We start from the raw sequence: 56,069 nt of genomic DNA, 5'->3' as shown, positions 1-56,069 counted from the left end.
CATCGCGAAGTCGGCGGCGTCGGCCGGCAGCGGCTTGTGCTCTTTCATCTCGGTCGCGTGCTTGATGATGTGATTGCCCGCCGCGCGGCCGAACACGACGAGGTCGAGCAGCGAGTTCGTGCCCAGACGGTTCGCGCCGTGCACCGACACGCACGAGCATTCGCCCACTGCATAGAAGCCGTTGACCGGATCGTCGTAGCCCTTGGCCGTGCCGACGACCTGACCGTGCATGTTCGTCGGAATCCCGCCCATCTGATAGTGGATGGTCGGCACGACCGGAATCGGCTCCTTGATGCAGTCCACGTTGGCGAACTTGAGCGCGATCTCGCGAATCGACGGCAGACGCTTCATGATCGTCTCCGCGCCGATGTGCGACAGGTCCAGCAGCACGTGATCCTTGTTCGGACCCACGCCGCGGCCTTCCTTGATCTCCTGGTCCATCGAACGCGAAACGAAGTCGCGCGGCGCGAGATCCTTCAGCGTCGGCGCGTAGCGTTCCATGAAGCGGTCGCCGTTCGCGTTACGCAAGATGCCGCCTTCGCCGCGCACGCCTTCGGTGATCAGCACGCCCGCGCCCGCGACGCCCGTCGGGTGGAACTGCCAGAACTCCATGTCCTGCAGCGCGATGCCCGAGCGCGCGGCCATGCCGAGGCCGTCGCCCGTGTTGATGAACGCATTGGTCGATGCCGCGAAGATGCGACCCGCGCCGCCCGTGGCGAACAGCGTCGTCTTGCCTTCGAGGATATAGACTTCGCCCGTTTCCATTTCGAGCGCAGTCACACCGAGCACGTCGCCGTCGGCGTCGCGGATCAGGTCCAGCGCCATCCATTCGACGAAGAAGTGCGTCTTGGCCGCGACGTTCTGCTGATACAGCGTGTGCAGCAAAGCGTGACCGGTGCGGTCAGCCGCAGCGCACGCGCGTTGCACGGGCTTCTCGCCGTAGTTCGCCGTGTGGCCGCCGAACGGGCGCTGATAGATGGTGCCGTCCGGATTGCGGTCGAACGGCATGCCCATGTGTTCAAGTTCATAGACCGCATTCGGCGCTTCACGGCACATGAACTCGATCGCGTCCTGGTCGCCGAGCCAGTCGGAGCCCTTGATCGTGTCGTAGAAGTGATAGTGCCAGTTGTCTTCGCTCATGTTGCCGAGCGATGCGCCGATGCCGCCTTGCGCGGCCACCGTATGCGAGCGCGTCGGAAACACTTTGGAGAGCACCGCGACGGACAGGCCCGCGCGCGCGAGCTGCAGCGACGCGCGCATGCCCGAGCCGCCCGCGCCCACGATCACCACGTCGAAACGACGACGCGGCAAGGAAGTCTTGATTGCAGCCATGTTCTTTAAACTCTCCAGAGAATCTGTGCAGCGTAGCCGGCGCATCCGATGAGCCACAGGACGGTGAGCACCAGCAGGCCCAGGCGCAATCCGACGGGCTTCACGTAATCCATCCAGATGTCGCGCATGCCGACCCACGCGTGATAGAAGAGCGAGAGCAAGGCGACGAAGGTGGCGAGCTTCATCCACTGCATCGCGAAGATGCCGGCCCAGCCTTCGTAAGAGAAGTGATGCGCGCCGAAAAAGAGCACGAGCAGCAAGAGCGTGTACACCGCCACGGCGACGGCCGTCACGCGTTGCGCGAGCCATTCGCCTGTGCCGTAATGCGCGCCCACGACGAGGCGCTTCGGGCCGACCCGGTTTTGCGTTCCCATGTTAGAAGGCTCCGAAAAGTTTCAGCGCGACGGCAAGCGTCAGCACGAGCGACACGACCAGCACCGCGATGGCGGTCTGCCGTCCGCCTTCCTTGTTGACGGCCACGTGCATGTCGAGCACGAGAAAGCGGATACCCGCGCAGAAGTGATGCAGATACGCCCACGACAGCACGAGCGTGATGATCTTGACGATGGGGTGCGCGAGAAAGCCCTTGAACGCCTCGAAGCTGATCTCGGACGTGAGGCTCTGGTCGAGCAGATACAGCAGAAAGGGCAGCGCGATGAAGAGCAACAGACCGCTGATGCGATGCAGGATGGACACCTTGCCCGCCCACGGCAAGCGATACTTCGCGATCTGTCCAAGCCCGATGTTCCGGTACTCGGGCCTTGGTTTTTTTACGGCTTCAGCCATGCTAGACCCCTTCTTTCTGAATCCCGATGAACGCAAACGCTGCCGGCACGCGATTTGTGCGATCCGTCGCGCGTGCCTCTGGACGGGCGGGCTGACGGTGATCGTGGGACGCGTAACGGGCGCGTAACAGACGCGCGGACTGCGCGACAGCGGTATTTTGTCGCGCGATTGATATACTGTCCAATATCTATCTCCTCTATCTGAAATACGTTTGACGTATATCGTATGGAACTGCGTCACATCCGGTATTTCCTGGCCGTCGCGGAAGAGCGGAACGTCACGCGCGCCGCCGAACGGCTCGGCATCGGCCAGCCGCCGCTGAGCCAACAGATTCACGCGCTCGAAGACGAAATCGGCGTGCGGCTTTTCCGCCGGACGGGGCACGGCGTCGTGCTCACGGAGGCTGGCGAAGCGTTCGCCACCGACGCGCGGCGCATTCTGGAAGACGCCCGCGCCGCCGTGGAGAACGCGCAAAGCGCGGGGCGCGGCGAGATGGGGCAACTGAACATCGGCTTCACGGGATCGGCCGCGTTCAATCCGGTCGTGTCGAAACTGATCCGCGCGTATCGCCAGTCGTATCCGAACGTCGTGCTGACGCTGGCCGAAGGCAACACGGCGCAGTTGCTCGCGTGGCTCGATGCAGGCACCGTCGACGTCGCGTTCGTGCGGCTCGGCAGTCAGTCGCCCGCGGGCGTCGAGTTCAATCACATCGCCATCGAGCCGATGCGCGCCGTGCTGCCCAGCACGCATCCGCTCGCCCAGAAAAAGAAAATCGCGCTGTCCGCGCTCGCCGACGACCCGTTCGTGATGCTCCCGCGCGTCGCGAGTCCGACGCTGCATGACGTGATCGTCGGCGCATGCAGGGAGGTCGGGTTCGAGCCGATTGCGGGCCAGCAGGCGCCGCAGCTTTCGTCGGTGGTGAATCTGGTGGCGGCGGGCTTCGGCGTGTCGCTCGTGCCCGCGTCCGTCTGCCAGATTCAGGTGGAAGGCGTCGCGTACCGCGAGGTCTCGGGCAAGGTCATTTCGATCCGGCTCGCGCTGGCGTCGCGGATAGAAGCGACGCGCGCCAAGACCGCGAACTTCATCGAGACGGCGCGCGCGTTCGCTTCATCCGTCGATGCGCTCTAACGCACTGCTGCGCTTCAATGGCATGCGCATTGCGGGCAACGAAGGCAGTCAAGGGCAGTCGAACGGAGAACGCACATGACGAACGTATCCAGAGCACTGATCGCAGCCGCGATCGTGTCGCTTTCCAGCGCGGCCTTCGCCGCAGGCAGCGCCGGCCTCGGCGGCATGGGCGACGCCAAACATACAGGCGGCGTCAGCGCAGGCGAGTCGACGGGCGGCAACGGCGGAACCAGCGCCGCGGCCACTGGCGCGACGGGCGGCCCCGGCGGGACCACGGGCGGCGTCGGCGGGACGGGTAATAGCGGCGGAACGGGCGGCGGCCGGACCGCCGCTACGCCGGGCAGCGGAAACGGCAACGGCAGCGGCGGCACGCCGACCGGCCGCGAGTCATCGACAGGGTCGATGAGAAACGGCGGCACGGGCCAGTAGCAAAGCAGCGCATCGCACGAAGCCGCGCGATGCGCCGCTATGCCACGATCAGTCGTAAAGCACAGCCGCGATCTTCGGATCGCTCATGTTGCTCTTGTCGTACCAGTAGAAGCCGGTATCGATCTTCTTCGGCAGCTTCTCGCCCTTGAGCGCCTTCACCGCCGAATCGACCACGCATCTGCCGATGCCGATCGGGTTTTGCGTGATCGCGCCGTACATCAGCCCAGAAGTGATGTCTTCCTTCTGCTCCTTGCCCGAGTCGTAGCCGATCAGCACGAGCTTCTTTCCCGACTCCTTGATGCCGATGGCCGCGCCCGCCGCCGAGCCCTCGTTCGCGCCGAAAATGCCCTTGATGTTCGGGTTTGCCTGAATCATCGCCTTCGCAATTTCAGCCGACTTCAAGTGATCGCCGCCGCCATACTGCACCGACACGATCTTGATGTTCGGGTGCTTCGACTTCATCTCGTTCAGAAAGCCGTCGCGGCGGTCGATGCCCGTGCGGCTGGTCTGGTCGTGCACGATCACGCCGACTTCGCCGGAATTGCCTATCGCGTCGGCCATCTTGTCGGCGGCGAGCGCGGCGGCGGCGAGGTTATCGGTCGTGCAGGTCGTGAGCGGAATGTCGCTGTCGACGCCCGAGTCGAATGCGATGACCGGAATCTTGTTGTTCTGCGCACGCCTCAGCAGCGGAACGGACGCCTTGCTGTCCAGCGCCGCGATGCCGATAGCCTGCGGCTTCTTCGAAAGCGCGGCGGACAGCATGTCGATCTGCTTGTCGACCATCGCTTCGGTTTCGGGGCCTTCGAACGTCACCCTGACGTTATGCTCCTTCGCCGATTGCTCCGCGCCCGACTTCACCGCTTGCCAGAACTGGTGCTGAAACCCCTTGGAAATGAGCGGGATGTACGCTTCGTCCGCGTAGGCCGTGCTGGCCGCCGTGGCGATCGCGCCGAAGCCGATCAGGACACCGATGATTCTTCTTTTGAACATGAAGGTTCTCCTCCTGGGTAGACTGTCTCTCTTGATTTGCTGATACGTCTTCTTTGCGCGCCTGATGCTCAACGCTTCCTGCGACGCAGAATATCCCCATACACCGCGAGAATGATGATGAGCCCGGTCACGACGATCTGCCATTCCTGCGCGACCGACATGATGCGCAGACCGTTGGTCAGCACGCTCATGATGAACGCGCCGATGATGGTTCCGAGGATCGTGCCCGAGCCGCCACTCAGCGACGTACCGCCGATCACGACGGCAGCGATGGCATCGAGCTCATAGCCTTGTCCGAGCGCAGGCTGCGCCGAGTTCAGACGCGAAGCGATCAGCAGGCCCGCGATGCCGCAAATCGCGCCGCCGAGCCCGTAAATGGCGATCTTCCAGCGATCCACATTCACGCCCGAAAGACGCACCGCTTCCTCGTTGCTGCCGAGCGCGAACGTATAGCGGCCGAGCGCCGTGCGGTTCAACGCGATGGAACTCACGATCGCCACGACGAAGAGGATCAGCACCGCGTTCGGAATCGGCACGCTCGGCAGAAAGTAGCCGATGAGCGAGTCCTGCGAGATCATGTAGAAGTTCTCGGTGTCGGTGAAGTAGATCGGCTTGTCCGACGACACCACGAGCGAAAGACCTTTGAGCAGCATCATCATGCCGAGCGTCGCGATGAAGGGCGGGATCTTCATCTTGGCCGTGAGCGTGCCGGAAATGGTGCCGCACACCGCGCCCGTCGCAAGCGCCGCGATGATGCCCACCCACATCGGCATGTGCCAGTAGGTGAGGAACACGCCGCAGATCACGGCGGTGAACGTCATGAGCGTGCCCACGGACAAGTCGATGCCGCCCGTCACGATCACGAATGTCGATGCGATGGCGAGCACGCCGTTCACGGCCGTCGCCTGCAAGATGCCGAGGATGTTATCCATCTGCATGAAGGCGGGCGACGCGAAGCTGAAAAACACGAGCAGCACGATCAGGCTTGCGAATGCAAGGAGCTTTTGCAGCGCGGTCGGCGAGAACACGCGCGAGCGCAGGCCGTTGGCGGGTTTGTCGCTGGCGAGCGCGGCGGTATCGGTAGGCTGTGTCATCTTAAGTCCTTGGCGGCTCATGCCGCTTGTAGAGTCGGGCGTTGCGTCGCAAGCTGCATGATGCGTTCTTGCGTCGCTTCACTTGCGGAAAGTTCTCCCGTGATGCGCCCTTCGCACATCACGACGATGCGATCACTCATGCGCAGGACCTCGGGCAGCTCCGACGAGATCATGACGATTGCCTTGCCCTGTTCGGCGAGCGAGCGCAGCAAACGATAGATCTCGCTCTTCGCGCCGACGTCGATGCCGCGCGTGGGCTCATCGAAGAACAGCACGTCGCAGTCGCGTTCGAGCCACTTCGCAATGACGATCTTCTGCTGGTTGCCGCCGGATAGCAGGCGCACGGGCTGCGTCGGGGAAGGCGTGCGAATGCCGAGCAGCTTGATGAAATGCGTTGCCGTCTTGCGGATCTTCGAGCGCCGCAGAAATACGCGCCCTGAAAGAAACTTGCCGAGATTGGACATGACGATGTTCGATTCCACGTCCATGCCCGTCGCGAGGCCGAACCGCTTGCGGTCTTCGGACAGATAGCCGATGCCGCGCGCCACTGCGTCGCTCGGCTTCTTGATGGTCGCCTTCGCGCCCTTCACGATGATCTCGCCGGACTCGACCGGGTCCGCGCCGAACACCGCGCGCGCCACTTCCGTGCGGCCCGCGCCCATGAGTCCCGCAAAGCCGAGTATTTCTCCCTTGCGCAGCGTGAAGCTCACGTCGCGCACGAGCGGCCCGGCGTTCAGATGCTGCACTTCCAGCGCCACTTCGCCCTGATGCGCGCCGCCGAGGAACGAGGTGAGGTCCGTCAGCGTTCTGCCGACCATCATGCCGATGATGCTCTCTACGCTCGTCTCCCGCGCGCTGACGGTGGCGACGTATTCGCCGTCGCGCAACACCGTGACGCGATCCGCAATCTGCTTGAGCTCGTCCATCTTGTGCGAGATGTAGACGATGCCGACGCCGCGCTCCTTCAACTGACGAATGATGCGGAACAGCTCGGCGATTTCGGCGTCGTTGAGCGCGGACGTGGGCTCGTCCATGATGAGCACGCGCGATTCGAACGACAACGCCTTCGCGATTTCCACCATCTGCTGGCTCGCGACGGTCAGCGTGTCGACCACCGCGCGCGGATCGAGCTTCACATGCATGCGCTCGAGAATTTCGCGGGCTTGCGCATTGAGCTTGTCTTCGTCCAGCAGCAGGCCCATCAGCTTGCGCGGCTCGCGTCCGATGAAGATGTTCTGCGCGACCGTCAGATGGTTCATCAGATGCAGTTCCTGATGAATGATGCCGATGCCGAGCGCCTGCGCCTCGCGCGGACTCGTGAATTCGACGGGCTTTCCATCGACGAGCATCTCGCCCGAATCGCGGTTATAGACACCCGCGAGAATCTTCATGAGCGTGGACTTGCCTGCGCCGTTTTCGCCCATGAGCGCGTGGACTTCGCCCGGCATGAGTTCGAACTGCACTTCATGCAGCGCGCGTACACCGGGAAAACGCTTGCTGAGATTGCTGACGGAAATGAGCGGAGTCATGGAGTCGTCGTGAATGAGCGTTCATAGTGCGACCGGGGAGCCGACATTCGGGTCATGGCTCGAAGAGGTCCGGCCTGTCCTTCGCCGAGCGGTGCAATTCGGCGACGACCTGATCCAGATGGTCGTGCATCGCTTTGGCGGCGGCATCGGCCTTGCCTTTCTTGAGCGCGTCGAAGATGCGTTCGTGTTCGTCGAGCGTGTGCACGAGGCGCTCGGGGCTCGCGAGCAGCTGCCGCGCGCGGTCGAGCGCGTTGCGCGACACCGCGACGATCTCTTTCACGCGCGGCAGCGCAATGGCATCGAGCAGAATCTCGTGAAACGCCAGATCGAGTGCATGAAACGCGAGGCGCGCGCCGTTCGCCATGGCTTCGCGTTGTTGCGTGAGGTTGGTTTCAAGCGCCTCGAGTATGGCGGGGTCATGCATTGCAGCCACGCCGCGCACGGTCTCCACTTCGAGCGCGCTGCGAATGAACAGATGCTGACGGATATCGCGCAGCGCGATGGGCTTCACGCGCGTGCCGCGCTGCGGCAAGACTTCGACAAGACCGGCGTGCTCCAGCCTGGCGAGCGCGGCCGATACGGGAAAACGCGAGACGCCCATGCGCTCGCAAACCGCTATCTTGTCGATCATCATTCCCGGTTCGAGCGCCAGCGTGACGATGGCTTCCCGCAATGCCTCTTCCACCGCGCCGGTCAGACTGCCGCGCTGGCCGGCGGCAATCTTGTGCAGCGCATCATACGGACTACTCACGATGACCGCCTCGGATGAAGGGCTCACGGCGGGCTTGATTTCCGTTGAAGATGCTAGCATGCTAGAAAGCAGATTCGACGTTGTCAACGCGTGCAAACGCCTAAGAACGCGCAAAGCTGCCTGCATCGCCTTGCTGCGTCGAAGCTCATCAGTGTTTTCCCGCAGACCGTAGTCGATCGCACATTGCCCCGGAGGCATACCCATGACAACGATCACCAAGCTGTCCGTTCGGGACATCCGCTTTCCCACTTCGCGTTCGCTCGACGGTTCGGATGCAATGAACGCCGCGCCCGACTATTCCGCCACATACGTCACGCTCGAAACCGATTCATCGGCCGGAATCAGCGGACACGGACTCACCTTCACCATCGGACGCGGCAACGAAATCTGCGTGGCCGCCGTCGAGGCGCTGAGTCATCTCGTCGTCGGCAAGAAGCTCGAAGACATCGCGGCGAACATGGGCGCGTTCTGGCGCGAGATCACCTCCGACAGTCAGTTGCGCTGGATCGGCCCGGACAAAGGCGCGATTCACCTCGCTACAGCGGCCGTCGTGAATGCGGTATGGGACCTGTGGGCGAAGGCCGAAGGCAAGCCAGTGTGGAAGCTGCTCGTCGACATGACGCCCGAAGAACTCGTGCGCTGTCTCGACTTCCGTTATGTGACCGATGCGATCACGCCTCACGAAGCCATTGCGCTGCTGCGCCGCCACGCGAGCACGCGCGGCGAGCGCGAGAAGGAGATGCTCGTGCACGGATATCCGGCTTATACGACATCGGCGGGATGGCTCGGCTATGACGATGAGAAGATCCGCCGACTGGCTCGCGAAGGCGTTGCGCAAGGGTGGACGCATTTCAAGCAGAAAGTGGGCGGCAATCTGGAAGAAGACGTGCGCCGCGCCCGCATTCTGCGCGAAGAAATCGGCGCTGACGCCAAGCTGATGATGGACGCGAATCAGGTATGGGAAGTCGACGAAGCCGTCGCGAACATGCGGCGTCTCGCCGAGTTCGATCCGTGGTGGATCGAGGAACCGACGAGCCCCGACGACATACTCGGGCACGCGGCCATTCGGCGCCGGCTCGGTTCCATCGGCGTGGCGACGGGCGAGCATTGCCAGAATCGCGTCATGTTCAAGCAGTTGCTGCAAGCGGAGGCCATCGACTTCTGTCAGATCGACAGTTGCCGTCTCGGTGGTCTCAACGAAGTGATCGTCGTGCTGCTGATGGCGGCGAAGTTCGGCGTGCCTGTGTGCCCGCATGCAGGCGGCGTCGGTTTGTGCGAGTACGTGCAGCATATTTCGCTGTTCGACTACATCTGCGTGTCGGCGTCGCTCGAAAATCGCGTGCTCGAATATGTGGATCACCTGCACGAGCATTTCATCGATCCGGTGGTGATCCGCAACGGCCGCTATATGCCGCCGCAGCGGCCGGGCTACAGCATCGAAATGCACGCGCCGTCGCTGGACAAGCATCACTTTCCGGACGGAGAAGCGTGGCGCGTGAAGTGACTGACGCTGGAACGAAATCTGCGCGCTCGGGTGATTCGTTTAACGAGGAACCATCACCATGAACGCTTCCACGCAGTCTTCCCGCTTCGCTTCGAAAGTCGTCATCGTGACGGGCGCGGGCTCCGGCATCGGCGAAGGCGCCGCGCGCCGCTTCGCGGCCGAGGGCGCCTCCGTGGTGCTCGCCGGCCGCACGCAGGACAAGCTCGAACGCGTGGCGCGCGATCTCGATGCCTCGCGCACGCTCGTCCACGCGTGCGACGTCTCGCGCTTCGAAGACGCGCAGCAGCTGATCGACGCCACCATTGCGCGCTTGGGGCGCATCGACGTGCTCGTGAACAATGCGGGCGTCGCGCCGACGGGCCGCATCGACGAGGCATCGCTCGATGACTGGCGCGCGATCATGTCGACCGATCTCGACGGCGTCTTCTATTGCAGCCGCGCCGCCATTCGCCATCTGATCCAGGCGAAAGGCTCGATCGTGAACGTGTCGTCGGTGTCCGGCCTCGGCGGCGACTGGGGCATGAGCTTCTACAACGCGGCGAAAGGCGCGGTGACCAACTTCACGCGCGCGCTCGCGATGGATCACGGCCGCGACGGCGTGCGCGTGAACGCGGTCTGCCCGAGCCTCACCGAATCCAATCTCACGCAGGACATGCTCGGCGACGAAGCGCTCATGGCGAAGTTCCGCGAGCGCATTCCGCTCGGCCGCGCCGCGCAACCGGACGACATCGCCGCCGTCATCGCGTTTCTCGCGAGCGACGATGCGCGCTTCGTGACGGGCGTGAATCTTCCCGTGGACGGCGGCCTGAGCGCATCCAACGGACAGCCGCCGCAGGCGTGATCCCCGCGTCTCCACCTGGCATCGCTCACTCTTTTACGCGCGGAATGTCGATTGCGCTACTGTCACGCGCACGCATTCCGCGCCTGCATTTTCCGAAGGATTTCCCCGTCGATGGACGCTCGCTTTTTTCGTCTTGCGCGCCTGCATTCGTTCATGCCGCTTGCCGGCGTCACGCTGATGCTGGGCGTCGCCATGTCTTTCACCGCGCCGTTTCTGTCGCTCTTCGGCGTGCAGGAGGCGGACATGACGCCGCTGCAACTCGGGCTCTTCATGACGCTCATCGCGGCAAGCGGCGTGCTCGCCAGCGCCTTCGCGGGCAAGTGGTCGGATAAGCACGGTCATCATCGCGTGTTGCTGATGGGCGCGCTGGCCGCGTCGGCGCTCGGCTTCGTGCTGTTGTGCGTGCTGCGCAGCTATGCGTCGCTCGTGACCGTGGGCATCGTGTTTCTCGGCGTCGGCAGCGCGGCCATGACGCTCGTGTTCTCCTTCGGCCGCGCGGCGCTGCCCGTCACCGACGACGCGGAGCGTTCCTTCGCGCTCGCCACGCTGCGCACCGTGCTCTCGATGGCGTGGGTCTTCGGTCCGTCCGTCGGCGCGCTGGTGTTGGCCGCCGCGGGCTTTCACGGCCTCTTTCTGTTCGCGGCGGCATCGTTCGCGGCGTGTGGCGCGATAGCCTGGCGCATCAAGGACAAGGAGAAGCCGATCGCGCCGCACGCCCACTATGCGGGCGATCCTGCCTCCTTGCTTGAAGTCACGACGATGACCGAGCACGACGAACCGCATGATGCGGCGAAGCACGTGCCCGCGAGCCGCGCGCAGATCTGGCGCGCGACGATTGCGTTGACGCTCATCGGTCTCGCGGCCAACGCGACGATGATCGTGCTGCCGCTCTATGTCGTGCAGGGACTGCGCGGCACGCAGATCGAGGTGTCGATCATGCTCGGGCTCGGCGCGTTCCTCGAAATTCCGATGATGCTCGCGCTCGGCGCGCGCGGCTCGAATCTCGACAAGCAACGCTGGCTCGCGGCATGCGCAGCCGTGCATATCGTGTACTTCGTGGCTGTCGCGTCCTCTCGCTCCATTCAGTTTCTCATGCCGATGCAGGCGTTCAACGCGTTCGTCGTCGCGGTGACGTCGTGCCTCGGCATGACCTACGTGCAGGACCTGATGCCGCGCAATCCCGGCGCGGCGACGGCGCTCTTCTTCAACGCATCGCGCGTCGGCTCCATTCTTTCCGGCGTGTTATCGGGCGCGCTCGTCGCAGCCATCGGCTATCGCGGCACGTTTCTCGTCTGCGGGTGCCTCGCGCTCGGCGCGCTCGTGCTGTTCGCCAATCCGCCGTTCAGGCTGATTGCGCGATATGTATGGGTCCGCGTGAACCAATGGCGGATGCCGGTACGCTGAGGGCGCAGGCTTCGGTATGACGAGCCGTTCATTGCATGAGTCATACAAACGTCACTTCAATCCCGCAATAATGCGAGTCCAATCACTTCGCATGCCGGATGAAGGAGACATCGATGCTTCGAGCCCCCGCTGTTGCGCGTCATGTGACGTTGACCCTCGCGTTGTGCGCGGCATGTTCATCGGCGTGGGCGAGCGTCGATCTCATCGCCATCGGTCAATTGAGCGGCAACAGCGTGGACCGCTCGCAGCAGACGGCCGCGCCGCTCGAAAACGGCGCGCCGGGCAATCTCCTCGGGGGACTCGGCTCGGGGCTCGCGTATGCGGGCTGCGATACGTTTCTCGCCGTGCCCGATCGCGGCCCGAACGCGATCTCGTATAACAAGGCGCTCGACGATACCGCTTCGTACATCAACCGCTTCCAGACCCTGAGCCTGAAGCTCGAAGCATCCGGCAAGAACGGCACGCTGCCCTACACGCTCACGCCCCGTCTGCTCGATACGACCTTGCTGCACACGCGCGATGCGCTCGTGTACGGCGACGGCGCTGCCGCTGGCGTCGGCAACGGCGCGCCCGCGCTGAACGCGACGAACCACACGCATTACTTCACCGGCCGCTCGGACAACTTCGCGCCGACGCAGCCGTCCACGTATCCGCTCGATGCGCGTTTCGATCCGGAAAGCATCCGCGTATCGCGCGATGGCGCGAGCGTCATCATCTCCGACGAGTACGGCCCCTACATCTATCGCTTCGATCGGCGCACCGGCGAGCGCACCGCGGTCGTGCGCGTGCCCGCATCGTTCGCGGTCACGACGCTTTCGCCCGTCGGCAGCGACGAGATCAGCAAGAACACGTCGGGACGCGTCGCGAACAAGGGCATGGAGGGTCTCGCCATTTCACCCGACGGCGAGACGCTCTTCGGCGCGATGCAAAGCCCGCTGCTGCAAGACGGCGGCACGAGCGGCGGCTACACGCGCATCCTGCGCATCGACTTGCGCACGGGCAAGACGACGCAGTTCGCCTATCCGCTCAGCAACATCGGCACCACGGCGAAGCCGAACTATCCGACGATCAGCGATATCGTCGCCATCAACGATCATGAGTTGCTGCTCGATGAACGCGACGGCAAAGGTCTGGGCGACGACTCGGGCGCGGTGTTCAAGCGCGTGTACAAGGTCGATCTCACGGGCGCGCAGGATGTGAGTCAGGCGAGCGGTGCCGCAGGACTCGCGCCGTTCGCGCTGAACAAGACGCTCTTTCTGGATGTGGTCGCGGCGCTGTCCGCGCAAGGCTTCGCGGCCACCGACATCCCCGCGAAGCTGGAAAGCCTCGCGTTCGGCCCCGACGTGCGCATAAACGGCGTGCTCAAGCACACGCTCTTCATCGCGAACGACAACGACTTCATCGGCACGGTGACGGATACGTATCATCCGAACGGCATCGATAATCCGAACCGCTTCTTCGTCTTCTCGGTAGATGCATCCGATCTTCCGGCTTACGAAGCGCAGCGCCTGCCGCATCGCGGCGAGGCGTTCTGCCGGATCGACCGGGACGATCACGATCACGATCACCGCCACGGCCACTGACCCGACCACGACCCGAGCACTCCAATGACGACACACCATTCGCACGATAGCGGGCGCGTTGCATCGCGCCGAGGTTTCCTGAAGCTCGCCGGCGCCTCGGGGCTCGCGACGGCCGCGAACGCCCTCAGCGGCGCGGCGAACGCGGCAGCGGCCTCGCCCGACGGCACGCCCGAACAGATCCACCTCACATGGGGCGAAGATCCCGCGCACGAAGTGGTCGTGAGCTGGGCGTCGCTTGCGCCGGCCGCCAAGCCGCGCGTTCGCCTCACCACGCACGATGGTCATGCGCGGCTCGTGCACGCAGTGCAGCGCACTTATACGGACGGTCTCAATGGCGAAATCGTCTGCACATATCACGCGCGGCTCGACGGTCTGCATCCGGACACGACGTACCGCTACGAAGTTACGGCCGACAACGACAGCAACGCGGCTCAGCCCTTCTGCGCGAGCTTTCGCACCGCGCCGCGCGGGCGTTGCAAGTTCCGCTTCACGAGTTACGGCGATCTCGCGACGCCCAACACCGGATGGGTGCTGTCCTCGCCGCAAAGCCGCTTCGCCGTGCAGGCCGTCGAACGCTTTCAACCGCTCTTTCATCTGCTGAACGGCGACCTCTGTTACGCCAATCTGAACCCGACGCATCAGCCGGACGTGTGGCGCGACTTCGGCAACAACGCGCAAGTTTCGGCCGCGAATCGTCCGTGGATGCCGTGTCCCGGCAACCATGAGATCGAGTTCAATAACGGCCCGCAGGGCTTCGATTCGTACCTCACGCGCTACACGTTGCCCGACAATGGCACGCGCTTTGGCGGCCGCTGGTACAGCTTTCGGGTGAGTTCCGTGCTCTTCATTTCGCTCGATGCGGACGACGTCGTGTATCAGGACGCCGCCGCGTTCGTCGCGGGACCGTCGCCGCTGGTGCCGGCGGCGAGCACCGGCCATCCCGCGATTGAACCGGGCACATCCTTCTATGTACGTGGCTATAGCGGCGGCGAACAAACGCGCTGGCTGGAGAAGACCTTGCGCGAGGCGAAGCACGATGACGACATCGACTGGATCGTCGTGCAGATGCATCAGGACGCGCTCAGTTCTTCGAAGACGGGCAACGGCTCCGACAAGGGCATTCGCGAAGCATGGCTGCCGCTTTTCGACCGGTACGGCGTCGATCTCGTGCTGTGCGGCCACGATCACGACTACGAGCGCAGCCATCCCGTGCGCGGCTGTAACCATCACGCGGGCCGCGATGCCGTGACGGGCGAAAGCGTCGACACGTTGCAGCCGCGCCCGGTCACCACCACCCAGCGCGCCAACGATCCGATCGACACGACGCACGGCACCGTGCATCTGATACTCGGCGGCGGCGGCACGAGCGCGCCGCTCGACGTCTACGGCACCGATGCGGGCACGGGCAATCCGCAAGCGCAGATCTTCACCAAGCGGAATGGCCCGGTGCCCGGCAAGACGGCGGGCACCTTCGTGCGCCCTGTCGCCGACGCGGTGGAGGACGCCATCTGGTCCGCGCAACGCGATACGGGCACGGGCTACGGCATCGCCGTGTTCGATCACGATCCGGGCGAACGTGGCGGAAAGACGTCGATCACGATGAACTACTACCACGCGCCGGGCGCGGATAAGACGCCCACCGCCGACTACGAACTGTTCGAAACCATCGTCCTCCAGAAGCAACGCCGCCGTTGAATATGAAGCTCTCGTGACAATCTCGCGGCGCGAACGGCGCAACGGGCAAGGCTCTTATCACATGGTGGATGCGGTACGAATCTTGCCTTATAGATGCCGTTGCATCACACCGGGAAACGATCATGAAGAAGGACGACGAGAACGCCGACAATCGCCCGGCGACCGCTGAGACAAACTTTTCGACGTTTGCGGAGCCGCTCGTCGGCGAAGCCATCGCTCAGGCGTCCGCGCTGGAACACGAAGGCGAGGCCGAACAACTGCACAAGCTGCGCGTGGCGCTGCGACGCCTGCGCACGCTGCTGTGGGCGTACCGGCCGATACTTCACGAAGACTTCGACACGCAGCAGCGCGCCATTTACAAATTCCTCGCAAACGCCGCAGGCAATACGCGCGACTGGGACATCCTCATCGGTCTCGTGGAAGCCACCGGCGACCGGGAGCTGCTCGACGCATTCCGCCAGAGCCGCTCCGAAGCCTCGCGAAAGAGCCTCGAAACGCTTGCTCATGCGAGTGTCAAGCAGACGCTGCGCGAAGCGATGAGCGAAGCGAATCGCGAGTTGAACACGGCCGCGCAACGCACGCCGCTGACGAAATTCGCCAGACAGCGCGTCGTTGCGGCGCAGAAGCAACTCAAGAAGCGGATGCGCGTGGCATCACGCAAAGGCCGCTCGGACTATGAGTCGTTTCATGAAGTCCGCAAGGCCGGAAAGAAGGTCCGCTATCTGCTGGAATTCTTCGAGCCGCTTCTGGGCAAGAAGCAGCGCAAGGGCCTGAAGAACCTGAAGCGCGTGCAGAAGCGTTTCGGTGAACTGAACGATGTCGTCGCGAGCCGCGATCTGCTGCTCGAGCACCGCGCGGCACTGCCCGACGGCGCGGCGGACCGCGCGCTGCGCGTGCTGGAGAAGGAACAGAAGCGCAGGTTCAAGGCCGCCGCCAAGCTGCTTTAGCCGTCGTCTGTCCTGTGATGAGGATGCGCGGCGACCCGGTCGCCGCTGCGCTCAATTCAACGCGACGGCAGCAGCCGCGCCGACAGGCGAGCCTTCTATCGCGATAGACCGCTTGCCGTCGGGCCCAACGGGCACATCGCCGACGAGCGTCGTGCGATAGAGCTGACGGTCGAAGTCGAGATCGAAGATATCCGTCGGCGCAAGGTGGGCTGTCGAGCGGTTGTCCCAGAACGCGATGCTGCCCGGCTCCCACTTGAAGCGGACCGTGAACTCCGGTCGCGTCACATGTTCCCATAGCAATTCGAGCAGCGCCTGACTCTCACGCGGCGTCAGGCCCACGATGGACTTCAAAAAGCCCGGGCTCACATACAACGCGCGCTCTCCGGTCTCCGGATGCACCCGCACGAGCGGATGTTCGCTGACGAGCGTGTGCTCGTTGACCGCCTTCGCGAATGCATCGGTGCCGCTCGCGCCTTGCGGCGGCGCGAAGCGATGTATGCCGCGCAAGCCGTCGACGAATGCGCGCAGCGTTGGGGACAACTTCTCGTAAGCGATGACGAGGTTGGTCCACTGCGTATCGCCGCCATATGGCGGGATCGTCACGCCGCGAAGAATCGATGCGAACGGCGGATTGACCGCTGCCGTCACATCCGTATGCCATCCGGTCCACGGCCGCAGCAGCGCCTGACCTTCGAAGCGCGTCGCCTTGCGAAACTTCGAGATCGAGTACAACTCCGGATGCCCTTCCACATGACCGAACACGGGATGCCCGACAGTCAATTCGCCGAACTGCGCCGAAAACGCGACATGCTGTTCATGCGTGAGGAACTGCTCGCGGAAAAACACGACGCGCCACTTCAGCAAAGCCGCGCGAATCGCCGCGACCTGGGCAGGTTGCAATGCACGCGTCAGATCGACGCCGCTAATCTCCGCGCCGATATGCGCCGACAAAGGACGCACTTCGATCTCGTGTTCGGTTGCCTGGTGTGCGATGACGGCTGCGTTCATGGGCGAATCTCCGCTTTGAGTGTGGGTCTGTTTCTGCGAGCGACCCGACCGCGTTAGCTGCCATGCGCGTCGGGATCGTCGGTGAAGAAGTAGTCGCGCCACGACTTCGGCTCGTGGCGAATGACGCCCACCTTGAACAGGAAAGCGCCGAGTGCGAGTGTGTTTTCAGGGGTCGTGGAGAAACTCGCGTCCTTGTCATTCAGAATGCGTTCGACGAATCTCGGCGACAGTTTCGATGCGTCCTGTCGGATATAGATGGCCGCAGCCTCGGGCTTGTTGGATGCAACGAGCCGCGCCGCATCGACGAGCGCCGCGCGCACGGCCGCATAGGTGCGGGGGTTATCCTTGCGCCATTTGTCGGAGGTGACGGCAACGCTGCTCGTCGCCGGGCCGCCCAGTATGTCCGTCGAACTGATGACCTTGTGAATCTTCGGGTCGTCGAGTTCCTGATACTGATAAGGCGCGTTCGAGAAGTGAAGGCTGATGACCGAGCTGCCTGCGAGCATCGCCGTCGTCGCATCCGCGTGCGGCATGTTCACTTCGAACCGGTCCAGACGCGCGTACTCCGCATCGCCGAACGCCTTGGCCGAAGCCATCTGCAACAGCCGCCCCTGCTGCGAGACGGCGACCGACACCACCGCGATGCGGTCTTTCTCGCCGATATCCGCGATGCTGCGAATGTGCGCATCGTTCGACACGAGATACACCGGCACCGCGCTCTGCGCCGACATCGCGCGGAAATCCTGATGACCGCGCGTGCGGTCCCAAATCGTCATCAGCGGACCGATGCCGAGCGTGGCGATATCGGCGGCGCCCGAGAGCAAGGCTTCATTGACCGCGGCGCCGCCGGACAGCGTGGTCCATTGCACGTCGATATGCAGCCCCGCGCGCGCGCCTTCCTTCTCGATCAACTTCTGGTCCTTCGCCACTTTCAGCAGCAAGGAGCCGATGCCATATTGATCGACGATGCGTACCGTTCCTTCCGCGTGCGCCGCGCTTAGTGCAACACACGACGCAACGAGCATAACGAGCACGAGCAGTCGATTGCATGCGGAAGATGCCCTCATGCGCTGAACGTCCGAGCGAAGTGTCAGGAGCGTTCACTGTACAAGCGCGGCGCTTGCGCACAAACGAAGGAAGAATGCTACGAATATGCCTCCGCGAGATATGCCGCGGGATATGCGAAGCGCGCGGCCGTCGTCGACATCAATGTGGAGGCAAATCGGCGGGTGTGCTGAACGCGTCCACCGTATAGCCCATGTTGAAATAGCCCGCGCGCGCGTAAAGCGCAATCTGTTCGAGCCGCTCCGGGCCGCTTGCCTGCTCGTCGCGCTGCGTCGGTTTGCTTGCGGCCGAGCATGCGCACGCTCGCATCGCGCGCTCGTATGCGCGTTGCCGCCAGCGTTGTCGAGCCCGTCCTACGGGGACCAATAACGCTTGCCAGTATTGCGTCAGGATCTGTGACATGGCCGGCTCCGACAGTGCGTGAATGATTCCAATCTAGCGCGCCGATAATCAATCGGCAAACAAGACTTCGTGGAATGCATTGCAGACGCTGCCTGTCCCACTCAATGACCGAAGCCGGGGCGTTGAAACACCAGTTGGAGTCGTCGCGCCTGATCGAGATGAAGCGTGAATGCCGGCCTGACTCGCACGAGCAGTACTTTCACATCCGCGCTATGCGTGGATCGGATGAATCCATCGACGGTATTCACGAGCCGCCCGAGAAAATCGACCTCGCGTTCGAGATAGGCTTGCGCGAATGCGTATTCGTCTTGCTCGTCGAGCATCTCGGTGTCGTCGCGGCTTTGACGCGCGAGCACGTCGCTCACGCTGCTCGGCTGCGCGTTCGCGCCGAGCCTTCGCAACATGTCGTTCGTCTCCTGCGCGATCTGCGCGTTTTCATCGACGATGCGCGTGGCGAAACTCCGCAGACTGGTGGACCGTGTCCTGCGCAACGCAATCTGCGCTGCTGCGATCTCCGCCTGATTCGCGGTCAGCAGAACACCGACCATCTGCGCGTCCGAGAGCGGCCGGCTCTGCGCACGCGCGCCGACGCACATCGCCAGGGAGAGCAGGCCGCCGCATGTGATCCGCCGTCTGCGTTGGTTCACGCGCTCGCCTATCGGTTGCAAGGATGCCGCGGACCAACCTTGAAAAGCCGGCCCCATTCGTAATCGACGTGATCGGGACGAATTGGAAAAACTCCCGCGCCCGGCGTGAACGTTAGTTCCCCGAAGTACACGTTTCCGTCGGTCTCGTAGAGATCGACTCTCACGTATTCGAACTCTTTGGCCAGCACGCCTGCAATCCGAAGGAGCGAATCGAGCGATTCGGGCGGCGGCGCAGGCGTGTCGCTACGCTTATAGTGACCGAACCAGATGTCCTGCAACCGCCACGCGGCGTCGTATGTATCGCCGCGAGGATGATCGGTGAAGCGGCCCGATATCACCGTGACGAAAATCGTCTGCTGGCCGGAGGGCGAGTTGAAGACATGGAACTTCAGATCAGCGGGAACCTCGCCATCTTCGGCGAGCAGCAGCGCTTCGAAAAAGATGCGCGGCTCGATCATGCGGTAATGGCGTTCCCGCGCGACTTTATAAAAGGGCGTGGACAGCCATTGTTGCGACAGCGCCGCGAGTCGATCGAACGACACACGGCTCTTGTCTTTCACCACTTCCACGAAGCCGCTGCCGTGATTCGCCTTCATGACGAACGCGGAAGGCAGCGCATCGAAGACTTCTTTCGTGAACGCGCCGGGTTCTGCAAGCAAGGGGATCAGGTGTTGCGGACCGATCTTGTTCGCCACGTAATCGCGAACTCTTAGCTTGTCCGTCAGATCCATGTAACGCGGATCGGGATAGAGACAGCGATGCAGAATCTTTTCGTTGAACGTCTTGGGATTCCACATGTTCGGGAATCGTCCGACCTTATGTCGGTGGGCAATGCTCAAAAACACCGGGTCCGGCAGCCACGCCTTCGCGCCGTCGATGAGTGTCTTGGCGAACATCCGGAAGCCCTCATGCCTCGGGGGAAGACGGTGGCACGATCTTCTGCTCGTTATCGCTCGTTCCACCGGCGACAATTACAGCAAACGATTCTTGCAAATGACAGAGTAAAGCGAATGTGCGGATGGCCACATTGGTTGCGTGAGTCGCGTGGCTCCGTGCATCGTCAGTGCGCCTCTCCGCGTCCCTTGTTGGTGGCCGCGACGCCGGCCGGCAATAGCCTGCCTATGCGCGAGCGGAGGTTGTCGTTGGGCTCGGAACCGCTGCCCGGCTTCCAGCTTGCGGAAGACGTCATCGCGGGATCGGCGACCGGCGCGACTGTGCCCGCGCCTGGCGCGTCCGATGCGTCAGCTTCGCCGCGTGGCGGTGCCACTGTACGTTGCACGGTGCGCACGCGCGGATGCGTCTTGTCGATCTTCTTCGCGTGACGAACCGAACGCGGAGCAGGCTGGGCGTGAGTCGTCCTCTCGTTGGCATGCGCACGTGAGTGCGTCGGCGCCTGCCGCGTGCTCACCGAAGCATGTTCGACGCGACCATGCTTTCGTGCCGCCGGCTTCGCCGAAGCCGATGCGATTGAATGAGGCGCTTCAGGAACGACCGTGGCCGTCGAGCCGCCGGTATCGCGCGCTGTGTTCGACGCTTGGCTTTCAGCCAATGCAACGCATGCAGGCATCGACGCCGTGGCGCATGGTGCGATATCCATCGAAGCCGGCAATGCAAAGATAGCTCGGCCGGGCGCATTGGTCATCGCGAGAAAGCGTGCTTGCGCATCGGATGCCGAGCCTCCTGGCGCGACGTCATCGGAACGAGCGGCCGGCGCAACAGGCGGCAGCTTATGAACCGTCCCGACGACACTCACGCGGTCATCGTGCGGCTCGCCGGCACCGGGACTGTGCGAAGTGCGCACCCACGCAACGATGCCGGCCAGCACGCACACGCCTACGGTCAACACGGCAGCCCACTTGCGCTTCACAGCGAAATAAGTGGGCGACGACACCAATGCCGCCGATTGATTCGCGCTGTCCGCGTGTGTGGCATCGTCCACTTGATCGCGGCGCATGTCTCCGACTTGCGATGAAGCGGCGCGCACCAGCGCGCGCGCAGCCTCGTCTATGCCGAGGAGCGACGCCTGAGCTCGCGTCAACACAGCACCATGTCGATCTGCGCCGCAGTAAGGACACGACAGGTCATCTGCTGGCGACACGCTTTCGCAACGAGGACAAACGACGCAATAAAGCGAGCGCAACTCTTCCCGCTGATCCATGGTCACATATCGGTTTGAGCGCCGTCTGCGACGCGTTGGTGCATCGGTCATGCAGTGCATGTTGAAACGGACGAAGCTATCGTGCATTGAAGTGGCACCGACCTTAGCACACCTATTAACACTTAGGTAGACGAGATTGTTCGCGCAACGGCACTGCGTTCGCGCCTTGTTTCAGGCATTAATTTCGGCAGACACCGCCTGCCATTTTCCCTACACTGAGCGTCGTGGACGACATCGCAACAAACGCTGCAGAGACCGTGCGGTTTCGTTGCCCATCGCCGACTCACGCTTGGCCTGATCGATGCTTTGCATTCACGCTTCGCGAATCGCTTCGGACATCCGGCTAATTGCTTTCTACAGACAAACCGCTTTGCGATGCGTCATGAGCCGCATGCGCTTCATGCGAAGCACGCCGGTTCAGGAATGCGCGAGTGCTAATAATTCATTCCTTTTTTGCCTAAGCTTCACACTGAGATGACAGAGGGCGACCAAGCCCGACTGGTGAACGGCGGCCCATTGCAATCATGACGCACAGACGTACTCGACGTTGTCGGCAGCAAAGCCATGAAGAAGCGCGAGGACGCGCACAAAAAGGGAGAATGCCGTGAAGGTTGGGATCTACTGTGATTCGGGCATCAACGGCGGTCACGAGGAGATGCTCAAGCGTTTCATGATTGCGCTTGTCGGGAACGCGCAGATCGAAACCTTGTATATCCTGGCGCCCAGGCAGAACGCCGCGCTCTTTGGCTTCGTGGAAGACCTCGCGCGCGCGCATTCAAAAGTGCAGACGATTGGCCTGTCATATACAGCCGAGTCGATACGCGGCAATGCGTTCGCGATGCTTCGCATGACGCGCTCGACCGCCTCGATCCTGCGCAGATTGAAACTGACTCGACTACTCATTGCCCAAGGCACGATTGTTTCAGGACTCGCCGGGCTTTTGGCCGCGCGAGTGACCCGCACGCGCTCGGTGAGCTATCTGCCGCTCGTTGGAGACGGTCCCGATAGCGGCCGCCTTGTCGACAGACTCAAGTGGCTGGTGAAGCGTGGCGTGTATCGCATGCCCGACGAATTCATCACGCTCAACGAACATCTACGCGCCAAGCTGCGCACGCTGGCACCGAACGCGCGCACGACCATACTCGCGAACTGCGTGGACGACCGCTTCGCACAGTCCACGCTCACGCGGTCAGCGGCCCGCGCTATGCTGGGCTTGCCGGACGACGGCACGACCATCGTCGCTCATATTGGGCGAATCGACTTCACGCATAAGCGGCAAGACTTTCTGCTCGAAACGATAGAACGACACGCCGATGCCTTCGAGCGCACGCTCGTACTCATTGTCGGCGAAGGACCCGACGCGCAGCGCGCGGCCCACATGGTGCAGGCAAGCCCGATCTTGTCCGCGCACGTTCGCGTGGTCGGCGCGCAAGCCGACGTGCTGCCCTATATCGCGGCGAGCGACACGCTGGTGCTGCCGTCTGCTTTCGAGGGCGTGCCGCTCGTGATGATCGAAGCCGTGCTCGCGGAGCGACCGATTGTGGTATCGCGCGTGTCCGGACTCGATGCTTACCTTCCCGAAACGTTGCTCTTCCCTCCAGGCGATCACACTGCGTTCGTACAACGTATCTTCGCCGCGCTTGATGTCCCGATGGCATCGCTCGCGGCCGAGTTTCGTCGGCGCTTCTCTCGCGAGACTTTCGAGGCGCAGGCCCAACGGGTGATGACGCTGCCCGTTCCATCGCGAGATGCGTTCGACGCTGCCTCGCCTCCACGCTCCGACGTACTCGAAAAATAACGTCACCCTCGCATTTTTATTTGCGCAAGCCGGGTGTACATGTATCGTAGTAGAGCGAAGAATCTTGTATTGTCCACTTCGATAAATTGCCGTTGCAGGCGTCCTTTCGTCTGAAGTACTCCGTTGTCTCCCACTACACAGGGGCCATCGTATGAGCCGAGTCGTTATTCTCAGCCTCGCGTCGCTGACTGACGATGATGAAGGGGATGTGGCACTGCCTGCTGAAATAAAGAGTGAGTTCGGTTCACTCGTTGAGCGCGTCATTCTCTCAACCAGGCGGCCAACGACGGTTCAATTGCCGGACGACGCGTATCGCGGACGCGAACAGGCCGACAGTCGCGGCGCAAGCCGGCATGGCGGCTTGTCGTTCGTCGTCGTCGAGCTCGCCACTCGGAACGGATCGACCATCACGCGCCGCATTCCGCTGATCGGTCGCTTCGCTCAACATACGATCGACCTCGTTCCCGAAGACATTCCCGAGTGGCTCATGTGGGCTGCCGCAGACGTGGACCTTACGCGCGGCGCGCGCGCGCTTTTCGCCGACACGCCTGCCTATCATGTCTGGGGAAAACTCTGGGCGCGCCGGCTCGGCGCATGGCGTCCTGTCGATCTCCTGATAAGCGACGAGAAATCGAACGGCTATGCGAAGCAGTTCGAACTGACGACGCACGAGCCGTCGCTGTTGCAGATCGGCGGGCCGGAAATCGAACCCCGTTTCGTATCGCTGCCAGAGGGACACGTGAAGGTACTGCTCACGGCGAACGCGGCGGGGTCTTCAAGCAGGGATCCGCTGAATATCGTGGTGTCGCGCGTGTCCGCAGGGCCGCGAAACACCTTGCTGTCGCTTCTCTCGCTCAATCAGTCTCAGCATGGGAATAGCGTTGCGCGTGAACTGTCCGACGGCTTTGACTGGCAGGGCGTCGGCGAAGACGCGTTGAGCGGATGCGCGCTCGGCTTCGCAGCGATGCGAATGCACGCGCTAGACCAGTTCACGGTCGCTGATGCTTTGAGTCTCTTCGAGATGGCGCGCGGCTCGTCCGATGCCGCTATCGTGCTCGCAAGCCGCGAACTCGCGGACGATACTGCGGACCTCTCTCGCGTGTTGCGTCTGTTGGACGTGGGCGTTGGCCGTGCGATACCGGTGCTCGTGCAATCGCTGGCCGCCGCGATGTCCGTGCTCGAGACGCTGAGACGTCGCGCGGATGTGGCCGAGCAACCCATGCTCGCGTCGCTGACCGAGAGAGCAAGGACCTACAGTCGCGCCAGAACGGGCGCCGGGCCGTTCCTGAGCTTCCACGGCTGGGCGCCGCATGCGCCGGGCGAGCCGCGCGCCGCGCACAGCTGGGAGCACGCGGCGATTCGCGGCGTCGGCTCGGCTGTCGCGGCGCTCGCGTCCGGCTTCAAACCTTCCGCTGCCACGGCTCTCATTCACACGGAGAGGACCGTGAGCCGCCCGCATCACGTCAATCTGGATACCGCTCAGTAAGGTCGAATGCGCGGGACCGGCAGCGCCACCGGCCCGCGCCGTTGCATCACTTCGACGACGCGACTGCTTCAGTAACGCCCGTTTCTACTGCAATGTCTCTGGACGCCGCCCGCCTGTCGAGCATCGTCTCGGACGGAGAACGAGCCAGTTGCACTTCGATGAACGCCCTGAGCGCCGCCTTGAATTTCTCTCGTGAGAAGCGCTCGGCATTGTCGCGGCATACCTGCGGGTCGAACGCATGCCGGTTGCGTTCGAAACGCGTAACGGCTTCGTTCAACGATTCGGGCGTCTGCTCCTTGAAGAAGACACCCGTGGCGCGCTCACTCGGGATACCAATGACCGTCTCCAGCGCGCCGCCCCGTCCATAGGTGATGACCGGCGTGCCGCAAGCCTGTGCTTCTATGATCGAGATGCCGAAGTCTTCTTCTGCGGCGTAGACGAACGCGCGTGCACGCTGAAGGTGATCGCGCAGTACTTCGAACGACTGATAGCCGAGTATCGAGACGTTCGGCCCGGCCGCCGCGCGCACCTTGCGCATGTCGGGGCCGTCCCCGATCACGATCAGCCGGCGCTCGGGCGTCATCGAGAATGCCTTCACGATGAGATCGATCCGCTTGTACGGCACCATGCGCGAAGCCGTCAGATAGAAGTCGTCTTTTTGAACGCGAGCGGGCAACGCTGCGATATCGACCGGCGGATAAATCACGGTCGCGTCGCGCCGATACGCCTTTCTAATGCGCCGCGCAATGAAATGCGAATTCGCGATGAGGTAATCGACGCCGTTCGTCGAACGCGCGTCCCAGCCGCGAATATAGTGCAGCAATGCCCGCGCGAACACCGACTTGACGCCCTTCGAGAGCCCGGCCTCGTTTAGGTACTGGTGCTGAAGGTCCCATGCATAGCGAATCGGCGAATGCATGTAGCTGATATGCAACTGGTCCGGTCCGGTCAGCACGCCCTTCGCGACCGCATACGAACTCGAGATCACGAGATCATAGCCGGAAAGGTCGAACTGCTCGATGGCGATGGGCATCAGCGGCAGGTAGCTGCGGTAGTGCTTTCTGGCAAGCGGCAATTGCTGAATGAAAGAGGTTCGAACCGGACGTTTATTGATGCACGTTCGGTCCTCCAGGAAGTCGACCAGCGTGAAGATGTCCGCTTCGGGAAAGCATTCGATGATCTGATGGAGCACCTTCTCCGCTCCGCCCGACACCACGAGCCAGTCGTGGACGATAGCAACTCTCACAGTAACTCCTGTAGGTGGATGCTCCAACTGGGCTCGCCAGGCTGCCGGCTTGCACTATTGGCGACTACTTTTCGCACCTCGATTAAGCAGCTTTTCGATCGATTGATACACCCACATGGAAATGGTCAGTAGAAGAAAGAGTCCGACGACCCTGACGATATCCAGTGCGCGCACGAAGAGCGCGAACATGGCGTACAGCGTGGCTGCGAACGACTTGTCGTCGATCTCGCGGTGCGTTTGCCGTTCATGAAGGTATCGCCAATTCGGTCGCATGCGGATTCCTTTGTCTGACGATTACGCTTGGTATACCTAAGCGTTGTCGAAGGAACGTGGCGTCGAAGCGAAGCATGGACGATGCCAGTGCCTTACTGAGTCAACGAGGTGTTATGCAAGCCTGACCTTTATTCATCAGGCGGTTGAGGTATTCGCGTAGAACAGATGAGTGCCGTCGCACATGCAACGGAAAGAGCACACTCTAAGCGATCCTGGTGACTTGAGCAATGAAGCTTGCGTGAATTAGATCCCAGAAATAAATCGCTGAGCGAAATAATCGCGACTCACCCTATCGCTCATTCACCTTGTCAGCCATTGATTCTATGAACCGATAATCTTCTAAGGATTGCGATTGATTCGATTCAGCATATGTTTGGCGCAACTCACGGCCTCGCAATTTCTCGGCAAATGCGCATGACACGAAACTTTGTCTCTGGTAGAACGTGTCCTATGCGTGAGCCGCGTCCATTTTTTTGCGGCTCCTTGCACCGCGTTGGACGTATGAAGAATTGCCGCGTGCATCTATCAGGGACCTCCGATGGGCTTCGCAATCAATGGTAAGTTCGCCTCACAACGCATTACCGGCGTGCAGCGCGTGGCGTATGAACTGACGCGCGCCATGCAGTCGCACACGAAGTCTCCGACGGAACTGCCCGTGCTGATTCCGTCCAATGCGACGGATCTCGGTCTCGCAGCGCGCCCGACTCAGATCGGCCGACGGCTCAAAGGCAACCTCTGGGAGCAGATCGCTTTGCCGCTGGAGTCGCGCCGCGATACGCTCATCAGCCTCTGCAACACAGGACCACTGTTTAAGCGGCGGCATATGTTGATGATTCACGACATGGCCGTCTACGACGTACCGCACGGGTTCTCGAAGAAATTCGTCATGTGGTACCGCTTGCGCTTCTCGCTGCTGCGCAGACAGGCCAGCACCATCCTGACAGTCTCGGGATTCTCGCGAAACCGCATCTGTCATCACCTGGGTGTCGACGAATCCCGCGTCATGGTGGTACGTCCCGGCGCTGATCACATGGACCGCGTCACGCCCGAGCCTTCGATTCTCGAGAGACTTTCGCTCGTGAAAGACAGGTATTGCGTTCTCGTTGGCAGCCTCGATCCGCGCAAGAATCTGCGGCGCGTGCTCGAAGCGACGCGGCTGCTGAAAGATCTCGACGGCTTCAAGTTCGTCATAGCGGGCGGCGCGAACGCCCGGGTATTCGCATCGAGCGACTCCGCGCCAACGCTCGATTCGGATAGCGTGATATGGGCGGGATTCGTAACCGACGGCGAACTGAAAGCCCTCTACGGCAGCGCCGCATGCCTCGTATTCGCTTCTTTGTACGAAGGATACGGACTGCCGCCATTGGAAGCGATGTACTGTGGATGCCCCGTGATCGTTTCGTCTGAAGCATCGCTGCCCGAAGTGTGCGGAGATGCCGCCATGTATTGCGATGCGAGTTCGGTCGAAGACATCGCCGCCAAGATTCGCATCATGGCAACGCAAGAAGACGTCCGCGCGATGCATAGGCGCGCAGGACTGGAACACGCGCGCAAGTTCAAGTGGGACGGCGCGGCCACGAGGCTGCTGGAGATACTTCAGACTACGCACTGAATTAAGTCGGGTTCGTCGGACGTTTCGTTCGTCTCGCCATCGCGTATCGAACGATCGTGAAGCAGACCTATGTAAGTGCCGAGTATTCCGCTTGCATTTCCGTCCCTTTTATCGCAATGTGGGTTGGCGCACGTACTGCAATTTGGCGAGGCGTGAAGGTAAGTAGTATTGGACGTTGACATTTCACTTCCGTCCGTGCGTACAGCTAACGTCGTACGTTTCGTCATCCGACGTTTATCGCCAAGCATCGTAACCACAACGTTCGTTGCCGACTTCGTCGGTCGCGCTATCGCCGCTTTTCGTTGGACCGCCATTCGAACGAATAAGGAAACTCTCTGATGAACACACCAGTTCTTGGGATCGATCCAGTCCCCGCGCGCACGCGAGACGACAGCTTTTCAGCGAGTGACTTTTGGAAGCTGATGGTCGATAACGTGTGGCTCGTGCTCGGGATCATCGTCCTGGTGACAGGCCTGGCGACGCTGTACGCGTTCATCGCCACACCGGTCTATTCGTCGGACGCACTCATCAAAGTGGATTTCCCGAATCCCAATGCGCTCGGCGTGAACACACAAGGGCAACAGCAGGCGGGTCCGGCCACGTTGCCGACGGATGCCGAAATGCAGATCATGCAAAGCCGCGCCGTCCTTTTGCCAGTGATCAAGAAGTACCATCAGAATCTCTCTATCACGCCGAGACAGGTGCCGCTCCTCGGGCGCATTTCGAGCATGTTCGCCACGCCGGGGCAACCCATGGCGCCGGTTCTCGGTCTGAAGTCGTTCGCGTGGGGCGGAGAAGATGCGGACATCAGCACGCTGGAGGTACCGCCGCGTCTGGAAAACAAGGCATTCATCCTGCGCGCGCTGCCGCAGGGCGCTTACGAGTTGACGGACTCCGACGGCAACTCGATCCTGCATGGCACCGTCGGTCATCTGACGAATGCCGACGGAATCTCGATCATGGTGGACAAGCTGGTCGCGCGTCCCGGCACCGAGTTCAAGGTCGTGCGTTTCAGCGAGTATCAGGCCGTCTCGCGCTTCCAGAAAAGCCTGAAGGTGATGGAGTCGACCAAGGACTCGGGCGTCGTCCAGGTCGTCTACGAGAACGATGACCCTAAGCTCGCGCAGCAAATCACCGATGCGATCGCGCAGACCTATATCGCCGCGCACATCGACCAGCATCGCGTAGAAGCGAGTGTCACGCGCGACTTCATCATCGGCGAGCTGCCGCGTCTCGAGCGTGAACTGCAACGCGCCGAGAGTGAATTGAGCAATTACCGCAAGTCGTCGAACTCCATGCAGCCGGGCACCGAAGCGACGTCGTATCTGCAAGGCAGCATCGACATCGAACGGCAAATTGCGGCGCTCACCATGCAGCGCACGCAGATGGCGAGCCGCTTCGCGCCGACGACGCGCGAAGTCCGCACCATCGACGAACAGCTCGCCACGCTCAACGCGCAAAAGCAGGCCTTCGACAAACGCTTCGGGCAACTGCCCGGCTCCGAGCGCAAGCTCATGGACCTGACGCGCGATTCAAAGGTGGCCGAGGACATCTATGTCGCCATGCGCGAAAAAGCAAGCGAACTGGCCGTCACGCGCGCAGGCACCATCGGCAATGTGCATCTGATCGACTCGGCCATTTATCCGACCGAACCGTCCAAGCCCAAGCGCATGCTGGTCATGGCGGGCGGCGCCGCAGGTGGCGTGATCCTGAGCATTCTCTTCGTGTTCTTCCGCGATCAGCTTTCGCGCGCGGTGAAGACGCCGCACTCGGTCGAGAGCCGTCTCAGCCTGCCGGTGTTCGGCGCAGTGAGCTTCAGCCCGATGCAGGCGCGGCTCGACCGCACAGCCAGGCCTTCGCTTCTGCCCGGAAAGAGTCGTCTGCCCTCCGTCATCAACGATGTATCGCGCCGCGTACTGAGCGACGATCCGAACGCGGGGTCGCTCGAAGGCAGCCACGCGCTGTCGGCGCTCGGCAATCGCGACATGGCCGTGGAAGCGTTGCGCGCGGTGCATGCGTCGCTGATGCTGGATATCGCGCCCGCCCCGAACAATATTCTCGCGGTCGTCGGCGCGACGCCCGGAACCGGCAAGACGTTCGTCGCTTCGAACCTCGCCGTGCTGCACGCGCAAACCGGCAAGAACGTGTTGCTGATCGACGGCGACATGCGACGCGGACGCATTGCATCGATCTTCGGTCAGAACGGCGGCAATGGCTTCGCAGAAGTGCTCGCCGGCAAGATTCAGGTCGATCAGGCCATTCGCGAGAGCGACGTGCCGGGGCTTTCGCTCATGACGGCCGGCCGCTTCCCGGCCAATCCGTCGAAGATGCTTTCGACGCCGCGCCTGCCGTTAATCCTCGACTACATGCAGCAGCAGTTCGATCTCGTCATCATCGATACCCCCGCAGTGCTCGCGGTCAGCGACGCGAACCTGATCGCCGCGAACGCCGGCTCCTCGGTGATCGTGGTGCGGCCGAGCGCGCAAAGCGAGGACGAGCTTCAGGAAGCCATCAAGCGGCTCGACCTGACTGGCGCGCGCATCGCGGGCGTGATCTTCAACGCGGTGCCGAAGCGCCGCAGCGAGAAGCGCACGTATGCCTACGCGAGCGCGTACACGTCGAATCTCGCCACGGAAGAGGAATAGGCGGCAGCACTTCTCTGTGAGACCTCGCGGACCGCCCGCCGCCTGAGCGCGGCGCGCGCTGCCGCGTTTCGAATCCGCCGCCTACGGGAGTTTCATGTTGGCATTCAGCACGAAGCACGACGTGCCGCGCCGCACGTGGCATGTCGATCCGACGGTGCGCATCGTCTCGATGCTCGCCGCGCTGTCGACCGGCCTCGCCGCCGCGGACGCATGCTTCGCCGCGAGCGGCCTGCAACTCGCCAGCGCGCCGGGTTCGCTCATCAGCGACGATGCTGGCGCGAAGCGCATCACGCTGAAGATGGATGCTGGCAGCGCGTCGGACGGCGATCAGGTCGTCGCGACGCTGTATCGCTACGACGATAACGCCGAGCTCTCGCGCACGCCGCTCGACACGTACCGCGTGTCGCCGTCGCAGGGAAAGGGCGGCGCGCAGGTGGCCGTCAATGTCTCGTTGCCGGGCGCTGGGCTCTATACGCTCGACGCGAAGGTCGTATCGAAGGACGGCGGCGAAAGCGATTCGCTCAAGGTCAGTCTTGCCGCGCTCGCGGCGGGCAACGGCAATTTCAGGGAAGCCGGCGTCGCGACACATTTCGGACAACGAAAGGGTGATCCGCCGACGGTGATGTCGCTCATCAAGCGCGCAGGCTTCACATGGATTCGCGACGAACTGTACTGGACCGACGTCGAACCGACGCCCGGCAAGTTCCAGTTCCCGCGCAAGGACAGCGACTATGGCGGATATGTCGCGCAAGCCTCGAAGATTGGGTTGAAGCCGTTGATCGTGCTCGACTACGGCAACGGCCGCGCCTACCCGGGCCTGTTCAAGGGACCGAAGGGGTTTCCGCAGACGCAGCAAGAACGCGACCTCTTCGTGCGTTACGCGCAGAAGGTGGTCGGGTTCTACGGCAAGTACGTGAAGACGTGGGAAGTCTGGAACGAGCCGGCTTTCCCGAGCATCGGCTATGACACTTACATTGCGCTGCTCAAGCCCGTCTACACGGCAATCAAGAAAGAAAGTCCCGACGCGAGCGTGGTGTCGTGCGGGGGCGGCGGAGCGGGCGGCGGTCCCGGCGGCGATTGCATCGTGCAGATGGTGAAGGCGAACGCGCTCGACTATCAGGACGGCTTCAGCATTCATCCGTACATGTCGCCGTACGACCCGGACCGCGGTTACGAGGCGAAGGGATCGCCGCTGCCGCGCGTGAACGTCTCGACCGTATGGCCGCATTTGCAGCGCATGACGCAGTCGCACCCGCGCTCCGGCGTCGGACGGCTGAAGGTGTACATCACGGAAATCGGCTGGCCGTCGAGTCCCACGGAAGCCGGTCTCTCGGAGCACAAGCAGGCGGCGGCGGCAGCACGCACCTTCCTGCTCTCGCGCCGCTTCGGCAGCGTGGAAACGGTGATCTGGTACGACTTCGTCGACGACGGCGTGGACGCGGCGGAGAAGGAAGCGAACTTCGGCCTCGTGCGGCTCGACCTCACGCCCAAGCCCGCGTATGTCGCCGCGGCCACGTTGTTCAGGACCATCGGCGCACGCGCGTTCAACCGGTCGTTCGTCGACGACGACAAGACCAAGATCTATCAATACGGTAGCGATGACCGCGTGATCGTGGGCTGGAAGAGTGATTCGAACGCCGATCCCTCGCCCACGCCCGCGCCGATTCCGCCGGGAACGTACAAGCAACTCGACTGGCAGGGCGCGACCTCGACCGTCGAAGTCAAGGAAGGCTTCGAGTGGAAATTGGGCGCGCTGCCCAGGTACCTGATTCCGGCAACGCGATGAAACGACCCGCGCGCGCAGACAAAAAAAAACGCTCCGGCGCATGGCGCGCCGGAGCGTTGGAGGGCGGTGTCCGCTTAAACCGGATTCGCCTGGACGAAGTTCTTGAAGGCCGCGTAGGCCGGGGTCTTCGTGACGCCGTCGTTTTTGATGAGACCGTACGAGTCGTCAATCACCGCGTACATCATCACCGACTGAATGTTGTACTTGTCCTTGATGGACTTGTACTCGGTGAGCGCCTTGGTGACGTAGGCGGTTTGCTGCGCCGCCGTGTCGACCTGGCCGAACCAGCCCCATTCCGTCAGCCAGATCGGCACGCCGAAGGAATCCTTCAGCGCCTGCAGCACGTCGTAGCACTGGCTGTTCTGCCAGCCGCACAGCACGTCGCCCGAGCTTTCGTACCAGTGGTAGCACGTGAAGTCCCAGCGCACCGAAGCCGCGCCGCCCACGCCCGCCGACGTGCCGTTCGGCGAGATGCCGTTCCACAGCATCTGCAGCGCGCGGTACGACAGCGCGACGCCGGTACCGACGCCGACCTTGATCGACGAGTCGATCGCGCGCACGCCGTCGACCATGCCGCGGATCACGCCACGGTACGCGGGCCACATCGTCGGGCTCCAGTTGCTCGTGTCATGTCCGTCGCCGCTGATCTTCAGCGACACTTCGAGTTCGTTGCCGCACTCGATGTACTTCACGAGGCCCTTGAGCTGCTGCGTGACGCCGGTGGCGAGGTTGTAGCCGAGCGTGTACGCCGCCGATTCGCTGAGCGAGCCGTTCCAGCCGCACGACGACGGGTTCAGCACGGGAAGAATGTTCACGCCGCTGTTCTTGAACGCGCCGTTGAGCGCGGTCGCGAGGACGGTCGCCATGCCGGCCGATGCCACGTCGGCGCGGTAATTCGTGACGCCGAGGTCCTTGAGAATCGCGAGCTGCGCAGCGGGCGACATCGTGTGGTAGATGCCGCTGCCGTAGGCCATGTGGCCGTTGATGCCGTAGAACAGCGATTTGCTGGTGGTGGCCGCCGCCGCCACGGTGCCGCGCGGGTCGGCGGTGCCGAGGTTCTGCCACGGCGACGTGCCGCTCTTGAACCAGTTGCCGGCGGAGTTCTTGCCGTAGATGACGCCGTTGTAATAGAGGATGTTGACGAACGCGACGGGCGAGCCGGTCGCGACCGAGGTGCCGTTGCGCGTCGCGTGGCCGTTCACGAGCGTCCAGACGGCGCCCGAGCTATCGGTCACGGATGCCGCCGGAGGAATGACGGTGCCGCTCGCCGAGGCGCTCTTCGCCACGCCCTTTTCGGCGTTCGCCACGCTGTCGGTGTTGGTCGAATCTCCGCCGCCGCCGCAGGCCGCCAACGCCGCGCTGCCAGCACCTGCCATGAGAAGGGACAGGAAGCTTCTACGCGATACGGGTGCGTTACGGGCTTCCGTCACGGAGAACACGGAAATTTGGTCCTGCTTGCGAGTGGAGAGATTCGTAGACACGGGAAAAAGTGCGTGTTTGCTTAAGGAGACCGGAGTATATGTTCCTAAAACGCTCCTAAACGTTTCTGAATGTAACAAAAAACGGAAAAGGTAAACACTCGCTTTATTCATATCGTAGACAGAAAACTCTCCTTCACATGAATGTGAAAGAGGAACAAACGTTCGCTCGCTTTTGGGGACAGTGGAAGAAACCGGTCAGTTTGGAGGGTCTTAAATAGCACCCTTTTTACTGATCAGTACGAATGACCGGAAATAGGTCGTTGTGCGAACGATCGTGCGCGCTAATTCATCGAGCGCGCGGATCGAATCGAGGTGGAAAACGGCGTCAGCGCGCGAAAGTTTTGCGGCTTGCGCAGCCGAGCGGCTCTCGCAGGTCATATGTGCCGTACGCGGCGCGATGTCGATGAATCCGATGAAAAAAGGGCGTTTCGGCGCACTGAACCGAAAACCGCGCATCCGGCGTCCCGCACGACGCCCTGCTTCCCACGGATGCCTTTGCACTTACTGACGCGGCCGGAAAGCGCCTGCCAAGCCGGAGAACTCTGTTGAACGCGCAAACATCACCGCTGCCCAACCGCATGTCGCACGTCGATGCGATCCGCGCCGTCGCCGTGCTGTTCGTGATGTGGACGCACTACGCGGAAAAATTCTCCGATCTCGCGGGCTCCGAGCAATGGCTCAACGCGATCCAGCACTACGGCAACTTCGGGCGGATCGGCGTGGTCGTCTTCTTCGCGCTGAGCGGACTCTTGATCCCGAAAAGCCTGCACGGTCCCATCGGACCCGGCACGCGGCAGTTTCTCATCAGGCGATTCTTCCGCCTTTATCCCGCGTTCTGGGCGTCGATCCCGCTCGGCTTTCTCGCGTACTGGATGCTCTTCGGGAAGCAACTGGAGCCTGCGGGCTGGCTCGCGAACGCCACCATGGTGCCGCGCCCGCTCGGCTATCCCGAAGTGATGGGCCACTACTGGACGCTCGAAACGGAGCTCGTATTTTACGTGCTGTGCCTCGCGCTCTTTTGGCAAGGGCGGATTCACCGCATGCGCGACCTCTGCGTGGTTTGCGTCTCGCTGGGCGCGGCGTTCGTTATCACATCGGCGCTGAAGATCGTGCCGCCCACTTCGCTCGGCCAGTACAAGGGCATGCTGTATCACCTGTCGATCATGTTCTGGGGCGCCTGTTTCCGGCACTTCTACGACAACCCCGGCGCGCGCGTGGTGTTCCAATTTCCGGGCGCGCGCGGCCTGCGAGCCGACTGGTCGTATAGAACCGCGTTCCTTGCCGTGACAGGCGTCGTCGCGGGCATTTCGGTGCTGACGTTCGCCGTCGCCATCAAGCAGCACGATAGCGAGCACATCATCAACTCGGTGAGCTATCTCGTCGGCATGGGCATCTTCGCGCTGCTCGCCACCGTCGCGAAGATTCACTGGCGGTCGTTCGCATGGCTCGGTGAACGGAGCTATTCGCTGTATCTGCTGCACGGCGTCCCGCTCTATGTGCTGTACTGGGGATGCCAGCGCGCCGGTTGGACCGGCGGCCCGTTGGCTCTCTACATGGTCGTGGCCGGCGTCCTGGGAATCGCGTTGTCTTCCGTGGCGTTTCGCATCGTCGAAGCGCCGTGCATCCGGCTCGGTCACGCGTTGACGTCCACGCGGCGAGCGCCCGCGCGATCTGCGCTCGGCGATACGGCGGCCAAGGAGAACGCGCGCCGTTCGCCTTGATGCTTTTCGCGGCCCGCCTTGCATGGCGGGCCTGGAACAACCGGCGCTGCAAGCAGCGTCCAGCCTGTGCATGCCGATACAGAGGAACTCATGTATTCAAAGATCGTCTCCTTTCTCTTCTACATGTTCTTCACCTGCGTGATCTTCAATCCGCAGGTCAACGGCGCGACGATCTATTTCTATCTCTTCATTCCGTTTCTCGACCCGAAGTTCGTGCGCTTTCTCACGGCCACGGTTCGGCACTGGAGCGTTCCACTGGTCCTGGCCGTCGCGGTGAGTCTTCTTGGTTCACCGAGCGTCGCCGCGCGCGTGGTGTCCATTGCCATCTGCATCGGCTATCTGATGTACACCATGGGCCGGCGCATCAGCTATCTGCATCACTGGATGGGCATCAACATCGTCTTCGCGATGCTGCAGTTCGTGCTCTATTACGTCGACAAGGGCCTCGCCTGGCAACTCGGTCCGACGCAACTCGCGCAGACGATCTGGGGCCCGTACGCGACGCGCACTTACACGAACTTCTTCGAGATCTTCTACTTCGCGCGCGTGTCGGGCTTCTCGCGCGAAGCCGGGTTCTTCTCGTCGTTGCTCGTCGCATCGCTCATTGCGTATCTGCTGACCGAGAAGGTCAACAAGAAGGTGGTCGCGCTCTATTGCGTCGGCCTTTTCATCTCCTTCTCGAAGTCTTCGATGGTGCTCTTCATCTTCCTCGCGCTGTATCCGATGCGTCACAAGCTGCGGTTGATCCATCCGCTCGTCGTTCTGACGGCGTTCATCGGCGTCGTCGGACTCATTTCGGTGTATCTCGGCAATCACGCCTTCTTCGGATCGACCACCTTCGCGCACCGTCTCGGCGGCTACCCCTTCATGGTCGAAGCGAGACTGGAGGACCTGCTCGCGGGCGTCAACGCGGAGGATGTCCGCTCCCACTACATGTACATGCCGTCCATGCGCCTCGTGCAGACGGAGATCGCCGCCGGCATCCCGTTTGCCGGCCTGCCCGCGAGCGTCGCGGACATGGGGCTTTTCAGCGCATTGCTGCTGTTCGGCGTAGTCGCGTTCACCGCGAGCGACGGCTTCGTCATGTTGCTGCTGCTTCTCGTCACCTCGACGGTCAGCATCACGACCGTGACCTCGTTCGTGCCGATCGCCTATCTGGTCCTCTACTGGCCGAGGTTCGCCGCGTACCGGGCCAAGCGAACATGGTTCATGCAGGAGCGCTTCGCGCTGACGCCGATCGAACGCTTCGGATTCGGCCGCGCGAGGCGGATGCGGCTCGCGGGCGCGCCGTGGCGCCGCAAGCTGCTCGTCGTGACCGGGCCCGCGCCGCGCTCCGGCAAGACCTTCGTGGCCGCGAATCTCGCAGGCGTGAATGCCCGCGCCGGCAAGCGCGTGCTGCTCATCGACGGCGATCTGCGGCGCGGCCGGATGGCGTTCCTGTTCGGGCTTTCGGGTAGCGCGGGGCTCGCGCAGGTGCTCGACGGTATGGTGAACGTCGATCGCGTGATCCGCTCGGTCGGGGGCACGGGCGTGGATGTGATTCCCGCAGGCGGCCTGCCTGCGGATCCGGTCGAACTGCTCTCGAACGGCCGCCTGCCGCGCCTCATCCAGCAAGTCGCACCGCACTACGACCTGATCATCGTGGACACCCCGCCGATGTTGTCAGTCGACGATGCGAGCGTTATCGCCGCGCTCGGTGGCTCCGCGGTGCTCGTCGCACAGCCGGGGCGGCGCAGCGAGGACGAACTGGAAGAGGCGGTCCGGCAGCTCGATGAAGTCGGCGCGCATGTCGTAGGCGTGGTGTTCAACGGCGGCATGCCGCGTCCCAGCGAAGGGCGCACGCGCGCGTACGCCGGCGGCTATGGTGCGCGGCGGCGGCGTCCTTCGGTTTCGTATTGAGTGCGGAACGAACGCGAAATATAAAGCGCTGCCGCGCCATCACGAGCAACAGCCGACAGTCGCCGCCGCTCGCCGGGAGAAGGAAGGAGAGTCCATGGGCGGCGACGGCCCGCATGAGCGCGAAGCTCGTCGTCGCGTGGGCCGCGCGCCGTTGCGGCGCGCGCAGAACTTACGCTCCGGCGCGCATCGGGCGGCGTGTCATCTGCAGCAGCCGGCCCCATTCATAGTCGACGCTTTCCGGAAGCATCCGCAAAACGCCCGCGCCCGGCGTGAACGTTAGTTCACCGAAGAATATGTCATCGTTGCGCGAATACAGATCGACGCGCACGTATTCGAAGTCCTTCGCGAGCGCGTCCGCGACTTCGAGCAACGCGTCCAGATTCTTGGGGCGAGGAACAGGCGTCTCGCTGCGCGCGTACGCGCCGAACGTGATGTCCTGCACATTCCAGTTCACATCGAAGATATCGCCGCGCGGCGTCTCTCCGAAGCGATCCGAAATTACCATGATGTAGATGGTCTGCTTGCCGGACTTCTCGTTGAATACGTGAAACTTCAGGTCGGCCGGCACGACGCCGTTGTCGTCGAGAAGCAGCTTTTCGAAGTACACGCGCGGCTTGATGGCGCGATAGTGCCGCTCGCGCGCGATCTTGTAGAAGTCGGTCGCGAGCCACTCTTGCGCGAGCGCCGCCAGTTCTTCGAAGCTCGTATCTTTCTTGTCCCGCACGACCTTCACAAAGCCGCTGCCGTGGTTCGCCTTCATCACGAACTCGTTGGGCAGCTGGTCGAAGACGGTCTTGGTGAAGACGGCGGGCTCGGCGATCAACGGAATCAGATACTGCGGGCCGATCTTTTGGGCGATGAAGTCGCGCACCGCGAGTTTGTCGCTGAGATCCACGTAGCGCGGATCCGGGTGCAGGCAGCGGCTGAGGATCTGTTCGTTGAAGGTGAGCGGACGCTTGAGATTAGGAAATCGCCCGATCCGGCGGCGATGCACGAAGCTCAAGAAGACGTCGTCGGGCAGAAAGACTTTAGCGCTGTCAATGAGCCTTTTCGAAAGCGACATCCGGTTATCCCCCTGTAAATGTCATGTAATGTTTAGGCGCGATTCGCGGCCCACGGTGGCGGGCGCCTCGGGCTTTTTCACCGGTTAGGTGTATCCCCGAAATCGTCCCAAGGCAGTGGTCTTGCCACCGTGCGGAACCGTACACTGCATCCCAGAAACGATTGCCTGCGGATTTTCCTTGTATTAGCCGTTGAAACGTGCCGCGGAATGGCGCATTGACTTTTACAGGGATGCCTTGCGAACGCGTGATTGCGCCGCTGCCTGGAGCAAGGGCGATACCCGGATAATGCGGCTTGAATTGAGCGGCGTGCGCAAGGCGTTATGGCGGAGGTTCTGCGGCCATCGCCTCATGGCGATGAACGCCTTGCGGCGTAAGGCGCTCGCTGTGAAACAGCGTCCGCCGTTTGTCTCGAAGCAAAGTGCATGGATTATCGAATAGGTAATACCGGGCAGCTGCGCAATCGAGTCATGCTCTTGCGCTTCTTTAGTGTGACTTGCGGAAAGCTGCTGTGAGCGTTTGTTAAACGAAAATCATTTTCGCTCGCCGAACTCACTCGCGCGAATTGAAGGTAATCTGCCTAGCCAACAATATCATCAGACAAATCGTCGAATAGATCAGGCGTCGCGCCGGCCACGGGTTGCCGCGCCTGCAAGTTGCCGCCGCGTACCTCTTCAAGGAGATCGGCCGGAAGCCAGAGATCCTCCATTGCGCCGATGCCGCGTTCGATCATCTGCTGCAAAAAGAATGATTGCTTGCGTCCCGTTACTTCCGCCAGTAGCCGCAACCTCTGCTCGATTGCCGGCTCGACTCGTACCGCGACCACCTTCAACTTGTTTTCGGCGGTCCTTCTCAACTTCTGCTCCTTCGTGGCAACAAACGAATCCCTTACACGCGCCGCACAGCCGCGAACGCAGCGGTGCTTCTACCACGAAGCAGGAGCGCGTCGCAATGCCTTTCTCGCGCAACCGGTCTACTGCACATGAAAAAACCGCGCAATGCCACTGAGTGACAGTGCGCGGCAAACACCCGCTTGGAGTTCGTCGATAAGACTTACGGCGCGGCTACGCCCTGCGTCTTCGGGGTATAGGGCGTGTAGAGGCTCGATCCCGCCCAGGCAGGCGCCACGCCCGTGTACAACGCGGCGCCTTGCGTGTAGTTCGCGCCATCGTGCCAGTCGCCGCTGCCGGTGTACTTCGCCACCGATGGATACGGATAGACCGGCCGCGTGGCCGTGACCTTGTCGTTCGAGTCGGTCTGATAAGTCATGACGGCATTGGGCGACGATCCGTGCTCGACCCAGCCGGTGATCTGCGAAACGAGGTCGATATTAGGAAAGCCCTCGCCGCCGCCGCAGTGACCGACGCCCGGCACGAGATAAAGACGCGTGAACTCGCTCGCGCTCGCAGCGCCCATAGTGTTCTGCACCGCCTGGTAATACGCGATCGTGAAAAGCGGCGAGATATGCTGATCCGCCCAGCCATGCCAGAGAATCAGCTTGCCGCCGGCCTTCTTGAACGCGGACAGATCCGGGTTCGTCGCATCGTTGAGCGGATGGTTGGCCTGCAAGTAGTTCGGATAGAAGCTCGCGTCGCGATAGCCGAAGGTGTCGATGTTCGGCATGGTCGGCGATCCCGTGAAGATCAGGTTGTACGCGCCGCTCACGATCATATAGCTGAAGAGACTGGTGACGGGCACGGGCGCATCCGTCGACTTGGACGTCGGCAGTTCGACACCGGGCCAGTTCACTTCGGAGCCATACTGCGGCGAGCCCGCGAGCATGCGCTCGCCGGTCGTTGCATCGGTCGGGCCGGCGTAGATCTTCGTGGCCGTCGCGACTTCCGCCGCCGTCAGACAGTTGCTCGTATCGGACGCGTTCGCGCTGCACTGGATCGTCGCGGGATCGAAATGGCAAGCGCGCGGATCGGCGATCAAGCCGTCAGGCGCGCCCGATTGACCACCGCAAGCTGCCACGACCGCCTTGTGCAGCACCGCGGCCTTGTCCGCATAGAGCACGGCCTTGCCGGCGCTCGTGCCCGTCGTGCTGTTCGATTCGACGCTCCAGCCGTGATACAGCGAGTTCTGCACCTGAAAATGCGCAGCCGGCGCGCCCGCGACGATGCCGTTGTAGTCCGCCGGATAACGCTGCGCGGCCATCAACGCTTCGCGGCCGCCGTCCGAGCAGCCGACGAAGTACGAGTACTTCTGCGCCTGGCCGTAATACGTCTGGATCAGCTTCTTCGCCGCGAGCGTCGTGATGTGCTGCCCGCGATACGCGAAGTCTGCCTGCTTCTGCGGGTCGGTCGTCCATGACGAATCCTGCGCCGAGTGGCCCATGTCGGTCGCCGCCGTCACGAAGCCGCCTTGCTGCACGAGCGGGCACGTGTAGCTGAAGCTGAACGAGCTCTGCTTGGTTGGATCGCTCAGATTGCCGCACAGCCCGCCGCAACCGAGCTCGGCAAAACGCTGCGTCCATGAATCCACGGGCAGCGCGACCTCGAATGTATTCGACGGCGCGAGGGTGCCTTTGACCGTGCAGAAGTTGACCGTCGCGCCGTTGATGGTCGCGGCCGTGACGGTAGCCGATGTGATCGAACTGCCCGCGCCGCCGATATCGCTGATATCGAGCGAGGCGAGCTTCGAGCAATCGACGAGCGGCTTCACTACCGACAAAGGCGCACTACTGGTACTGCTGCTGCCGCTGCTTCCGCCGCATGCCGCGACCATCGCAACGGCGATGGACGCCACGCAAAGCGTCACCAGCGAAACCGCGCCTACGCGGGCACGTCTGAATCGCCCAAGTAATCTCGTGACTGTCATGATGATCTCCATGCTAAGTTCGTTGTACGAATCATCGTATCCATTCGGCCGCTACGTCAGAACCGGTGGATGATACCCACGCCCGCGCCGAACATATTGCGCGTCGCCGACGGCGTGTTCTGGAAACCGTCGCCGAGCGTCGCGTTCGCCGCGACTTGATGACCCGCCGTGTTGCCCGTCGGCGCCGAGAGCGTATTGCCGTTCGCGCGCTGGAACGCTTCGAGCGCGTAGAAGCCCGTGCGCTTCGAGAGCGCGTAGTACTGCGACAGGTTGAACTGGTGATACGTCGCCGCGTTCGTGATGCCGTTGGCCTTGCTCGTCCACGTGTAGCTGTAGCCGGCGGCGAAATCCCATGCCGACGATGCCTTCCAGTGCAGCACCGTGCCCGCCGTGTTGAAGATGGCTTCATCCGTGAACAGCGAGTTGACGCCCGGGATGTACTGCACGTTCGAGTACGTCACCGAGATGTCCCACGCGCTGTTGAACGCGTAGCCGCCCGCGACGGCGAAGCGGTTCTGCGCCTGCGCGCGCTGATAGCCTGCGGTGAGCGCCGAGACGCCCGGCTGGCCGGTGCCGTCGGTGGCCGCGGTGTTGTTGACGACAGCCGAACTGCCGCTATAGATGCCGCCGCCGTTGGCCGCATTGTTGAAGCGCTCGAACGCGACCGTCATCCCGACCGGACCTTGCGCGTACTGCACTGCCGCCGACCATGCCGAGCCTTGGTAGACGCTGCCCGGCACGCCCGCGAACGAGTAGGAGCCGCTCACCGTGAAGCCGTACAGCTTCGGCGACGTGTACACGACCGAGTTGTTGGCCCGGTAGATGGTGTCCATGTTGTCGATATCGCCGGGGTGCGCGCCGAAGTAGCCGGTCAGCCAGTTCGTCGGGCTATACGGCGAAAGCAGCGTGTAGTACGAGGTGTACTGACGGCCCAACGTCACCGTGCCGTAGTTCGCGTTCGTAAGACCGACCCAGGCCTGGCGGCCGAACATCGCGTTGGTGAACTGCTGGCCGCCGCTATTGATATCGAAGCCCGACTCCAGCTGGAAAATGGCCTTGTTGCCGCCGCCGAGATCTTCCGCGCCCTTCAGGCCGAAGCGGCTGCCCGCCCAGATGCCCGAGGCCATCTTGACGTTCGAGCGGCCCGCTGTCGAGCGCGCCAGGTTCGTCTGGCTGTTCTGATAGACGATCGAATCGTCGACGATACCGTACAGCGTCACGCTGCTTTGCGCGAAAACAGGCGCGGCGATGGCCGCCGTTCCTGCAATCATCCCTGCCCCAAACTGCTTTAGTCGACGTGTCACGTTTGATTTCCTCATGTTCTCTTGATGGCTACGACGTTGGGCAAAGCCTGTCCGTGCCGCGCGTCATGAGAACGGCGGCGAGGTTGGCTTGCGATGGTGGTTCCGCGGGTGCTGCTACCGCGCGGCGGCGCTAGGGCGCAAAAGCGTCAGGCATGGAAGCGTCTCCCTTCTCGAATCGTTATGCCGTGTAGGGTCATCGGCTTGAAAGTTGATACCGGCTACAAAATGGCTGCGACGCCGCTGGCGGAAAAGGCCGGGTTAACCAGTGCGTAGGCGCATCGAGCAAGCCCGCGTATGAAGGCTCGCAAGCGCCGGAGCCTTGCGGTAAGAGACTTTCGGAGGACGACCGGCTGATTCAGCGACGCAGTCCGCGCTTCTCGGACGAACGACGCCGATAAATAAAACAGATGCCGTTGTGAGGTGTTTCGTATTGAACTGCGGTTGGTAGAGCGGCAATGCGCTCAGAAGTCGCTGTGCCATAGGTCTTGAAATGGCAACGCGCATACCCGCACGCATACTTACAGACCGTTGACGGTCCGTCAGTTCCACGTGTAGAGCCTCGAAGGCTCCGACATCTAAAGGCGAGAACATGTCGCGTAAGAGCAAGCCAAAGTCCGTCGAGCGCCGGTCGGCCACTGGCATTGTGATGCGCCGCCCGGCTTGGCGCGCGCGCCCTTTCAACGCCTCGCTCGAGTCTCCCGCAATGTCCGCAGAGCTCGCCCTGTGGCTTCTGCCTCGGCGCGCAGCCATTCGATGAACACTTCCGTATCGCGCCGCATGTTGGAGACGACCGCGTGATACGACGCGCCGCAGTTTTCCAGCACGGGAAAGGGCGCCAAGAGCCGTCCGCTCTCCAGTTCCTTGAGCGCGAGCGCCGGCGAACTCACGACCACGCCCATGCCATCCGCGGCGGCTTCGAGCGCCGTCATGGCGTGCGAGAAATGATGGCCTTGCGATTCGTTCGACACCTCAATGCCGACGAACTCCGACCACTTCCGCCAGTAAGACAGGCCGCCGTGAACGATGCCCCGATCGTCGTGCAGGAGCGGCAGTGTCATGAGCGATTCGGGGCGCTCCACGCTCACGGTGGCCGCGAGCGCGGGCGGCAGAAGCGGCGTGAGCGTGAGCGGCAGCAGTGCGTCCACGTGCAGCGGGTCATAGCGGCCGTCGCCCAGCACGATGACGACATCGACTTCTTCGAGTTGCTGGCGCACGGAATCCGCCTCCGTTTCCGGCGCGGTCCACGAATGTCCGAAGCCGAGCATCCACGAGACGACATGCACATCCACGTCCCTGTGCTGCGTGAGAAAGCGATGCAGACGCGGCATCAGCCAGCGGTTGGAGAACGACGGCGGACAACTCACCGTGAGCGTTTCCTTGTCCTTGAAGCGCGAGAGTAGATCGATCGATTCGCGCAGCGTGCGAAAGCTCTCGCTTAGTTTCGGCAGCCACAGCCGGCCCGCCTGAGTGAGCACGATGCCTTTTTTCGTGCGTTCGAAGAGAAGGACGCCGAGGTAGGTTTCAAGCGAATTGACTTGATGGCCGATGGCGGCGGGCGTCACGTGAAGCTCTTCGGCAGCCTTGCGAAAGCTGAGATGACGGGCGGCGGATTCGAACGCTCTCAGCGCGTTCAGCGGCGGTAACGGCGTGGGCATCGTGGTCGTCAGATGGATGGCGGGCGGCGGCCGGGACACGAAAAAAATTCGCGATCAGCCCAAGAAATGCTCGTGTGACATCGCGGGACCGCGCCGATAGACTAGGTTGTCTCGGAAGAACGGATTCGTCATGGAAACAACTCAATCAGCCAGTTCTCAAGCGGTCGATTCTTGCACAGAACTGCTCGCGCTCAAACGCGAGCTCGTGGCGGCGAACCGCGTGCTCGCGCATCTCGGCGTGCTCGATGCATTCGGTCATGTGAGCGTGCGGCATCCCGATCGCCCAGGGGAGTTTCTGATTTCGCGCTCGTGCGCGCCCGAACTCGTGGAACTCGACGACATCATCACGATGCGTCTCGACGGCTCGATATCGGAAGGCGACGGCGCCAAGCCGTATCTCGAAGTACCGATCCACGCCGAAATCTATCGGGCGCGAGCGGACGTGCGGGCGATCGTGCACAGCCATGCGCCTTCTGTAATTCCCTTCGGCGTGGTAACGCAGCCTTTGCGGCCCGTCTATCACATGGCCGGCTTTCTCGGCAAAGGCGCGCCCGTGTTCGACATTCACGCCTGCTTCGGCTGCACCGACATGCTCGTGCGCGCGCCCGCACACGGCGAAGCGCTCGCGCGGTCGCTCGGCGATGCGTCCGTGGCGCTCATGCGCGGACACGGCTATGTCGCGACCAGCGAGTCGCTTCCCGGGGCCGTCTATCGGGCGATCTATACCGAGCGCAACGCCGCGATCCAGCAGCAGGCCATCGCGATGGGCGGCCCCGTGACTTACCTCGACGAAACCGAGGCGCGGCTCGCCGACGAAACCAACATGGGCGCGGTCGCCAAGCCCTGGGCGCTATGGCGACGCTACGCGGACGACCCGCGATGACAACAACGACCTGAATTGCCCGGTACGCGGTCACGCACCTCAACTATAAGATCCGACCTGGAGACACATCATGGCGCAAGCCCGCCTGACCCTGGAGGAATTCGTCGATTCGCAGCCGCTCTCGCGCACGCAGGTGCTGATCGGCGTGCTCTGCTTCGTCGCGGTGCTGCTCGACGGTTTCGATTCGATCATGATCGGGTATGTCGCGCCCGCCATCCGCGCCGACTTGAGGCTTGCGCCAGCGCAGCTCGCGCCGTTGTTCGGCTCGGGCGTCATCGGGCTGATGGTCGGAGCCATGCTGATCGGTCCCCTCGCTGACCGGTTCGGCCGCAAGTCGATTCTCGTGGCGAGCGTCGCCTCGTTCGGCTTGCTGACCTTCGCCGCTTCGCTCGCCACATCGCTGCCGGTCATCGTCGCGTTGCGCCTGTGCGCCGGGCTGGGTCTCGGCGCGACGATGCCCTGCGCGATCACGCTTACATCCGAGTTCTGCCCGCGCCGCCATCGCTCGCTCATGGTCACGACGATGTTCTGCGGCTTCACGGCCGGGGCAGCCGCAAGCGGCCTGCTGGCCGCATGGATCGTCTCGGACTTCGGCTGGCGCGCGGTATTCGTCACCGGCGGCCTGCTGCCATTGCTGTTCGCGCCTGTGCTCGCGATCGGCTTGCCCGAGTCGCTGCGATTTCTGTCGCTGCGGCGCGATGCCGGCGCGCGTATCGCGCGCATCGCCGCCCGGCTCTTTCCTTCGTCCGATATCACCGCTGTCGATCTCACCGCGCATGCGGACGCGCGCAGGCGCTTTCCCGTCGCCGAACTGGTCGCGCCGGGCGTGCGAGCAGGCACGGCGCTGATCTGGCTCGTCTATTTCGCCAACCTTCTCGTGCTGCTGTTTCTGAACAGCTGGCTGCCGACGCTGCTGCTCGGTCACGGCCTGTCGATCATGCGCGCATCGGCCTTCACCTCCACGTTCCAGCTCGGCGGCGCGCTCGGCTCGATCGGCATCGGTTATCTGATGGATCGCGCGAGCCCGTGCCGCGTGCTGGCGGCGTCGTTTCTCGTCGGCGTGCTGGCGCTTGTTCTGGCAGCGCACGCGGGCACGTCGGCCGCCGTGCTGTTGCCGCTGATGTTCGCTATCGGCGTCGGCACCGGCGGCGCGCAGACCGGCGCGCATGTGGTCACGTCGTCGTTCTATCGGACATCGAGCCGCGCCACCGGCATGAGCTGGGCGCTCGGCGTCGGGCGCATCGGCTCCGTGGTCGGATCGATGGCGGGCGGCTTCCTGCTCGGCCTGCACTGGAGCGCATCCGCGATGCTCACGCTGATGGCGGGCGTGCTGCTCGTCGCGGCAATCGGCGCCGCGTGGCTCGCGCCCCTCATGCGCCGCGCGACACACGACGCGCCGGCGGCACCCGACCGTCCCGCGTCCGCGACCGGCGCCGGACTTGCGGAGTGACGGCGCCCATCCCCTTGCCCTTGTGACGCACGACCACGACGCGGCCGCACGCCGGGCGGCTCGTAACGAAACGCGATGCGCGGCAGATTCCGCAGCCACGGATGAGGGTTGCGCCAGAGGTCCCGAATATGGCGATGCGCCTCCACGATCGGAAGGTCGTCATCGTTCTCGCTCCACATGAAGCGCTCGCAAGGCCTCGACGTGCTCTTGCATGATAGCGATCAGGCGAGCCGCGCCTGCGCCATGCTCAACGCGATATCGAACGCCTTTTGCGTGGCGCCGACGTCCGCACGGCCCTGACCGTGAATGTCGAACGCGGTGCCATGCGCGGGTGTCGTGATCGGCACGGGCAAGCCGCCATGCACCGTGACGCCGCGCCAGAAACCCATGAGTTTCATCGCGATCTGGCCTTGATCGTGATACATGGTCACCACGCCGTCGAAGGCTTTCTGGTCGCGCGCGCGCACGAAAATGGTATCGGCCGGGAACGGGCCTCGTGCGTCGTAGCCGAGCGAGCGCGCTTTATCGACAGCGGGCGCGATCACATCGATTTCTTCGCGTCCGAATGCGCCGTTGTCGCCGTTATGCGGATTGAAGCCGCATACCGCGATGCGCGGCGATGCGACGCCCGCGCGCTCGAGTCCATCGTGAATCAATTGCACCGCCCCGACGATACGCTGTTCGGAGAGCCTTTCGCTGACGCCCTTCAACGCGATATGCGACGTGACGCGCGACGTCCACAGTTCATCGAGCACGTTGAATTCGCAGAAGGCGCCGCTGTAATCGAGCTGACGCGCGAACCATTCCATCTCGTCGTTCGTTTCCATGCCCGCCATGTGCAACGAGGTCTTGTTGACGGGCGCGAACAACATGGCGTTCGTGACGTTGGCTTGCGTCATCGCGAGCGCCTTCTTGAACGCTTCGAGGCTGTACCGTCCGCCTCGTTCTGTGGACAGGGCGCGCTCGTAGGGAGCATCATCGGTAAGGCGGAAATCGATGAGCGACGGTGTATCGCTATCGCGTTCGGCATCGGCTTCGTTCTCGACCACCACGTATTCGAAGCGTTGTTGCGCGATCGCCATGCCTTTTTCGAGCTCGCGCTTGTCGCCGACGATGAGTAGATCGGCGCGGGCGCGGTTCTCCGGCCGCGCGATCAGACGCGCGATGAGTTCGGGACCGATGCCGGCGGGGTCGCCAAGCAACACTGCAATGCGAGGTTTCATTGTTAGCCCTTCATGTGTTAGCGCGTGCGGTGCGGATCGAACGCCAGCGATAGGAAGTTATATATCAGCGCCCATGCTGTATGAGTGCCACGCTGCTCGCGCAAGTCAAGCACGCGCCGGGTGGACGACATGTCCAGTATCCGGCAGCGGACGCTCCTCATGCTTTCGACGGCCGTTGTGTTGCCCGCTTCATTCGATGATGTCGAAGTCGCTCAAATGTTTGTCCGACAGCGTGAGGCCGAGGCCCGGCGTGTCATCGGATAGTTGCAAATAGCCGTTCTCAGGTTGCGGTTCGCCGTCGAAGATGTAATAGAAGAGTTCGTTGCCCACTTCCACGTCGAATACCGGGAAGAACTCGGACATAGGGCTGGCGGTCGATGCCATGGTGAGATGATAGTTGTGCATCTGACCCGCGTGCGGTATGACCGGCACCGACCACGCTTCGGCCATCGCATTGATCTTGCGCGCCGCCGTGATGCCCCCTACGCGGTTCGTGTCGTATTGAATGACATCGACTGCGCGGCGTTCGAGCAGGTCCTTGAACCCATACACGGTGAACTCGTGCTCGCCGCCGGAGATCGGCACGATGTTCATCTTCTTCAGTTCCTGATAGCCCTCGATATCGTCGCCGATGACTGGTTCTTCGAGCCAGCGCGGATTGAATTCGGCGAGTCGCGGCAGCATGCGCCGCGCATATTCGAGCGTCCATCCCATGTAGCACTCGACCATCAGGTCTACATCATCGCCGATCAGTTCGCGCAGCAAGCGTACTTGTTCGATGTTTTTCGCCATGCCCTTCGGGCCGTCCTTGGGACCATAGCCGAAGCGCATCTTCATCGCGGTGAAGCCTTGATCCAGGTAGCCTTGGGCTTCGGCGAGGAAGGCGTCGCGGTTATCGTTGTTATAGAGCTTCGACGCATAGCACCAGATCTTCTCTTTGGTCCGGCCGCCGAGCAGCTTGAACACCGGCTTCTTCGCCGCCTTGCCCATGATGTCCCAGATGGCGATATCCATCGCCGAGATCGCCGCCATGCCGATCCCTTTGCGGCCCCATGCGAGCGTGCGGCGATACATCTTCTGCCAGATGTACTCGTTATCGAAGGGATCTTCGCCGATAGCGATAGGCGCGAGGTATTCATCGACGATTTGCTTCGCCACGCGCGGGGCGAGCGCGCAGTTGCCAATGCCGACCGTGCCATCGTCGCATTCGATCTCGACGACGAGCCAGCCGTGGAAGCGGAACGAGCCCATTGCATCGCCGCGTTCGTAGAGAATATCCACGGCATTCGTACAGAAGTGCGCTTGCGGCGGCACGACCTTGCCTTTCCATTCGAAAACGCGTGCGCGAACGTGCTTGATCTTCATATGCCCTGTCTCCATTCGATTGATTGCGCCGTCGCATGCGAGGGTTTGCGCGGCTATGTCGGGTAACGCTAGTGTGCGAAACTCCGCGATAACTGACCATTGAATATTCAGAATCAGGCTATTTCCTGTGGTTATGACCGAGGGTTACTCCGTAGAGATGATTGCGCCCGCATCGACCATTCGAAAGAGACTTCGCCTGCGTCATCTGCAATTGATGACCGCGCTCTCGGAGACGGAATCGCTACGCAGCGCGGCCGACGAACTCGCGATGACGCAGCCCGCGGCAACCAAGGCACTCAAGGAACTGGAAGACACCATCGGCGTGTCGCTCTTCGTGCGGCATGCGCGCGGCATGGAACCGACGATCTACGGCGAAGCAGTCATGCGCTATGCGCGCGTCGTGTTCGAGGATCTCGATAAATTGCGCGAGGAACTGGCGGCTATCGAGGCGGGCGATATCGGCAAGGTACGCATCGGGGCAGTCATGGCCCCTGCGCCGGACCTGCTCACTCGCGTGATCGTGCAGTTGAAGGAAGCGCATCCTCGCTTGCAGATCGGCGTGCAGATCGATACCAGCGATGTGCTCGTGCAAGCCTTGCAGCAGGATCAACTAGATATCGTCGTGGGCCGCATACCCTATGGCTATCCGGCGCAGGACTTGACCTTCGAGACGCTGTCCGAAGAGGCGCTTTCCATCGTGGCGCGGCCCGATCATCCCGCCCTCGCCCTGCCCGGTCGGCCGAAGCTGCTCGAGCTTGCGAAGTTCGCGTGGATCGTGCAGCCGCATCCGAGTCCGATGCGCGAGATAATAGACCAGACGTTCAGGGAATCACGGGTCAGCCCACCGGCGAGCACGGTCGAAACGTCATCGATTCTCACGACGCTGTCGCTGCTGCGCGACTCGGACATGCTGGCGGTGTTGCCGGCGTCCGTTGCCGACTATTATTCGGCGCTCAACACCATTGCGTCGCTGTCGACGCCGCTGCGTGGAAGGCTCGCGCCGTACGGGCTGATTTTGCGAAGAAACCGGCGGATCGGTCCGGCGACGCAATTGGTAATAGAGGCGATCAGAGGCGCCTGAGAAGACGCCGCCGGGCGTTCGACGCAACGGCGTTGGCTTGCAGGCTTCGAGAGCAAGCGAACGAGCTTGCCCTGCGCCGTCCCACTTCTAGCCGCTACCTTCCCGTTGGAACGGATCGACATTCGAACACGGCTCACCGGCTTCCCCTCTGCTCCGCCAACGCGAATTCCGCCATCGATTCTGCGACGTCCGCCTCATTTCCAGTCTGCGCATCCAGCTTGATGTCCGGCCGCATGAAAAACGTCATCGCGATGCCCACGGCGAGCAGCCCGAGCGATCCGACGAACGGCAGCGTCCAGCTCCCTGTGCGATCGACGATGAAGCCGAACGCGATGGGCGAGAAGATGCCGGCAATCGCGGATCCCGCGTTCACCATCCCGCTCGCGATACCGACGTGTTTCGGCGTGATGTCCATCGGCACGGCCCAGATCGGCCCGATGGTCATTTCGAGGAAGAAGAACGACAGGCTCAACGATGCCGCCATGACGGGCAGCGAATGCACGATCATCACAGGCGCCAGGAAGACCAGCGCGCCCAGAAACGCGACGATGATCATGTTGCGACGCGCCGCCACCACGTTGCCCGTGCGCTTCAAAATGCGATCCGACAGCACGCCGCCAGCCGTATTGCCGACCACGCCGGACAGAAATACGCCTGCGGAAAACAGCGCCGAACTCTTGAGATCGAGGCCGCGACCATGCATGAAGAAAGTCGGCAGCCAGGTGAAAAAGAGCCAGCCGGTCCAGCCATAACAGAAATACACTGCCATGGTCGGTCCGATGCGCTTGATAAGCTTGCCCCACGGCGTCGGTTCGCGCGTCTTGCTCGCGGACGCGATGGTTTCGGGCGGCAATTCGGCCACTTCTTCCGCCGTGATATGGCGATGCTTGCGCGGATCGTCCCTGAAGTACCACGCATAGAACGCGAGCCAGATTGCCGTCAGCGCGCCGACCAGTAGAAACGATGCACGCCACGACGCGAACGCGACCAACATCGCGATGAGCGGCGGCGTGAGTGCGTTGCCGAGTCGCGAGAAGGAATGCGTCAGCCCTTGCACGAAGCCCCGCTTGCTCGCCGGATACCAGTTGACGAGCGCGCGCGCCTGCGCCGGCAGCGCGGCGCCTTCGCCGACACCGAGTAACATACGCGCGCAGAAGAGCGACACCACGCCGCCCGCGAAGCCTGTGGCCACGGTCGCGATGATCCAGATCGTCGCGCAGATCACGAGAGTGGTCTTTGCGCCCATCCGGTCGCTGAACCATCCGCCGATGACCTGGCAAATCGCATACGTGTACGCGAATGCGCCGAACACGAAGCCGACATCGGTATTGGAGAGATGCAGATCGTCGCGAATTAGACCCGCGGCGGCGGACAGATTCACGCGGTCCAGATACATGATGAAGGACATCGCGCACATCAGGGCGAGAACTGACCGGGTAACGCGTGGACGTTGCGGCATTCTGTGTCTCCTACAGGGCAATGCGCGTGAATTGCGCTTTTAGAGGCGGACCGTTACATCGACGGTCCGATGCCCGAAGCATGGAGAAAAGCGTGATAGCCGTCTATTGAAATCGGCTTATAGCGCGATTCCGCGTGGTTATCGACGCATGCTGAGTTCAGAGCGTGAAGCCGTAGGCGATCTCGCTGCGCACTGGGCTTTGCGCGCGCTCAGCTGGCTCGCGGCGCTGGCGACTGCAGCGGCACTGGTCGCGCATTTCGTTCTGGACTTCGTTTGACGGTGAATTCGCGCTTCGCATCGGCGGCAGGAACCGGTGGCGTCAGTGTACGGGCTTGGTTTGCAGCACGCTTCTCTCGAAGGCGCGAGCACCGCATGCCTTTCTCCTGACGTCGAAGAAGTCCGTCTCAACGGACAGGCGCCGAATTATCGGCGGGCGAGGTCACTGTGGCTTGCCGCGCGTGAGTGAGATCGATGACACTGTCATCCGCTCCTCGCTCGCCTGAGTGCAGCGACGGCAATACCGGCACCGTGTCGTCCTTCTCCAGCCAGTTGTCGCTTCGGTAAGTCGCGGACCGCGCTTGCATATACCCGTAACGATCGGCCGCGATAGCCTGAAGCATGGATGCGTCGCGCACGATGACCGGTCGAAGGAAAATCAGCAGGTTGGTCTTCTTACGGCTTTTTGTCTCGTGTCTGAACAATGCACCGAGGACGGGGATTTTGGAAACCCACGGAATCCTGCTGTTGCCGTCGGTGTAGTTGTCGCTGATCAGCCCTCCGAGCACGACGATTTGTCCGTCATCGGCGAGGATCGATGTTTGCAGCGATCGCTTGTCGATGCTGTAACCGCCGGCCTGATCCGCGGTACCGCTCTCGACGCTGGAATCTTCCTGATACACCTGCAGCGTGATCGTTCCGCCCTGATTGATCTGCGGCTTGACATTCAACATGACGCCCACGTCCTTGCGGTCATAGGTGTTGAATGCGGACACTGACGATGAACTCGTGGTATTCGTCGAGTAGGACCCGGACTCGATCGGCACGTTGGTACCTACGAGGATCCGCGCCTCGTGATTGTCGAGCGTGATGAGGCTGGGCGTCGAAAGGACATTGACGTCCGAGTTCGACTGGAGCGCGCGAAAGAGACCTTTCGTACCGAGGATGTTGCCGAAGCCGGCTACGAGGCCGACGTTCGTGGTAGTGGCAGCGACCGACTGCAAGCCCGCGGTAGTCAGCCATTCGATGCCGAACTCCCCTTCTTTGTCGGATGACACTTCCATAATCAGCGATTCGATATACACCTGCACTTTGCGCTGATCGAGCCGCGCGATAACCGTGCTCAGGTTTCTGAACACCGGCTCGGGCGCCGTGATGATCAGTGAGTTCGTCGAGACGTCCGCGACGATTTCGCCACTTCCTTTATCGTCTTTATCTTCGCTCGCACGCGACTGCGTTGAATTGCTATTGCCGAAAGGACTGCTCGATGAAGACGAAGCCGCGCTGACCGACGAGGCCGAATCCGCGCCGCTCGGCAACGGCGGCAAGGTCCCGTTGCTGCTTGGCAATCCGGACGAGCTTTGTGTGTTGCCGCTGTTCGCCGCGCTCGACTGAGAATCGCTGCCACTCGATTGCCCCAGAATTCTGCGCAGCGTCTTCGCCACGTCGGTGGCATCCGCGTTGCGCAAACTCACGATATGGATATTGCCTGGCGCCTTCGTCGGCGTATCGAGCTTCACGACGAGAGACTCGGCTTCGTCCAGACGCGCGCCGCCGCTTGCGCGAAGCACGACGGTGTTGCTTCTGACGTCCGGCACGACCACGACCTTCTGAGTCGGGTCAGTATTGCCGATGCCGTTCAGATCCAGCAGCTTCTGCGCCTCTTGTGCTACGGCGGTTGCATCCGCGTAGTTGAGTTGAACGACCGATATATGCGGACTCGAAGCCGATTCGATACCCGCGATGATTGCCGCGATCCTCTTTAGATTGTCCGCATAGTCCGTGACGATAAGTGTGTTGTTGCTCGGATTAGCGGTAATCGAATTGTTCGGCGAGATGAGCGGCCTCAGAGTCGGAATGAGATTGTTGGCAGACTCGCGATGAAGTTGAAAGACCTGAGTGACGACCTGATCCCCTTGCGCGTGCGGGCTGTTGCCAACGTAGGTGGGAACGCCCTGAAGCTTCGCATCTGCTTCGGGCACGATCTTGAGCACGCCGTGGTCCTGCAACAATGAGAAACCTTGCATTCGCAGCGCGGACTGCAGTGTTTTGAGCGCTTCTTCTTCCGAGACCGGGCGTTCGGACACCAGGTCTAATTGGCCCTTCACGCGTGGGTCCACGATGATCGTCTTAGAAGTCGCGAGCCCAATGGCGCGCGCTACTTCCCCGATATCGGCGTGAGAGAAGTTCATCGTCACTGCCGCGAAGGACCGGTGGCAATGCATGGCGAGGAACGCTGTGCCGACCAGCAGCGTGGCGCGCATCACTATTCGGAGCGATAGATGCAGCCGTATATAGCTGGTTTCGAATCGTGATGGACTCCAAGGGACAATCGTTTGCATTAGCGAGTGTTCCGCTGTTTCGCGAAGGGTAGTGAATTGGAAGCTGCTCTAGTGAGATAGAAGCAGTCCAGCGGAGAGTGGACCGCGCTTCGGTCATATGACGAAAGCTCGCGCGCTGCGCACTATACAAGGCGCCGATGCGCCCTGTTCCGGCCGGTAAGAATCGGTTAGGGATAAGCCGTCGGTTTGAATCGCGAAGACAGCGCGCTAGACGTATAGTCGGCTGCTTCGCGCAAGCGACGATTGTCTCGACGGCTGCATAGCGGGATGGAGAATAAAAGCGCCGACGGACCGAAGCGTTTCTCGGTCCGTCGGCGAAAGACCCCGGCGCCCTGCGAGGTCAGAAGGCCGGAGTTGAGACGCGTCGATCATCTACCCGGCCGAACATTAACAGCTAAGGCCGCTGGCAACTCCGCCCGGGAAAGTTTCGGTAAGGCAAACGCACGCGGCATTGCATCAAGGCGCAAGCATCACAGCCGTTATATCGCTCGGGCTTCAACGTTAGCCCACGTCTAGCGAACGGATTCGCCGAAAAACCTGGAGGACATGTATGTCAATCTCGTCTTTGTCCGGTGCTACGTCCAGTGCACAGATCTGGCAAACGAGCTACTCGAAGAAGAGCGCGTCGCAGAGCAGCGTCGACTCGTCGTCGAGCGCGGACTCGAGCACCAACCCGCTCGCGGCCGCCATTGCCGCGGCGCTCGCACAACTCGGCATCACGTCGAATTCGAGCACGTCATCGAGTGACGGAAGCACTACGTCGTCGACCACTGCTTCGAGCAGCAGCACGTCATCGACGAGTTCGTCTGACTCGGTCGCGTCTGCGCTTCAACAATTCATGGGCGATCTGTTCCAGACGCTCGGCAGTCAGAACGGAGCGCCTCCGTTGCCGCCGCGCGATGGCAGCAGCGACAGCAACACCACGACAGCTTCGAGCGATACCACCGATAGCAGCACGGACGCAACGACGAGTACCGCTGTTTCATCTGCGGCCAACTCGGCGCCGCCGCCTCCGCCGCCGCCTGCTCATGCGCAGGGTTATGGCAACGATCTCGCCTCGGCAATCGAGAGCCTCGCGCAATCGCTTACATCGGGCAGCACGTCGAGCACCAGCGCGACTACGGCGAGCAGCGCCAGCAGTTCGACAAGCGACTCGACAAGCGATTCGACCAACACCAGCACGCTGTCGAGCGACTTCCAGAATCTGATCACGGCGCTCGGTGGCTCTACGGACAGCAGCGGCACGTCGAGCACGGCAACGGCCACGCTTCAGACGTTTCTGACGACGCTGGCGAGCAATCTGCAAAGCGGCGGCGCGGGCGCGCGAGGCATGTTCGTCAGCACGTCGGCTTAAGCGGCATCGCGGGCGGCACCCGGCGTATCATCGGACCTTGTTCTGAAATCACTACGGGCAAGTTGCCTGCCAGCTCCGCCCTGCCAACTTAACGATGCCTCATGTTCTTATCGTCGATGACGACGCCGTGGTACGCGACCTCCTACGCCGCTTCATGCAAGCAAACGGGATGGAAGTATCCGTGTTGCATGATGCGAAGAACCTTCAACGGCGGCTCGAAACCGAGCGTCCATCGGTCATCGTGCTCGACATCATGATGCCGGACACGGACGGGCTCTCGGCTCTCAAGGCGCTTCGTGCCTCGGGCGACGACATCCCGGTGATCTTCGTCACGGGACGCGGGGCGGTTCCCGATCGCATAGCCGGGCTCTCGCTGGGGGCCGACGACTATCTGGTCAAGCCCTTCGATCCGGGCGAATTACTCGCGCGCATTCAAGCCGTGCTGCGCCGCAGAGGTCCGGCGCAGACGAGCGCCCCCGAAGCACGCGCGCGTTTTTGCTTCGGGCCCTTCGAGCTCGACTTCGCAACTCGCATGTTGAGCCGCGAAGGAAGGCAAATCCCGCTGCGCGATAGCGAATTCGCTCTACTCAAGGTCTTCGTCAATCACCCCTATAGG

At 62.3% G+C, this 56,069-nt stretch carries 46 protein-coding genes (1 of these 46 running past the window's edge); 20 read left to right on the top strand and 26 right to left on the bottom strand.

The window, feature by feature from the left end; all coding sequences use genetic code 11:
* The 3 genes from sdhA to sdhC form a co-directional block, all read right to left on the bottom strand.
* The coding region (gene sdhA / locus HWX53_RS19695; RefSeq protein ID WP_175943925.1) for a succinate dehydrogenase flavoprotein subunit at nucleotides 1–1,332 on the bottom strand (1,332 nt) is incomplete at its 3' end.
* A 5-nt stretch (nucleotides 1,333–1,337) separates the two neighbouring features.
* A complete protein-coding gene (gene sdhD / locus HWX53_RS19690) occupies nucleotides 1,338–1,706 on the bottom strand; it encodes a succinate dehydrogenase, hydrophobic membrane anchor protein (RefSeq protein WP_175943923.1) in 369 nt (122 codons plus the stop codon).
* 1 nt (nucleotide 1,707) lies between these two features.
* Entirely contained in the window at nucleotides 1,708–2,118 is a 411-nt protein-coding gene (sdhC, locus tag HWX53_RS19685) for a succinate dehydrogenase, cytochrome b556 subunit (protein ID WP_159834264.1), read from the bottom strand.
* 225 nt (nucleotides 2,119–2,343) lie between these two features.
* Here sdhC and HWX53_RS19680 point away from each other — a divergent pair, with 225 nt between their 5' ends.
* Together HWX53_RS19680 and HWX53_RS19675 are read left to right on the top strand one after the other, a co-directional pair.
* The gene (locus tag HWX53_RS19680) at nucleotides 2,344–3,246 is read left to right on the top strand and encodes a LysR family transcriptional regulator (RefSeq protein ID WP_175943921.1); all 903 of its coding nucleotides are present in this window, start codon (nucleotides 2,344–2,346) and stop codon (nucleotides 3,244–3,246) included.
* 75 nt (nucleotides 3,247–3,321) lie between these two features.
* Nucleotides 3,322–3,675, top strand: coding sequence for a hypothetical protein (locus tag HWX53_RS19675; protein ID WP_175943919.1), 354 nt, complete (start codon nucleotides 3,322–3,324; stop codon nucleotides 3,673–3,675).
* Nucleotides 3,676–3,723: 48 nt separating this feature from the next.
* Here the strand turns inward: HWX53_RS19675 and HWX53_RS19670 are convergent, their stop codons facing one another.
* The 4 genes from HWX53_RS19670 to HWX53_RS19655 all read right to left on the bottom strand — a co-directional run bounded on the left by HWX53_RS19670 (nucleotide 3,724) and on the right by HWX53_RS19655 (nucleotide 8,099).
* Nucleotides 3,724–4,665, bottom strand: a complete 942-nt coding sequence (locus tag HWX53_RS19670) for an ABC transporter substrate-binding protein (RefSeq protein WP_175943916.1) — start codon at nucleotides 4,663–4,665, stop codon at nucleotides 3,724–3,726.
* A 68-nt stretch (nucleotides 4,666–4,733) separates the two neighbouring features.
* On the bottom strand, nucleotides 4,734–5,759 hold the full coding sequence (locus HWX53_RS19665) for an ABC transporter permease (protein ID WP_175943914.1): 1,026 nt from the start codon (nucleotides 5,757–5,759) through the stop codon (nucleotides 4,734–4,736).
* 17 nt (nucleotides 5,760–5,776) lie between these two features.
* A complete protein-coding gene (locus tag HWX53_RS19660; RefSeq protein ID WP_175943912.1) occupies nucleotides 5,777–7,288 on the bottom strand; it encodes a sugar ABC transporter ATP-binding protein in 1,512 nt (503 codons plus the stop codon).
* Nucleotides 7,289–7,340: 52 nt separating this feature from the next.
* Nucleotides 7,341–8,099, bottom strand: coding sequence for a GntR family transcriptional regulator (locus HWX53_RS19655; protein WP_175943910.1), 759 nt, complete (start codon nucleotides 8,097–8,099; stop codon nucleotides 7,341–7,343).
* 142 nt (nucleotides 8,100–8,241) lie between these two features.
* Here HWX53_RS19655 and HWX53_RS19650 point away from each other — a divergent pair, with 142 nt between their 5' ends.
* The 6 genes from HWX53_RS19650 (at nucleotide 8,242) to HWX53_RS19625 (ending at nucleotide 16,013) form a co-directional block, all read left to right on the top strand.
* A complete protein-coding gene (locus tag HWX53_RS19650) occupies nucleotides 8,242–9,543 on the top strand; it encodes an L-fuconate dehydratase (protein ID WP_175943909.1) in 1,302 nt (433 codons plus the stop codon).
* 58 nt (nucleotides 9,544–9,601) lie between these two features.
* Complete coding sequence (locus tag HWX53_RS19645) at nucleotides 9,602–10,384, top strand: SDR family NAD(P)-dependent oxidoreductase (RefSeq protein ID WP_175943907.1); 783 nt, start codon at nucleotides 9,602–9,604, stop codon at nucleotides 10,382–10,384.
* Nucleotides 10,385–10,495: 111 nt separating this feature from the next.
* Nucleotides 10,496–11,788, top strand: a complete 1,293-nt coding sequence (locus tag HWX53_RS19640; RefSeq protein WP_175943905.1) for a sugar efflux transporter — start codon at nucleotides 10,496–10,498, stop codon at nucleotides 11,786–11,788.
* A 113-nt stretch (nucleotides 11,789–11,901) separates the two neighbouring features.
* Nucleotides 11,902–13,371, top strand: coding sequence for an esterase-like activity of phytase family protein (locus HWX53_RS19635; RefSeq protein ID WP_175943903.1), 1,470 nt, complete (start codon nucleotides 11,902–11,904; stop codon nucleotides 13,369–13,371).
* Nucleotides 13,372–13,395: 24 nt separating this feature from the next.
* The gene (locus tag HWX53_RS19630) at nucleotides 13,396–15,066 is read left to right on the top strand and encodes a metallophosphoesterase family protein (protein ID WP_175943901.1); all 1,671 of its coding nucleotides are present in this window, start codon (nucleotides 13,396–13,398) and stop codon (nucleotides 15,064–15,066) included.
* Between the two features lie 122 nt (nucleotides 15,067–15,188).
* Complete coding sequence (locus tag HWX53_RS19625) at nucleotides 15,189–16,013, top strand: CHAD domain-containing protein (RefSeq protein WP_175943899.1); 825 nt, start codon at nucleotides 15,189–15,191, stop codon at nucleotides 16,011–16,013.
* A 51-nt stretch (nucleotides 16,014–16,064) separates the two neighbouring features.
* Here the strand turns inward: HWX53_RS19625 and HWX53_RS19620 are convergent, their stop codons facing one another.
* The 6 genes from HWX53_RS19620 to HWX53_RS19595 form a co-directional block, all read right to left on the bottom strand.
* Nucleotides 16,065–17,021: a TauD/TfdA family dioxygenase gene (locus tag HWX53_RS19620; protein WP_175943897.1), complete on the bottom strand. Its 957-nt coding sequence runs from the start codon at nucleotides 17,019–17,021 to the stop codon at nucleotides 16,065–16,067.
* 53 nt (nucleotides 17,022–17,074) lie between these two features.
* On the bottom strand, nucleotides 17,075–18,088 hold the full coding sequence (locus HWX53_RS19615) for an ABC transporter substrate-binding protein (RefSeq protein WP_175943894.1): 1,014 nt from the start codon (nucleotides 18,086–18,088) through the stop codon (nucleotides 17,075–17,077).
* Between the two features lie 139 nt (nucleotides 18,089–18,227).
* Nucleotides 18,228–18,488 (bottom strand): hypothetical protein, encoded by a 261-nt coding sequence (locus HWX53_RS19610; RefSeq protein WP_175943893.1) that lies wholly within the window; start codon nucleotides 18,486–18,488, stop codon nucleotides 18,228–18,230.
* Between the two features lie 101 nt (nucleotides 18,489–18,589).
* The gene (locus tag HWX53_RS19605) at nucleotides 18,590–19,135 is read right to left on the bottom strand and encodes a DUF4142 domain-containing protein (protein ID WP_244140189.1); all 546 of its coding nucleotides are present in this window, start codon (nucleotides 19,133–19,135) and stop codon (nucleotides 18,590–18,592) included.
* A gap of 8 nt (nucleotides 19,136–19,143) precedes the next feature.
* A complete protein-coding gene (locus HWX53_RS19600) occupies nucleotides 19,144–20,031 on the bottom strand; it encodes an ATP-grasp fold amidoligase family protein (RefSeq protein ID WP_175943891.1) in 888 nt (295 codons plus the stop codon).
* 164 nt (nucleotides 20,032–20,195) lie between these two features.
* Entirely contained in the window at nucleotides 20,196–21,089 is an 894-nt protein-coding gene (locus tag HWX53_RS19595) for a hypothetical protein (RefSeq protein ID WP_175943889.1), read from the bottom strand.
* 808 nt (nucleotides 21,090–21,897) lie between these two features.
* On the opposite strand from HWX53_RS19595, the gene HWX53_RS19590 reads away from it, so the two are divergent.
* Together HWX53_RS19590 and HWX53_RS19585 are read left to right on the top strand one after the other, a co-directional pair.
* Nucleotides 21,898–23,091, top strand: coding sequence for a glycosyltransferase family 4 protein (locus HWX53_RS19590; protein ID WP_175943887.1), 1,194 nt, complete (start codon nucleotides 21,898–21,900; stop codon nucleotides 23,089–23,091).
* Nucleotides 23,092–23,386: 295 nt separating this feature from the next.
* Nucleotides 23,387–24,577, top strand: coding sequence for a hypothetical protein (locus HWX53_RS19585; RefSeq protein WP_175943885.1), 1,191 nt, complete (start codon nucleotides 23,387–23,389; stop codon nucleotides 24,575–24,577).
* Nucleotides 24,578–24,623: 46 nt separating this feature from the next.
* Here HWX53_RS19585 and HWX53_RS19580 read toward each other — a convergent pair whose 3' ends face one another.
* On the bottom strand, nucleotides 24,624–25,823 hold the full coding sequence (locus HWX53_RS19580) for a glycosyltransferase family 4 protein (protein ID WP_175943883.1): 1,200 nt from the start codon (nucleotides 25,821–25,823) through the stop codon (nucleotides 24,624–24,626).
* A 54-nt stretch (nucleotides 25,824–25,877) separates the two neighbouring features.
* Entirely contained in the window at nucleotides 25,878–26,096 is a 219-nt protein-coding gene (locus tag HWX53_RS19575) for a hypothetical protein (protein ID WP_175943881.1), read from the bottom strand.
* A 538-nt stretch (nucleotides 26,097–26,634) separates the two neighbouring features.
* Here HWX53_RS19575 and HWX53_RS19570 point away from each other — a divergent pair.
* The 3 genes from HWX53_RS19570 (at nucleotide 26,635) to HWX53_RS19560 (ending at nucleotide 32,139) form a co-directional block, all read left to right on the top strand.
* Complete coding sequence (locus tag HWX53_RS19570) at nucleotides 26,635–27,708, top strand: glycosyltransferase family 1 protein (RefSeq protein ID WP_175943879.1); 1,074 nt, start codon at nucleotides 26,635–26,637, stop codon at nucleotides 27,706–27,708.
* A gap of 338 nt (nucleotides 27,709–28,046) precedes the next feature.
* Nucleotides 28,047–30,353 (top strand): polysaccharide biosynthesis tyrosine autokinase, encoded by a 2,307-nt coding sequence (locus HWX53_RS19565; protein WP_175943877.1) that lies wholly within the window; start codon nucleotides 28,047–28,049, stop codon nucleotides 30,351–30,353.
* A 94-nt stretch (nucleotides 30,354–30,447) separates the two neighbouring features.
* A complete protein-coding gene (locus HWX53_RS19560) occupies nucleotides 30,448–32,139 on the top strand; it encodes a beta-glucosidase (protein ID WP_175943875.1) in 1,692 nt (563 codons plus the stop codon).
* A 74-nt stretch (nucleotides 32,140–32,213) separates the two neighbouring features.
* On the opposite strand, the gene HWX53_RS19555 is transcribed toward HWX53_RS19560, so the two are convergent.
* Nucleotides 32,214–33,515: a glycosyl hydrolase gene (locus HWX53_RS19555; RefSeq protein ID WP_244140188.1), complete on the bottom strand. Its 1,302-nt coding sequence runs from the start codon at nucleotides 33,513–33,515 to the stop codon at nucleotides 32,214–32,216.
* A 683-nt stretch (nucleotides 33,516–34,198) separates the two neighbouring features.
* Between HWX53_RS19555 and HWX53_RS19550 the strand changes: the two genes are divergently transcribed.
* Complete coding sequence (locus tag HWX53_RS19550) at nucleotides 34,199–35,341, top strand: acyltransferase (RefSeq protein WP_175944050.1); 1,143 nt, start codon at nucleotides 34,199–34,201, stop codon at nucleotides 35,339–35,341.
* Nucleotides 35,342–35,431: 90 nt separating this feature from the next.
* Complete coding sequence (locus HWX53_RS19545) at nucleotides 35,432–37,240, top strand: CpsD/CapB family tyrosine-protein kinase (protein WP_175943870.1); 1,809 nt, start codon at nucleotides 35,432–35,434, stop codon at nucleotides 37,238–37,240.
* Between the two features lie 169 nt (nucleotides 37,241–37,409).
* On the opposite strand, the gene HWX53_RS19540 is transcribed toward HWX53_RS19545, so the two are convergent.
* From HWX53_RS19540 to HWX53_RS19520, 5 genes are all read right to left on the bottom strand, one after another.
* Nucleotides 37,410–38,234 (bottom strand): ATP-grasp fold amidoligase family protein, encoded by an 825-nt coding sequence (locus HWX53_RS19540; RefSeq protein ID WP_244140204.1) that lies wholly within the window; start codon nucleotides 38,232–38,234, stop codon nucleotides 37,410–37,412.
* A 647-nt stretch (nucleotides 38,235–38,881) separates the two neighbouring features.
* On the bottom strand, nucleotides 38,882–39,157 hold the full coding sequence (locus tag HWX53_RS19535) for a hypothetical protein (protein ID WP_175943866.1): 276 nt from the start codon (nucleotides 39,155–39,157) through the stop codon (nucleotides 38,882–38,884).
* 197 nt (nucleotides 39,158–39,354) lie between these two features.
* A complete protein-coding gene (locus HWX53_RS19530; RefSeq protein ID WP_175943864.1) occupies nucleotides 39,355–41,121 on the bottom strand; it encodes a tannase/feruloyl esterase family alpha/beta hydrolase in 1,767 nt (588 codons plus the stop codon).
* Between the two features lie 56 nt (nucleotides 41,122–41,177).
* The gene (locus HWX53_RS19525) at nucleotides 41,178–42,392 is read right to left on the bottom strand and encodes a porin (protein ID WP_241270034.1); all 1,215 of its coding nucleotides are present in this window, start codon (nucleotides 42,390–42,392) and stop codon (nucleotides 41,178–41,180) included.
* A gap of 710 nt (nucleotides 42,393–43,102) precedes the next feature.
* Nucleotides 43,103–44,119 carry a LysR family transcriptional regulator gene (locus HWX53_RS19520; RefSeq protein ID WP_175943860.1) on the bottom strand — a complete coding sequence of 339 codons (1,017 nt, stop codon included), beginning with the start codon at nucleotides 44,117–44,119 and terminating at the stop codon, nucleotides 43,103–43,105.
* A gap of 91 nt (nucleotides 44,120–44,210) precedes the next feature.
* Between HWX53_RS19520 and HWX53_RS19515 the strand changes: the two genes are divergently transcribed.
* Together HWX53_RS19515 and HWX53_RS19510 are read left to right on the top strand one after the other, a co-directional pair.
* A complete protein-coding gene (locus HWX53_RS19515) occupies nucleotides 44,211–44,963 on the top strand; it encodes a class II aldolase/adducin family protein (protein WP_175943858.1) in 753 nt (250 codons plus the stop codon).
* Nucleotides 44,964–45,033: 70 nt separating this feature from the next.
* Nucleotides 45,034–46,413 carry an MFS transporter gene (locus tag HWX53_RS19510; protein ID WP_175943857.1) on the top strand — a complete coding sequence of 460 codons (1,380 nt, stop codon included), beginning with the start codon at nucleotides 45,034–45,036 and terminating at the stop codon, nucleotides 46,411–46,413.
* A 221-nt stretch (nucleotides 46,414–46,634) separates the two neighbouring features.
* On the opposite strand, the gene HWX53_RS19505 is transcribed toward HWX53_RS19510, so the two are convergent.
* Together HWX53_RS19505 and HWX53_RS19500 are read right to left on the bottom strand one after the other, a co-directional pair.
* Nucleotides 46,635–47,636 (bottom strand): 4-hydroxythreonine-4-phosphate dehydrogenase PdxA, encoded by a 1,002-nt coding sequence (locus tag HWX53_RS19505; RefSeq protein WP_175943855.1) that lies wholly within the window; start codon nucleotides 47,634–47,636, stop codon nucleotides 46,635–46,637.
* A 189-nt stretch (nucleotides 47,637–47,825) separates the two neighbouring features.
* Nucleotides 47,826–49,001 (bottom strand): L-rhamnonate dehydratase, encoded by a 1,176-nt coding sequence (locus HWX53_RS19500; protein ID WP_175943852.1) that lies wholly within the window; start codon nucleotides 48,999–49,001, stop codon nucleotides 47,826–47,828.
* A gap of 157 nt (nucleotides 49,002–49,158) precedes the next feature.
* On the opposite strand from HWX53_RS19500, the gene HWX53_RS19495 reads away from it, so the two are divergent.
* Nucleotides 49,159–50,082: a LysR family transcriptional regulator gene (locus HWX53_RS19495; RefSeq protein ID WP_175944048.1), complete on the top strand. Its 924-nt coding sequence runs from the start codon at nucleotides 49,159–49,161 to the stop codon at nucleotides 50,080–50,082.
* Between the two features lie 133 nt (nucleotides 50,083–50,215).
* On the opposite strand, the gene HWX53_RS19490 is transcribed toward HWX53_RS19495, so the two are convergent.
* From HWX53_RS19490 to HWX53_RS19480, 3 genes are all read right to left on the bottom strand, one after another.
* On the bottom strand, nucleotides 50,216–51,490 hold the full coding sequence (locus HWX53_RS19490) for an MFS transporter (RefSeq protein ID WP_241270033.1): 1,275 nt from the start codon (nucleotides 51,488–51,490) through the stop codon (nucleotides 50,216–50,218).
* 455 nt (nucleotides 51,491–51,945) lie between these two features.
* On the bottom strand, nucleotides 51,946–54,021 hold the full coding sequence (locus tag HWX53_RS19485; protein WP_175943849.1) for a secretin N-terminal domain-containing protein: 2,076 nt from the start codon (nucleotides 54,019–54,021) through the stop codon (nucleotides 51,946–51,948).
* Between the two features lie 684 nt (nucleotides 54,022–54,705).
* Entirely contained in the window at nucleotides 54,706–54,888 is a 183-nt protein-coding gene (locus tag HWX53_RS19480; RefSeq protein ID WP_175943847.1) for a hypothetical protein, read from the bottom strand.
* A 49-nt stretch (nucleotides 54,889–54,937) separates the two neighbouring features.
* Here HWX53_RS19480 and HWX53_RS19475 point away from each other — a divergent pair, with 49 nt between their 5' ends.
* Together HWX53_RS19475 and HWX53_RS19470 are read left to right on the top strand one after the other, a co-directional pair.
* Nucleotides 54,938–55,453: a hypothetical protein gene (locus tag HWX53_RS19475; RefSeq protein WP_175943846.1), complete on the top strand. Its 516-nt coding sequence runs from the start codon at nucleotides 54,938–54,940 to the stop codon at nucleotides 55,451–55,453.
* Nucleotides 55,454–55,547: 94 nt separating this feature from the next.
* On the top strand, nucleotides 55,548–56,069 hold the 5' portion of the coding sequence (locus HWX53_RS19470) for a response regulator (RefSeq protein ID WP_175943844.1). Its footprint extends 219 nt past the window's final position; the window shows 522 of its 741 coding nt (coding positions 1–522); the start codon lies at nucleotides 55,548–55,550; its stop codon lies beyond the right edge, outside the window.

This window comes from Caballeronia sp. BCC1704, from assembly GCF_902833455.1.
Taxonomy (GTDB): Bacteria; Pseudomonadota; Gammaproteobacteria; order Burkholderiales; family Burkholderiaceae; genus Caballeronia.
The sequence above is the reverse complement of the archived record's forward strand: the minus strand, read 5'-3'. Positions and strand labels throughout refer to the sequence as shown.

What these genes read in the sequence shown, in the direction of transcription:
- sdhD (WP_175943923.1), bottom strand. Translation starts at nt 1,706, where the DNA reads ATGGGAACGCAAAACCGGGTCGGCCCGAAGCGCCTCGTCGTGGGCGCG.
- sdhC (WP_159834264.1), bottom strand. Translation starts at nt 2,118, where the DNA reads ATGGCTGAAGCCGTAAAAAAACCAAGGCCCGAGTACCGGAACATCGGG.
- HWX53_RS19680 (WP_175943921.1), top strand. Translation starts at nt 2,344, where the DNA reads ATGGAACTGCGTCACATCCGGTATTTCCTGGCCGTCGCGGAAGAGCGG.
- HWX53_RS19675 (WP_175943919.1), top strand. Translation starts at nt 3,322, where the DNA reads ATGACGAACGTATCCAGAGCACTGATCGCAGCCGCGATCGTGTCGCTT.
- HWX53_RS19670 (WP_175943916.1), bottom strand. Translation starts at nt 4,665, where the DNA reads ATGTTCAAAAGAAGAATCATCGGTGTCCTGATCGGCTTCGGCGCGATC.
- HWX53_RS19665 (WP_175943914.1), bottom strand. Translation starts at nt 5,759, where the DNA reads ATGACACAGCCTACCGATACCGCCGCGCTCGCCAGCGACAAACCCGCC.
- HWX53_RS19660 (WP_175943912.1), bottom strand. Translation starts at nt 7,288, where the DNA reads ATGACTCCGCTCATTTCCGTCAGCAATCTCAGCAAGCGTTTTCCCGGT.
- HWX53_RS19655 (WP_175943910.1), bottom strand. Translation starts at nt 8,099, where the DNA reads ATGCTAGCATCTTCAACGGAAATCAAGCCCGCCGTGAGCCCTTCATCC.
- HWX53_RS19650 (WP_175943909.1), top strand. Translation starts at nt 8,242, where the DNA reads ATGACAACGATCACCAAGCTGTCCGTTCGGGACATCCGCTTTCCCACT.
- HWX53_RS19645 (WP_175943907.1), top strand. Translation starts at nt 9,602, where the DNA reads ATGAACGCTTCCACGCAGTCTTCCCGCTTCGCTTCGAAAGTCGTCATC.
- HWX53_RS19640 (WP_175943905.1), top strand. Translation starts at nt 10,496, where the DNA reads ATGGACGCTCGCTTTTTTCGTCTTGCGCGCCTGCATTCGTTCATGCCG.
- HWX53_RS19635 (WP_175943903.1), top strand. Translation starts at nt 11,902, where the DNA reads ATGCTTCGAGCCCCCGCTGTTGCGCGTCATGTGACGTTGACCCTCGCG.
- HWX53_RS19630 (WP_175943901.1), top strand. Translation starts at nt 13,396, where the DNA reads ATGACGACACACCATTCGCACGATAGCGGGCGCGTTGCATCGCGCCGA.
- HWX53_RS19625 (WP_175943899.1), top strand. Translation starts at nt 15,189, where the DNA reads ATGAAGAAGGACGACGAGAACGCCGACAATCGCCCGGCGACCGCTGAG.
- HWX53_RS19620 (WP_175943897.1), bottom strand. Translation starts at nt 17,021, where the DNA reads ATGAACGCAGCCGTCATCGCACACCAGGCAACCGAACACGAGATCGAA.
- HWX53_RS19615 (WP_175943894.1), bottom strand. Translation starts at nt 18,088, where the DNA reads ATGAGGGCATCTTCCGCATGCAATCGACTGCTCGTGCTCGTTATGCTC.
- HWX53_RS19610 (WP_175943893.1), bottom strand. Translation starts at nt 18,488, where the DNA reads ATGTCACAGATCCTGACGCAATACTGGCAAGCGTTATTGGTCCCCGTA.
- HWX53_RS19600 (WP_175943891.1), bottom strand. Translation starts at nt 20,031, where the DNA reads ATGTTCGCCAAGACACTCATCGACGGCGCGAAGGCGTGGCTGCCGGAC.
- HWX53_RS19595 (WP_175943889.1), bottom strand. Translation starts at nt 21,089, where the DNA reads ATGCGCCGCGATCAAGTGGACGATGCCACACACGCGGACAGCGCGAAT.
- HWX53_RS19575 (WP_175943881.1), bottom strand. Translation starts at nt 26,096, where the DNA reads ATGCGACCGAATTGGCGATACCTTCATGAACGGCAAACGCACCGCGAG.
- HWX53_RS19570 (WP_175943879.1), top strand. Translation starts at nt 26,635, where the DNA reads ATGGGCTTCGCAATCAATGGTAAGTTCGCCTCACAACGCATTACCGGC.
- HWX53_RS19565 (WP_175943877.1), top strand. Translation starts at nt 28,047, where the DNA reads ATGAACACACCAGTTCTTGGGATCGATCCAGTCCCCGCGCGCACGCGA.
- HWX53_RS19560 (WP_175943875.1), top strand. Translation starts at nt 30,448, where the DNA reads ATGTTGGCATTCAGCACGAAGCACGACGTGCCGCGCCGCACGTGGCAT.
- HWX53_RS19555 (WP_244140188.1), bottom strand. Translation starts at nt 33,515, where the DNA reads ATGGCAGGTGCTGGCAGCGCGGCGTTGGCGGCCTGCGGCGGCGGCGGA.
- HWX53_RS19550 (WP_175944050.1), top strand. Translation starts at nt 34,199, where the DNA reads ATGTCGCACGTCGATGCGATCCGCGCCGTCGCCGTGCTGTTCGTGATG.
- HWX53_RS19545 (WP_175943870.1), top strand. Translation starts at nt 35,432, where the DNA reads ATGTATTCAAAGATCGTCTCCTTTCTCTTCTACATGTTCTTCACCTGC.
- HWX53_RS19530 (WP_175943864.1), bottom strand. Translation starts at nt 41,121, where the DNA reads ATGACAGTCACGAGATTACTTGGGCGATTCAGACGTGCCCGCGTAGGC.
- HWX53_RS19525 (WP_241270034.1), bottom strand. Translation starts at nt 42,392, where the DNA reads ATGATTGCAGGAACGGCGGCCATCGCCGCGCCTGTTTTCGCGCAAAGC.
- HWX53_RS19515 (WP_175943858.1), top strand. Translation starts at nt 44,211, where the DNA reads ATGGAAACAACTCAATCAGCCAGTTCTCAAGCGGTCGATTCTTGCACA.
- HWX53_RS19510 (WP_175943857.1), top strand. Translation starts at nt 45,034, where the DNA reads ATGGCGCAAGCCCGCCTGACCCTGGAGGAATTCGTCGATTCGCAGCCG.
- HWX53_RS19505 (WP_175943855.1), bottom strand. Translation starts at nt 47,636, where the DNA reads ATGAAACCTCGCATTGCAGTGTTGCTTGGCGACCCCGCCGGCATCGGT.
- HWX53_RS19500 (WP_175943852.1), bottom strand. Translation starts at nt 49,001, where the DNA reads ATGAAGATCAAGCACGTTCGCGCACGCGTTTTCGAATGGAAAGGCAAG.
- HWX53_RS19495 (WP_175944048.1), top strand. Translation starts at nt 49,159, where the DNA reads ATGATTGCGCCCGCATCGACCATTCGAAAGAGACTTCGCCTGCGTCAT.
- HWX53_RS19490 (WP_241270033.1), bottom strand. Translation starts at nt 51,490, where the DNA reads ATGTCCTTCATCATGTATCTGGACCGCGTGAATCTGTCCGCCGCCGCG.
- HWX53_RS19485 (WP_175943849.1), bottom strand. Translation starts at nt 54,021, where the DNA reads ATGCGCGCCACGCTGCTGGTCGGCACAGCGTTCCTCGCCATGCATTGC.
- HWX53_RS19475 (WP_175943846.1), top strand. Translation starts at nt 54,938, where the DNA reads ATGGGCGATCTGTTCCAGACGCTCGGCAGTCAGAACGGAGCGCCTCCG.